This window comes from Stenotrophomonas sp. FW305-3-2-15-E-LB1 (genome assembly GCF_058787375.1).
Map to the genome: position 1 here is coordinate 20,425 of NZ_JBYSZR010000004.1, position 57,671 is coordinate 78,095.

At 66.3% G+C, this 57,671-nt stretch carries 45 protein-coding genes and 1 pseudogene (1 of these 46 running past the window's edge); 20 read left to right on the forward strand and 26 right to left on the reverse strand.

All coding sequences use genetic code 11. The features are described from left to right. Nucleotides 1-35: 35 nt before the first annotated feature. From AC3WL7_RS04495 to AC3WL7_RS04505, 3 genes are all read right to left on the reverse strand, one after another. The gene (locus AC3WL7_RS04495) at nt 36-725 is read right to left on the reverse strand and encodes a methionine ABC transporter permease (protein ID WP_079223454.1); all 690 of its coding nucleotides are present in this window, start codon (nt 723-725) and stop codon (nt 36-38) included. Continuing rightward, complete coding sequence (locus AC3WL7_RS04500) at nt 722-1,729, reverse strand: methionine ABC transporter ATP-binding protein (RefSeq protein WP_079223455.1); 1,008 nt, start codon at nt 1,727-1,729, stop codon at nt 722-724. Before AC3WL7_RS04500 ends, AC3WL7_RS04495 begins: the two co-directional genes overlap by 4 nt. A 201-nt stretch (nt 1,730-1,930) precedes the next feature. Further along, nucleotides 1,931-2,827 carry a DMT family transporter gene (locus AC3WL7_RS04505; protein WP_492749492.1) on the reverse strand — a complete coding sequence of 299 codons (897 nt, stop codon included), beginning with the start codon at nt 2,825-2,827 and terminating at the stop codon, nt 1,931-1,933. A gap of 90 nt (nt 2,828-2,917) precedes the next feature. On the opposite strand from AC3WL7_RS04505, the gene AC3WL7_RS04510 reads away from it, so the two are divergent. Beyond that, entirely contained in the window at nt 2,918-3,400 is a 483-nt protein-coding gene (locus tag AC3WL7_RS04510; protein WP_079223459.1) for a YajQ family cyclic di-GMP-binding protein, read from the forward strand. Nucleotides 3,401-3,560: 160 nt separating this feature from the next. On the opposite strand, the gene AC3WL7_RS04515 is transcribed toward AC3WL7_RS04510, so the two are convergent. The 3 genes from AC3WL7_RS04515 to AC3WL7_RS04525 form a co-directional block, all read right to left on the reverse strand. After that, nucleotides 3,561-4,646, reverse strand: coding sequence for a helix-turn-helix domain-containing protein (locus AC3WL7_RS04515; RefSeq protein WP_492749493.1), 1,086 nt, complete (start codon nt 4,644-4,646; stop codon nt 3,561-3,563). Nucleotides 4,647-4,770: 124 nt separating this feature from the next. Continuing rightward, nucleotides 4,771-5,898, reverse strand: coding sequence for an NAD(P)-dependent alcohol dehydrogenase (locus tag AC3WL7_RS04520; RefSeq protein ID WP_492749494.1), 1,128 nt, complete (start codon nt 5,896-5,898; stop codon nt 4,771-4,773). A 17-nt stretch (nt 5,899-5,915) separates the two neighbouring features. After that, nucleotides 5,916-7,382: a benzaldehyde dehydrogenase gene (locus AC3WL7_RS04525; RefSeq protein WP_492749495.1), complete on the reverse strand. Its 1,467-nt coding sequence runs from the start codon at nt 7,380-7,382 to the stop codon at nt 5,916-5,918. Nucleotides 7,383-7,577: 195 nt separating this feature from the next. On the opposite strand from AC3WL7_RS04525, the gene AC3WL7_RS04530 reads away from it, so the two are divergent. Both AC3WL7_RS04530 and AC3WL7_RS04535 read left to right on the forward strand, forming a co-directional pair. Then, nucleotides 7,578-8,144: a DUF1415 domain-containing protein gene (locus AC3WL7_RS04530; RefSeq protein ID WP_492749496.1), complete on the forward strand. Its 567-nt coding sequence runs from the start codon at nt 7,578-7,580 to the stop codon at nt 8,142-8,144. Continuing rightward, a complete protein-coding gene (locus AC3WL7_RS04535) occupies nt 8,141-8,944 on the forward strand; it encodes an SDR family oxidoreductase (RefSeq protein ID WP_492749497.1) in 804 nt (267 codons plus the stop codon). Before AC3WL7_RS04530 ends, AC3WL7_RS04535 begins: the two co-directional genes overlap by 4 nt. 217 nt (nt 8,945-9,161) lie before the next feature. Here AC3WL7_RS04535 and AC3WL7_RS04540 read toward each other — a convergent pair whose 3' ends face one another. Beyond that, nucleotides 9,162-11,192 (reverse strand): M3 family metallopeptidase, encoded by a 2,031-nt coding sequence (locus tag AC3WL7_RS04540; protein WP_492749498.1) that lies wholly within the window; start codon nt 11,190-11,192, stop codon nt 9,162-9,164. Nucleotides 11,193-11,355: 163 nt separating this feature from the next. Here AC3WL7_RS04540 and AC3WL7_RS04545 point away from each other — a divergent pair, with 163 nt between their 5' ends. Continuing rightward, complete coding sequence (locus tag AC3WL7_RS04545; RefSeq protein ID WP_079223472.1) at nt 11,356-11,760, forward strand: hypothetical protein; 405 nt, start codon at nt 11,356-11,358, stop codon at nt 11,758-11,760. Nucleotides 11,761-11,930: 170 nt separating this feature from the next. Here the strand turns inward: AC3WL7_RS04545 and AC3WL7_RS04550 are convergent, their stop codons facing one another. After that, nucleotides 11,931-13,043, reverse strand: a complete 1,113-nt coding sequence (locus tag AC3WL7_RS04550; protein ID WP_108758881.1) for a PLP-dependent cysteine synthase family protein — start codon at nt 13,041-13,043, stop codon at nt 11,931-11,933. Between the two features lie 125 nt (nt 13,044-13,168). On the opposite strand from AC3WL7_RS04550, the gene gloA reads away from it, so the two are divergent. Both gloA and AC3WL7_RS04560 read left to right on the forward strand, forming a co-directional pair. Then, a complete protein-coding gene (gloA, locus tag AC3WL7_RS04555) occupies nt 13,169-13,687 on the forward strand; it encodes a lactoylglutathione lyase (protein ID WP_079223476.1) in 519 nt (172 codons plus the stop codon). A 71-nt stretch (nt 13,688-13,758) separates the two neighbouring features. Beyond that, the gene (locus AC3WL7_RS04560; protein WP_295517303.1) at nt 13,759-14,187 is read left to right on the forward strand and encodes a VOC family protein; all 429 of its coding nucleotides are present in this window, start codon (nt 13,759-13,761) and stop codon (nt 14,185-14,187) included. 123 nt (nt 14,188-14,310) lie between these two features. On the opposite strand, the gene AC3WL7_RS04565 is transcribed toward AC3WL7_RS04560, so the two are convergent. Beyond that, a complete protein-coding gene (locus AC3WL7_RS04565; RefSeq protein ID WP_079223479.1) occupies nt 14,311-14,742 on the reverse strand; it encodes a CBS domain-containing protein in 432 nt (143 codons plus the stop codon). Nucleotides 14,743-15,129: 387 nt separating this feature from the next. Then, nucleotides 15,130-16,080, reverse strand: coding sequence for an aromatic amino acid DMT transporter YddG (gene yddG, locus AC3WL7_RS04570; RefSeq protein ID WP_283221638.1), 951 nt, complete (start codon nt 16,078-16,080; stop codon nt 15,130-15,132). Nucleotides 16,081-16,380: 300 nt separating this feature from the next. Here yddG and AC3WL7_RS04575 point away from each other — a divergent pair, with 300 nt between their 5' ends. After that, the gene (locus AC3WL7_RS04575) at nt 16,381-16,854 is read left to right on the forward strand and encodes a hypothetical protein (RefSeq protein WP_283221639.1); all 474 of its coding nucleotides are present in this window, start codon (nt 16,381-16,383) and stop codon (nt 16,852-16,854) included. 28 nt (nt 16,855-16,882) lie between these two features. Here the strand turns inward: AC3WL7_RS04575 and AC3WL7_RS04580 are convergent, their stop codons facing one another. The 3 genes from AC3WL7_RS04580 to AC3WL7_RS04590 are packed head-to-tail and all read right to left on the reverse strand — an operon-like array spanning nt 16,883 to nt 20,864. Then, complete coding sequence (locus tag AC3WL7_RS04580) at nt 16,883-17,173, reverse strand: Hpt domain-containing protein (RefSeq protein WP_492749499.1); 291 nt, start codon at nt 17,171-17,173, stop codon at nt 16,883-16,885. Next, the gene (locus AC3WL7_RS04585) at nt 17,142-20,171 is read right to left on the reverse strand and encodes an ATP-binding protein (RefSeq protein WP_492749500.1); all 3,030 of its coding nucleotides are present in this window, start codon (nt 20,169-20,171) and stop codon (nt 17,142-17,144) included. Before AC3WL7_RS04585 ends, AC3WL7_RS04580 begins: the two co-directional genes overlap by 32 nt. Before the next feature lie 54 nt (nt 20,172-20,225). Further along, entirely contained in the window at nt 20,226-20,864 is a 639-nt protein-coding gene (locus tag AC3WL7_RS04590) for a response regulator (protein ID WP_492749501.1), read from the reverse strand. 595 nt (nt 20,865-21,459) lie between these two features. Between AC3WL7_RS04590 and AC3WL7_RS04595 the strand changes: the two genes are divergently transcribed. Continuing rightward, nucleotides 21,460-21,855 (forward strand): hypothetical protein, encoded by a 396-nt coding sequence (locus AC3WL7_RS04595; protein ID WP_492749502.1) that lies wholly within the window; start codon nt 21,460-21,462, stop codon nt 21,853-21,855. 75 nt (nt 21,856-21,930) lie between these two features. Here the strand turns inward: AC3WL7_RS04595 and AC3WL7_RS04600 are convergent, their stop codons facing one another. After that, on the reverse strand, nt 21,931-25,167 hold the full coding sequence (locus AC3WL7_RS04600) for an autotransporter family protein (RefSeq protein WP_492749503.1): 3,237 nt from the start codon (nt 25,165-25,167) through the stop codon (nt 21,931-21,933). 366 nt (nt 25,168-25,533) lie between these two features. Here AC3WL7_RS04600 and AC3WL7_RS04605 point away from each other — a divergent pair, with 366 nt between their 5' ends. Then, complete coding sequence (locus AC3WL7_RS04605) at nt 25,534-27,885, forward strand: autotransporter family protein (protein WP_492749504.1); 2,352 nt, start codon at nt 25,534-25,536, stop codon at nt 27,883-27,885. Nucleotides 27,886-28,396: 511 nt separating this feature from the next. Further along, a pseudogene (locus AC3WL7_RS04610) lies at nt 28,397-28,798 on the forward strand (hypothetical protein). Nucleotides 28,799-28,880: 82 nt separating this feature from the next. Here AC3WL7_RS04610 and AC3WL7_RS04615 read toward each other — a convergent pair. The 8 genes from AC3WL7_RS04615 to AC3WL7_RS04650 all read right to left on the reverse strand — a co-directional run bounded on the left by AC3WL7_RS04615 (nt 28,881) and on the right by AC3WL7_RS04650 (nt 40,117). Then, nucleotides 28,881-31,994, reverse strand: a complete 3,114-nt coding sequence (locus AC3WL7_RS04615; RefSeq protein WP_492749505.1) for an efflux RND transporter permease subunit — start codon at nt 31,992-31,994, stop codon at nt 28,881-28,883. Continuing rightward, entirely contained in the window at nt 31,994-33,061 is a 1,068-nt protein-coding gene (locus tag AC3WL7_RS04620; RefSeq protein WP_492749506.1) for an efflux RND transporter periplasmic adaptor subunit, read from the reverse strand. Before AC3WL7_RS04620 ends, AC3WL7_RS04615 begins: the two co-directional genes overlap by 1 nt. Before the next feature lie 437 nt (nt 33,062-33,498). Further along, a complete protein-coding gene (locus AC3WL7_RS04625; RefSeq protein ID WP_492749507.1) occupies nt 33,499-34,470 on the reverse strand; it encodes a fimbrial protein in 972 nt (323 codons plus the stop codon). 45 nt (nt 34,471-34,515) lie between these two features. Further along, complete coding sequence (locus AC3WL7_RS04630) at nt 34,516-35,520, reverse strand: fimbrial protein (RefSeq protein ID WP_492749508.1); 1,005 nt, start codon at nt 35,518-35,520, stop codon at nt 34,516-34,518. A 41-nt stretch (nt 35,521-35,561) separates the two neighbouring features. Continuing rightward, nucleotides 35,562-36,554, reverse strand: coding sequence for a fimbrial protein (locus AC3WL7_RS04635; RefSeq protein WP_492749509.1), 993 nt, complete (start codon nt 36,552-36,554; stop codon nt 35,562-35,564). 14 nt (nt 36,555-36,568) lie between these two features. After that, entirely contained in the window at nt 36,569-37,072 is a 504-nt protein-coding gene (locus tag AC3WL7_RS04640) for a fimbrial protein (RefSeq protein WP_492749510.1), read from the reverse strand. A 79-nt stretch (nt 37,073-37,151) separates the two neighbouring features. Beyond that, on the reverse strand, nt 37,152-37,664 hold the full coding sequence (locus AC3WL7_RS04645) for a fimbrial protein (protein WP_492749511.1): 513 nt from the start codon (nt 37,662-37,664) through the stop codon (nt 37,152-37,154). Further along, a complete protein-coding gene (locus AC3WL7_RS04650; RefSeq protein ID WP_492749512.1) occupies nt 37,661-40,117 on the reverse strand; it encodes a fimbria/pilus outer membrane usher protein in 2,457 nt (818 codons plus the stop codon). The genes AC3WL7_RS04645 and AC3WL7_RS04650 overlap by 4 nt, the downstream gene beginning before the upstream one ends. 416 nt (nt 40,118-40,533) lie before the next feature. Here AC3WL7_RS04650 and AC3WL7_RS04655 point away from each other — a divergent pair, with 416 nt between their 5' ends. From AC3WL7_RS04655 to AC3WL7_RS04670, 4 genes are all read left to right on the forward strand, one after another. Further along, entirely contained in the window at nt 40,534-41,046 is a 513-nt protein-coding gene (locus AC3WL7_RS04655; protein ID WP_492749513.1) for a fimbrial protein, read from the forward strand. A gap of 53 nt (nt 41,047-41,099) precedes the next feature. Continuing rightward, nucleotides 41,100-41,813 (forward strand): fimbrial biogenesis chaperone, encoded by a 714-nt coding sequence (locus AC3WL7_RS04660; protein WP_492749514.1) that lies wholly within the window; start codon nt 41,100-41,102, stop codon nt 41,811-41,813. Nucleotides 41,814-41,998: 185 nt separating this feature from the next. Further along, nucleotides 41,999-42,370, forward strand: coding sequence for a DUF805 domain-containing protein (locus AC3WL7_RS04665; RefSeq protein ID WP_492749515.1), 372 nt, complete (start codon nt 41,999-42,001; stop codon nt 42,368-42,370). Nucleotides 42,371-42,629: 259 nt separating this feature from the next. Next, complete coding sequence (locus tag AC3WL7_RS04670) at nt 42,630-43,793, forward strand: lytic polysaccharide monooxygenase (RefSeq protein ID WP_492749516.1); 1,164 nt, start codon at nt 42,630-42,632, stop codon at nt 43,791-43,793. 223 nt (nt 43,794-44,016) lie between these two features. Here the strand turns inward: AC3WL7_RS04670 and AC3WL7_RS04675 are convergent, their stop codons facing one another. After that, nucleotides 44,017-45,036 carry a Gfo/Idh/MocA family protein gene (locus tag AC3WL7_RS04675; protein ID WP_492749517.1) on the reverse strand — a complete coding sequence of 340 codons (1,020 nt, stop codon included), beginning with the start codon at nt 45,034-45,036 and terminating at the stop codon, nt 44,017-44,019. Nucleotides 45,037-45,348: 312 nt separating this feature from the next. Between AC3WL7_RS04675 and AC3WL7_RS04680 the strand changes: the two genes are divergently transcribed. From AC3WL7_RS04680 to AC3WL7_RS04705, 6 genes are all read left to right on the forward strand, one after another. Then, on the forward strand, nt 45,349-45,867 hold the full coding sequence (locus AC3WL7_RS04680; protein ID WP_492749518.1) for a CS1 type fimbrial major subunit: 519 nt from the start codon (nt 45,349-45,351) through the stop codon (nt 45,865-45,867). Nucleotides 45,868-45,922: 55 nt separating this feature from the next. Further along, nucleotides 45,923-48,655 (forward strand): TcfC E-set like domain-containing protein, encoded by a 2,733-nt coding sequence (locus AC3WL7_RS04685; protein ID WP_492749519.1) that lies wholly within the window; start codon nt 45,923-45,925, stop codon nt 48,653-48,655. Next, nucleotides 48,652-49,800: a CblD like pilus biogenesis initiator family protein gene (locus AC3WL7_RS04690; RefSeq protein WP_492749520.1), complete on the forward strand. Its 1,149-nt coding sequence runs from the start codon at nt 48,652-48,654 to the stop codon at nt 49,798-49,800. Before AC3WL7_RS04685 ends, AC3WL7_RS04690 begins: the two co-directional genes overlap by 4 nt. Nucleotides 49,801-49,817: 17 nt before the next feature. After that, complete coding sequence (locus AC3WL7_RS04695) at nt 49,818-50,525, forward strand: pilus assembly protein (RefSeq protein ID WP_492749521.1); 708 nt, start codon at nt 49,818-49,820, stop codon at nt 50,523-50,525. A 67-nt stretch (nt 50,526-50,592) separates the two neighbouring features. After that, nucleotides 50,593-53,919, forward strand: a complete 3,327-nt coding sequence (locus AC3WL7_RS04700; RefSeq protein ID WP_492749522.1) for an ESPR-type extended signal peptide-containing protein — start codon at nt 50,593-50,595, stop codon at nt 53,917-53,919. Nucleotides 53,920-54,314: 395 nt separating this feature from the next. Further along, a complete protein-coding gene (locus AC3WL7_RS04705; RefSeq protein ID WP_492749523.1) occupies nt 54,315-55,151 on the forward strand; it encodes a lysozyme inhibitor LprI family protein in 837 nt (278 codons plus the stop codon). 63 nt (nt 55,152-55,214) lie between these two features. Here AC3WL7_RS04705 and AC3WL7_RS04710 read toward each other — a convergent pair whose 3' ends face one another. From AC3WL7_RS04710 to glmS, 3 genes are all read right to left on the reverse strand, one after another. Continuing rightward, on the reverse strand, nt 55,215-55,691 hold the full coding sequence (locus tag AC3WL7_RS04710) for a nuclear transport factor 2 family protein (RefSeq protein ID WP_200733142.1): 477 nt from the start codon (nt 55,689-55,691) through the stop codon (nt 55,215-55,217). Nucleotides 55,692-55,753: 62 nt separating this feature from the next. Then, a complete protein-coding gene (locus tag AC3WL7_RS04715) occupies nt 55,754-56,323 on the reverse strand; it encodes a TetR/AcrR family transcriptional regulator (RefSeq protein ID WP_492749524.1) in 570 nt (189 codons plus the stop codon). Between the two features lie 138 nt (nt 56,324-56,461). After that, nucleotides 56,462-57,671, reverse strand: the 3' portion of a protein-coding gene (gene glmS, locus AC3WL7_RS04720; RefSeq protein ID WP_200733144.1) for a glutamine--fructose-6-phosphate transaminase (isomerizing). The gene runs 629 nt beyond the window's last position; the window shows 1,210 of its 1,839 coding nt (coding positions 630-1,839); its start codon lies off the right edge, out of view — the gene reads right to left on this strand; it ends in the stop codon at nt 56,462-56,464.

Below are 57,671 nucleotides of genomic sequence, written 5' to 3' on the forward strand. Positions count from 1 at the left end.
GTTGCCGGCCAGCGGCCGGCACTACCTGAGACGTGTTACTTGCGGGTGTAGTGCGCGACCAGGCGGTCGCCGAGCATCTGCAGCAGTTGCACCAGGATCAGCAGCACCACCACGGTGACCAGGGCCACGTCGGTGCGGTTGCGCTGGTAGCCTTCGCGCAGCGCCAGGTCGCCCAGGCCGCCCGAACCGATCGCGCCGCCCATGGCGGTGAAGCCGACCAGGGCGACGGTGGTGACCGTAGCGGCCGCAATCAGGCCCGGACGGGCTTCGGGCAGCAGCACCCGGGTCACCAGCTGCCAGGTGGTGGCGCCCATCGACTGCGCCGCCTCGACCACGCCACGGTCCACTTCGCGCAGCGCGGTTTCCACCAGGCGCGCATAAAACGGCGCCGCACCGATCACCAGCGCCGGCAACGTGCCGAGCACGCCGATCGACTGGCCCATCAACCACAGCGACACCGGAATCAGCACCACCATCAGGATGATGAAGGGCACCGAGCGCAGCAGGTTCACCACGATCGCCAGCACGCCATAGGCCAGCGGCCGGCGCTTCATCTGCGGCGCACCGAACACATACAGCAGCACGCCCATCGGCAGGCCGATGGCCAGGGTCAGCGGCAGCGAGCCGGCCATCATCAGCAGCGTCTCGATGGTGGCCTTGCCGATATCCACCCACTTGTCCGCATCCAGGTGGCGGAAAAAACCTTCAGCAGTGGCGACGATCATCGGCGCAGTTCCTCAACGTGCACGCCGGCAGCCACGAACGCGGCCTGCGCGGCGGACTGGTCACCGCCCACCAGGGCGACCACCAGCTGGCCATACGGGGTGTCCTTGATCCGGTCGATGCGGCCGGACAGGATGTTGTAGTCGACGCCGGTCTGCCGCGCCACGCTGCCCAGCAACGGCTCGTAGGTGTCGCCGCCGAGGAAGGTCAGGCGCACGATGCGGCCGCCGACCACGTCGAAATCACGGTGCAGCGTGCCCTCGTCCACATGCTCCGATTCGCTGACGAAACGGCGGGTGGTCGGGTGCTGCGGGTGCAGGAAGACCTGCGTGACCGGACCGGTTTCCACCAGCTGCCCGGCATCCAGCACGGCCACGCGATCGCAGACGCGACGGATCACATCCATCTCGTGGGTGATCAGCACGATGGTCAGGCCCAGCTCGCGGTTGATCTTCGACAGCAGCGACAGCACCGACGCCGTGGTCTGCGGGTCGAGCGCACTGGTGGCCTCATCGCACAGCAGGATCTGCGGGCGGGTCGCCAGCGCCCGGGCGATGCCCACGCGCTGCTTCTGGCCGCCGGACAGCTGCGCCGGATACTTCGCCGCGTGGTCCTGCAGGCCCACGGTCTGCAGCAGCTCGGCCACGCGCGCGTCGATCTCGGCCCTGGCCATGCCGCCCAGTTCCAGCGGGAAGGCCACGTTGCCGGCCACGGTGCGCGAGGACAGCAGGTTGAAGTGCTGGAAGATCATGCCGATGCGCCGGCGCAGCGCGCGCAGCCCGTCGGCATCCAGCGCGGTGATGTCTTCGCCGCCGATCAGCAGGCGCCCACCGCTGGGTTCCTCCAGGCGGTTGATCATGCGGATCAGGGTCGACTTGCCCGCGCCGGAATGGCCGATGATGCCGAACACTTCGCCGGCCTCGATGGTCAGGTCCAGCGGTTGCAGCGCGCTGACTTGGCGGCCGGCAACGGCATAGGATTTGTGCAGGCGCTGGAACTCGATCACGGGCGTGGCTCACCGGCGGGGCGATGGAAGGGGCGTGCAGCCTACCAGCGCCGGCGGTTGCGCGCCTGCGCCTTGGGCCAGAATGTTATTCCTTTTGGTTCTAAGATTGCCGTGAACCTTCGCAACCGGTAGTGCCGGCCGCTGGCCGGCAGCTCTCCCGCAGAAGGCGTTGCCGGCCAGCGGCCGGCACTACCTCCGGGTTCAGGGATGGTCCAGCGGCTTCGGCGGCTGCACCCGGTTCAGGCGCTCGCGGTGCAGCAGGTACAGCCCCGAGGCCACGATGATCGCTGCGCCGGCCCAGGTGTAGCCGTCGGGCAGCTGGCCCCAGAAGGCCAGATCCCAGCCGATCACCCAGACCAGGCCGCTGTATTCCAGCGGCGCGATCATCGACGCCTCGCCCAGCTGGAAGGCGCGGGTCAGGGCGATCTGCCCCAGCGCACCGGCCAGGCCCATGCCGGCGATCAGCGGCGCATGGGCCAGCTGCAGCGGCACCCAGCCCGGCAATGCCAACAGGCCGGCCCCGATGGCCATGATGACCAGGAACCAGACCACCATCGACTGCGAGGTATCGGTGCGGGTGAGCAGGCTGACGGTGATCGCGGCGATGGCATAGGCCGTGGCGGCCGCCAGCACCATCAGGCCGGGGATGGAGATGAAACCATCCACGCCCGGCCGCAGCACCACGATCACCCCCAGCAGGCCGACGCCGATGGCCACCCAGCGCCGCGGCCCGACGCGCTCGCCCAGCAGCGGCACCGACAGGGCGGCGATCAGCAGCGGGGCTACGAAGTAGATGCTGTAGGCGGTGGATAGCGGCAGATCGCGCAGGGCGAACACGAAGCAACCGATCATCGCCATGCCCAGGCCGCCGCGCAGCAGGTGCAGGCCCCACCGGCGGGGGATGAGCGACCGCGGGCCGGCGCTGGCCAGCACCCAGACCAGCACGAAGGGCAGCGAGGCGGCCCCACGCAGGAACGTGACTTCCAGCGACGGATAGCTGGACGACAGCTGTTTCATGCCGGCGTCCATCAGCGAGAAGCAGGCCACGGCGGCGACCATCCAGGTCACCGCGCGAGAGGGGGAGCGTTGCGCGTTCATGGCCCATTATCGCCGACCGCGTGGCCGGCCGGGCGCCGGGCATGGGCGCCGCGATAGAATGGCGGCCACTGAATTCCGCGGAGCCAGCCCATGCCTTCCTTCGACGTCGTGTCTGAAGTCGACACCCACGAACTGACCAACGCCATCGACCAGGCCAACCGTGAACTGGCCACCCGCTTCGACTTCAAGGGCGTGGAAGCCAAGTTCGAGCGCGAGGGCGATGTCATCAACCAGTCCGCACCGACCGAGTTCCAGCTCAAGCAGATGAACGACATCCTGCGCGCCCGCCTGGCCGCGCGCGGCATCGACGTGCTGAGCCTGGAGTTCGGCGACATCGAGACCAACCTGGCCCAGGCCCGGCAGAAGATCACCGTCAAGCAGGGCATCGAGCAGAAGATCGCCAAGAAGATCGCTGCCGCGCTGAAGGAAGCCAAGCTGAAGGTCGAAAGCCAGATCAACGGCGACAAGCTGCGCGTGCAGGGCAAGAAGCGCGACGACCTGCAGGACGCCATCGCGGTGCTGAAGGCCGGCAAGTTCGAGCTGCCGCTGCAGTTCAACAACTTCCGCGATTGATGGATGCCGCCGGGCATGGCCCGGCGCTACCCGGGGGATCGCACGATTGATGGATGCCGCCGGGCATGGCCCGGCGCTACCCGGGGGATCGCGCGATTGATGACCCGGCGCGCCCCGGGCCGCCGCGGTAGCGCCGGGCCATGCCCGGCGGACTGCCCGCTCAATCGCGCAGCAGCTTGTACAGCGTGGTGCGCGAAATACCCAACTGGCGGGCGGCCAGGCTGAGATTGCCTTCGGCCGCCTGCGCCGCACGCCGTGCGGCTTCGCGCTGCTGCTGGCGCAGTGGCACGTCGGCCACGGCCACCGTGGCCGCTGCCCGGGTGCGCAATGCACGCGGTGCCCGCAGGTGCTGCAGGTAGACCGCACTGCCCTCGCCCAGCCGCACCCGATGCGCCGGCCCGGGCTGCAGCAGGCGACGGCGCTGCGCCGCACTGGCGCCGGCAAACACCGCCTGCATCGACAGCAGCGGCAACGGCCCACGGCGCGGCAGGCCCAGCAGGCGCCGCGCCACCCGGTTGGCCGCCCGCAGCTGCCCATCGTCCTGCACCGCCAGCAGCCCCTGCAGCGGCGTGGCCAGCCAGCGCGGATCGTGCTGCACGGCCAGCAGATGCACATCGGCCAGGCCCTGGAACAGCCGGTTCTCGCTGGCCAGCGCGGCCTGCCGGAAGTAGCCCTGCAGCAGCGCCGGATCACGTTCGCCCAGCCCGGTGATGTCGATCGCCCCGCAGACCTGGCCATCGAGGTCATGCAGCGGCTCGCTCAGGCAGAACACCGGCGCGAAGCGCTGCAGGTAATGTTCATTGCCGCGCACCAGCGCCGGCACATCGTCGGCCAGGCTGACCGCCGGCGCGGTGGTGCCGATCTCGGCCTCACCCAACCGCCGCCCGACCTGGATCGGCCGCAGCAGCGGCGCATCTTCCAGGCCATGCGCCTGCTGCGCGATGACCAGGCCCTCGCGGTTGGCGCAGAACATCGTCCAGCCACGGCCACCGAAAGCGGCCCACAGCTGTTCCAGCTCGGGCTGCACGCAGCGCGCAAGCCGCCGGTCTCCGGGATCGCGCAGGCGCAGGCCATCGCCCTGCAGCGGCGGGTAGTAAGGCTCCTGCCCCGGCTGCACGCCGGCCGCGCGCGAACGCTGCCACGAGTGCTGCAGCGGCAGCGGCAACATGGCCAAGGACTGCACATCGCCTTCCGCGAACGCAGCACGCGCGGCGACCAGCTGTTGTTGCCCGACTGTCGTGGCCATCATGGAAGCAGAGTACACCCGCGCATGGCATGCCCGCGTAGCCGTGCCGACCAACGGTCGGCACCCACCAACTGCAGTGCCGACCAACGGTCGGCACCCACCAACAGCGGCCGGCAACCGGGGGTTATGCGGCGATCCGCAGGATCGGCTTCAGGGTGATCCCGCGCGTGCTGTCCTCGGCCGCCTGGTTGATCTGCTCAAGCGGATAGAACTTCACCAGCTTGTCGAACGGGAACCGCCCCTGCAGGAACAGCGTCACCAGCTGCGGGATGAACACCTGCGGCACGCTGTCACCTTCGACGATGCCGCGGATGCTGCGCCCGCCCAGCAGCAGGTTGTTCACATCGAAACTGGCCGTGGTGCCCAGCTTCGGCGCACCCACCACGCCCATCATGCCCAGCCCGCCCAGCGCCTCGATGCCGGCCGACAACACCTCCGGGCGACCGGTCGATTCCAGCGCGAAATCCGCACCGCCACCGGTGATCGCACGCACCGCTTCCACCACATCGGTTTCGCGGCTGTTGACCACGTGGGTCGCGCCCAGTTCCAGCGCCAGCTCCAGGCGCGAAGGCACCACGTCGATGGCGATGATGGTGGTGGCGCCGGCCACCTTGGCCGCCATCACCGCACTCAGGCCCACCGCGCCGGCACCGTAGCTGGCGAAGCTGCTGCCCGAGCGCACTTTCAGCGAATTGAGCACCGCCCCGGCACCGGTCTGGATGCCGCAGCCCAGCGGGCCCAGCAGTTCCAGCGGCGCATCGTCGGGCACCTTGATCGCGTTGATCTCACGCGCGATGGCGAAGGTGGCGAACGAGGACTGCGCGAAGAAATGATCGTGCAGCGGCTGGCCCTGCGCATCGGTGATGGCGGTGTGGCCGTGGCCATCATCGCCACCGAAGTTGAGCCCGAAGAAATCCTTGCAGTAGGCACCGTGGCCACTGCGGCAGGGATTGCAGTGGCCGCAGGCGCCGTAGGTCAGCACCACGTGGTCGCCCACCTTCAGATCGCGCACGTTCGGGCCCACCGCTTCAACGATGCCCGCGCCTTCATGGCCGAGCACCGCCGGCAGCGGCACGGGGTAGTACTGGTCGCGCACGATCAGATCGGTATGGCACAGGCCGGTGGCCACCACCTTCACCAGCACCTCGTCGTCCTGCGGGCCGCGCAGCCGCGCCTGCTCGATGACGAAGGGCTGTTCCTTGCCGCGGACCACGGCGGCGGTGATCTCACGCGTTGCGGTGTTGTCGTTCATCGTGATGGTTCCTTCGATCAGATCGGGTAGGCGGGCGCTTCGCCCTTGACGGTCAGCCACTGCCACTGGGTGAACTCTTCCCAGTTGGCCGGGCCGCCGATGCTGGTGCCGTTGCCGGACGCACCGACGCCGCCGAAAGGATTGATCACTTCGTCGTTCACCGTCTGGTCGTTGATGTGCAGCAGGCCGGTGCGCAGGCGCTCGCCCAGCTTCAGCGCGCGGCCGACGTTGCTGGAGACGATCGCCATCGACAGGCCGTACTCGCTGTCGTTGGCCAGCTGCACGGCCTGGTCGTCATCATCGAACGGCACCACCACCGCCACCGGCGCGAAGATCTCTTCGTTGAACGCCGGGTTGTCGGCGGCCACGTTGCCGAGCACGGTGGGCGCGAAGAACAGGTCCTGGTGGGTACCGCCGGCTTCCAGCGTGGCGCCGGCCTTCACCGCGTCGGCCACCACGCGGGCGGCATGGTCGCGCTGGGTGGCATTGATCAGCGGGCCGATCGCCACGTCCTCGCGTGCCGGGTCGCCCACCTTCAGCGACTTCGCCTTGGCCACCAGCTTTTCCAGGAACGCGGCATGGATCTTCCTGTGCACCAGCACGCGGCCGGTGGCCATGCAGATCTGCCCCTGGTGCAGGTACACGCCCCAGGCAGTATTGGCCACGGCCAGGTCGAGGTCGGCATCGTCGAGGATGATCAGCGAATTCTTTCCACCCAGTTCCAGCGAGACCTTCTTCAGGTGCTTGCCAGCCGCTTCGCCCACCTTGCGGCCTGCGGCGGTGGAACCGGTGAACTGGATCATCGCCACGTGCGGGTCGCTGGTCAGCGCGGCACCGGCGGCGCCATCACCGGGCAGCATGTGCAGCACGCCGGCCGGCAGCCCGGCCTGTTCAAACAGGCGCGCGATGACCGCGCCGCCGCAGACCGCCGTGCGCGGATCCGGCTTGAGCACCACGGCATTGCCCAGTGCAATGGCCGGAGCCACCGCACGCATGGCCAGGTACAGCGGGAAGTTGAACGGCGAAATGACCCCGACCACGCCCAGCGGGCGGCGGCGGGCCAGGTTCAGCCGGCCCGGTTCGGACGGCAGGATTTCACCGGTGCTGCGCGAAGGCAGCGCGGCCGCTTCGTGCAGCGCCTTGATGGTCACCTTGGCCTCGAAGCCGGCCTTGAGGCGGGTCGAGCCACTTTCGCGCACCAGCCAGTCCACCAGGGTGTCGATGTTGTCTTCGGCCAGTCGCGCGGCCTGGCGCAGCACCTGGGCGCGCTGTTCGTACGGGGCGGCCGCCCAGGCCTGCTGGGCCTGCGCCGCAGCGGCGGCCGAGGTGGCGACCTGGGCGGCGTCGGCCAGCCCGACCTCGCCGAGCGTCTGGCCGGTCGCCGGTTCGATCACCGGCTGGCGCTGGGTGGCGGCCTGCCACTGGCCGTCGAAGAAGGCGCCGGACCAGAGTTCGTCCGGCAGCCACGGGGAAGATGGAGTCATGGGGTGTCCTCCTGTGTCGTGCGTCCATTGCACGTCTGGCCCGCCGCGCAGGCAATCGGCCATCGGTGCGATATCGGCAAGCGCTTGAATGGATGGGACTTTCCAGCATCGCCACTGTCCAGTGCGTGGACAGTGAACGCCGCGACGCCGGACGACTGCCTACAATGGCGGCCCCCGCCAGCCGAAGCGCCCGCCATGACCGACACCGCCCTGCCCACCGACGACCCGATCGCCGCCACCCGACTGTGGCTGGAGCGGATCGTGATCGGTCTGAACCTGTGCCCGTTCGCCAAGGCGGTATACGTGAAGGACCAGGTGCGCTTCGTGCTCAGCGACGCCACCACGTCCGAAGCGCTGGTGGAACAGCTGGCCGAGGAACTGGTGCTGCTGCGCGATACCCCGGCCGAGCAGATCGACACCACGCTGATCGTGCACCCGCAGGTGCTGACTGATTTCCTCGACTACAACGATTTCCTGGACAACGCCGACGCCGCCATCGAGGCGCTGGACCTGCAGGGCATCCTGCAGGTGGCCAGCTTCCATCCGGATTACCAGTTCGATGGCGTGGCCGCCGACGATGCCAGCAACTACACCAACCGCGCGCCCTTCCCCACCCTGCACCTGCTGCGCGAGGAAAGCGTGGAGCGCGCCGTGGACGCCTTCCCGGACCCGGACGTGATCGTCGAGCGCAACATCCAGACCCTGGACCGCATCGGTGTGGCCGGCTGGCACCGTCGCCTGCGCGGCGAAGACCTGTCATGAGCGCGGCCCCGCCCATCGCCGCGTGGCCGGCGGCACCGCTGCAGGGCAAGGTGGTGCTCATCACCGGTGGTGCCAACGGCATTGGCCGTGGCATCGCCCAGGCCGTGCTGGGCGCCGGTGGCCGCGTGCTCATCGGTGATCTGGACGTGGAAGCGGGCCAGGCCTGCCTGGACGAATGGCAGCGGGGCGACGATGCCGCGTTCCAGCGCCTGGACATCGCCGACGAAGCCAGCGTGCGCGCCTTCATCGGCGTGGCAGAGCAGCGTTTTGGCCGCATCGATGGCCTGGTCAACAATGCCGGCATCGCTGGCCCGCACGGCACCGCACTGCAGGACATGGACTGGGACGAGTGGCAGCGGCGGCTGTCCTCGCTGCATGGCGCGTTCCTGTGCAGCAAGCACGCGCTGCCCGCGCTGAAAGCCAGTACGGCCGGTTCGATCATCAACGTCGCCTCCACCCGCGCCTGGCAGTCCGAAGCGAACAGCGAAGCCTATGCCGCGGCCAAGGGCGGGCTGGTGGCCTTCACCCATGCACTGGCGATCAGCGCTGGCCCTGCGGTGCGGGTGAACAGCATCAGCCCCGGCTGGATCGGCACCACGGCCTGGCAGGCGCCCTCGCGCCGGCATGCGCCGGACTATTCGGCCACCGACCACGGCCAGCACCCGGTCGGCCGCGTGGGCGAACCCGAGGACATCGGCGCACTGGCGGTGTACCTGCTGTCGTCGCTGTCCGGTTTCAGCACCGGCCAGGATTTCATCGTCGACGGCGGCGTGACCCGGAAGATGATCTACGCCGAATGACCGGCGTGCGGTAGCGCCGGGCCACGCCCGGCGGCTCTTTTTGCCGCGCCGCGCTGCGCGCTCGCCGGGCATGGCCCGGCGCTACCGGGACGGACCGTCGGTCGCGCCCGCGGTCGGTAGTGCCGGCCGCTGGCCGGCAGATGCGTGAATGGCGACGACGTGCCAATCAAGGCAGGTTCCAGTAGATCCACGCCATGCGTGGATGACACCAACGCGGTTACGCCATGCCCGAATGGCGCAGCAACGCATCGATCTGCGGCGCGCGGCCGCGGAACGCCTTGAAGTTCTCCGCCGCGGGGCGGCTGCCACCACGCGAGAGGATCTCATCGCGGAAGCGCGCACCGGTTTCGGCCAGCGCCTGCGGCGCTTCTTCAAACGCCGCATAGGCATCGGCGCTGAGCACCTCGGCCCACTTGTAGCTGTAGTAACCGGCCGCGTATCCACCCGCGAAGATGTGGCTGAACTGGTGCGGGAAGCGATTCCAGGCCGGCGGATGGTTCACCGCCACTTCGCTGCGCACGCGGTCCAGCAGCGCCAGCACGCTGTCCTGCGCCGGTTCGAACTGGCTGTGCACCAGCATGTCGAACAGGCCGAATTCCAGCTGGCGCACGGTGGCCATGCCACTGTGGAAGTTGCGCGCGGCCAGCATGCGCTCGTACAGCGCGCGCGGCAGCGGTTCGCCCGTGTCCACGTGCGCGGTCATGCCCTGCAGGTGGTCCCATTCCCAGCAGAAGTTCTCCATGAACTGGCTGGGCAGCTCCACCGCATCCCATTCCACGCCGTTGATGCCGGCCACGCCCAGTTCGCCGATACGGGTCAGCAGCTGGTGCAGGCCGTGGCCCATTTCATGGAACAGGGTGGTCACTTCGTTGTGGCTGAAGGTGGCCGGCTTGCCGTTGGCACCGCGGCCGAAGTTGCACACCAGGTAGACCAGCGGCGTCTGCACGCTGCCATCGGCGCGCGCGCGGCGGTTGCGGCAATCATCCATCCACGCGCCACCGCGCTTGCCTTCGCGCGCATACAGATCCAGATAGAACTGGCCGACCAGCGCGCCCTGCGCATCGACCAGGCGGAAGAAACGCACGTCCTCGTGCCACACCGGCGCGCTGTCGTCCTGCACGCGCAGGCCATACAGCTGCTCGATCACCGAGAACAGGCCGCCCAGCACCTTCGGCTCGGTGAAGTACTGCTTCACCTCCTGCTCGGAATAGCTGTAGCGCGCCTGCTTCAGGCGGTCGGCGGCGAATGCCAGGTCCCAGGCCTGCAGGCTGTCGATGCCCAGCTGCTCGCGAGCGAACTGTTCCAGCTCGGCGCGGTCCTTGCCGGCGAACGGCTTGGCACGGGCCGCCAGGTCACGCAGGAAGGCCAGCACTTCGGCCGGGTCCTGCGCCATCTTGGTGGCCACCGAGTAATCCGCGTAGGAGGCAAATCCCAGCAGTGCGGCCAGTTCCGCGCGCAGGGCGAGGATGCGGTCGATGTTGCCGCCGTTGTCCAGCGCCTCGTCGCCGAATTCGGATGCACGCTGCGCGCTGGCGCGGTACAGGATCTCGCGCAGGTCACGGTCCTCGCCCCAGGTCTGCACGGGCAGGTAGCACGGCATCTGCAGGGTCAGTTTCCAGCCGGTCTTGCCGTCTTTTTCGGCGGAGGCACGCGCAGCGGCCTTGACGTCGTCCGGCACGCCGGCCAGGCGCGCTTCGTCTTCCACGATCAGCGACCAGGCATCGGTGGCGTCGAGCACGTTCTGCGAGAACTTCGCCGACAGCGCCGACAGCTCCTCCTTGATCGCAGCGAAGCGCTGCTGCGCGTCGGCGTCCAGTTCGGCACCGCCCAGGCGGAAATCGCGCAGGGTGTTTTCCAGCACCTTGCGCTGGGGCTCGTCGAAGCTGGCCGCTTCCGGGCTGGCGGCCAGTGCCTGGTACTGGCGGTACAGCGCCAGGTTCTGGCCCAGCGCGCTGGCGAAGCGGGTGACCCGCGGCAGGTTGTTGTTGTAGGCCTCGCGCAGTTCGGGGGTGTTGACCACGCCCTGCAGGTGGCCGACCAGGCCCCAGGCGCGCCACAGGCGTTCGGTGGCATCGTCCAGCGGGGTCACGAAGGTCTCCCAGCGGACCGGCTGCACCTGCTCGGCGGCGCTGACGGCGGCTTCGGCCTCGGCCAGCAGCACATCCAGCGCCGGCCCCACGTGCTCGGGGCGGATCGCCTCGAAGGGCGGCAGGCCGGAAGCATCGAGCAAGGGGTTGGCAACGGTCACGGCAGATCTCCAGGAAACGGGCCCGGCTGGCGGGCAGCCCTGTCGATATGGCGCTGGCGGGGCCGCCAGACAAGGGGGTGGGCATTCACGTCGGCCTTACGGGCCCGCGCCGAAGCTGGCGGTGCGGGGGAGACCGCAGCGGTACGTCACGAGGAGGCCCCACATGGAAGGTCTGGCTCCAAGCACCACCGCCTCATCCGCCCGTTCGCTGGCCTTGACGGCCACCACGGACGAGCTGTCATGGATCGCCGCGCTGTGCGATGCCGGTGACGATGCGCCGCGCCACCTCGCCCAGCTGAAAGCCCTGCAACGCCAGGGCGGCCGGCTCAGTGAAACGCAGGAATGGTATCCGTTCGAAGTGATCGAACGCGGTGCCAGCCGCCTGCAGCCCGGGCACGAGCGCGAGTTCGTGATCTGCGTGCTGCTGTGGCTGAAGGCGCTTGCCCAGGGCCGCGCCAGCGTGCTGGACCCGCACCTGCACCAGGACGACCGCGCGATGGACATCGAGGCGTTGCCCGACGCACTTCGCGACATCCTGCTGGATGCCTACATGGATGCGGGGTATTGAGCGCCGAGGGGCCGGTGACCGGTGACCGGTGACCGGTGACCGGTGACCGGTGACCGGTAGAGTCGACTGTTAGTCGACTATCGCGTGCAACGCGGGATTTTCGCGGTCTGAGCAGAGAGCAGTCGACCAACAGTCGACTCTACCGGTCGAGGCTCGTGCAGCCTGCCGCGTTACAACGCTTCCAGGCTGCACCACGGCAGCGCGGGCAGGCCCTGCCCGGCCACGGCTGCGGCCAGCTGCGCGTCGGCACCGTCCACATCGATGCCCTGGCGGCCATACCACGCCGGGTCGTAATAGCTGTGCGCGTAGCGCTCGCCGGCATCACACAGAATGCTGACGATGCTGCCCTGGTGGCCGGCCTCGCGCATCCACTGCGCCGCCTGCAGCACGCCGATGAAATTGGTGCCGGTGGAACCACCGACACGGCGGCCGATCTGGCGGCTGACATGGCGCATCGCCGCCAGGCTGAGTGCATCGGGCACCTTCACCATCGCATCGACGCTGGTCGGGATGAAGCTCGATTCCACCCGCGGCCGGCCGATGCCTTCCACCCGCGAACCGCCGCTGCAGGTCAGCCCGCGCCAGTCCGGCTCGCCCGCCACCGCGGCCTGGTAGCCATCGAAGAACACCGATACTTCCGGGTCCGCGCAGAGGATGCGCGTGTCGTGCCGGCGGTAGCTGACGTAACGGCCGAGCGTGGCCGCGGTGCCACCGGTGCCGGGGCTGCACACGATCCACTCCGGGATCGGGCTCGGCTCCTCGGCCATCTGCTTGAAGATGGACTCGGCGATGTTGTTGTTGGCGCGCCAGTCGGTGGCCCGCTCGGCGTAGGTGAACTGGTCCATGAAGTGGCCGCCGGTCTCGCGGGCCAGCCGTTCCGAATCGCAGTTGAGGTCGCAGGCGCGCTCGACCAGGTGGCAACGGCCGCCGTGGAACTCGATCGCGGCGATCTTCTCCGGCGAGGTCGTGGCCGGCATCACCGCAATGAACGGCAGGCCCAGCAGGCGCGCGAAGTAAGCTTCGGACACCGCGGTCGAGCCGCTGGAGGCCTCGATCACCGGCCGCCCCTCGCGCAGCCAGCCATTGGCCAGCGCGTACAGGAACAGCGAGCGTGCCAGCCGGTGCTTCAGGCTGCCGGTGGGGTGGCTCGATTCATCCTTGAGGTACACGTCGATGCCATCGAACCCGGGCAGCGCCAGCGGGATCAGGTGGGTATCGGCGGAACGGTTGAAATCGGCTTCGATCTTGCGGATGGCGGCGGCCACCCATTCACGCTGCGACATGGCGGGCAATCGTTGTCAGGACGGAACGGTGCGATCCGTCCATTGTACGTCGCAGTGCCGTCAGGTGGCGGCCGGTAGAATGGCCCCATCCGGCCAACACGGCCCTGTCTGAAGGACTTTCCCCCATGACCCTTCCCGCCCTGCGCGATATCCCCGGCGTGGCTGCCCAGGCCCCGGCCGAAACCCACGGCTTCGTGTTCAACCACACCATGCTGCGGGTCAAGGACATCACCGCCTCGCTGGACTTCTACACCCGCGTGCTCGGCTACCAGCTGATCGACAAGCGTGATTTCGCCGAAGCCCAGTTCAGCCTGTACTTCCTGGCCTACGTGCCGGCCGGCGTGGCCGTGCCCGAGGACGATGCCACCCGCCGCGTGTGGATGGCTGGCCTGCCGGGCGTGCTCGAGCTGACCCACAACCACGGCACCGAGACCCAGGACGGCCCGGTCTACCACGACGGCAACAGCGACCCGCGCGGCTTCGGCCACATCTGCGTGTCGGTGCCGGAACTGGAAGCGGCCTGCCAGCGCTTCGAAGACCTGGGCGTGCCGTTCCAGAAGCGCCTGACCGACGGCCGCATGAAGAACATCGCCTTCATCAAGGACCCGGACGGCTACTGGGTCGAGATCATCGCCAACGCCTGACCGGCCGCGCCAGGCGCTCGCCGGGCACGGCCCGGCGCTACCACAGCGGTCCCCTTCTTGTAGAGGTACGCATGGAAACGATGGAACTGCATCGCGGGCGCCTGATCGATCATCTGCAGCTGGTGGTGCGCGACCTGGCCGCCAGCCGCCGCTTCTACCAGGCGGTGTTCGACAGCATCGGCATTCCCATTGCCGGTGAAGGCCCGGACTATTTCTGGGCCGACGAGCTGTTCATTTCCACCGCCAGCAGCGAAGCCGCCGCCGGCCAGCTGACCGGCCGCCACCACCTCGCCTTCCAGGCCCGCGACGCGGCCACGGTCGATGCCTTCCACACCGCCGCCCTGGCCGCTGGCGGCACCGACAACGGCGCACCGGGCGAACGCCCCTACCACCCGGGCTACTACGGCGCCTTCGTGCTCGACCCGGACGGCAACAACATCGAAGTGGTCTACCACGGCCCGGCCACGTACAGCGCGGATTCGGTGAAGGTCAGTTTCTGATTCCAGCGCTGCGTGCTCGCCGGGCATGGCCCGGCGCTACCCACCAGAAACGCCGGGCGTGGCCCGGGGCCAACAACGAAGAAGCCGGGCAGTGCCCGGCTTCGTTCGTCCTGCGTGGCTGCCTCAGTGGGCCGCCATGTAGATGTCCTGCAGCACGGCTTTTTCCAGCTCCAGCTCGCCCAGCACGTTCTTCACGATATCGCCCAGGCTGAGGATGCCGATCAGGCGGTTGCCATCGGTGACCATCAGGTGGCGGCGGCGCGAGTAGGTCATCAGGGACATGGCCTGCTTCAGCGTGGCCTCCGGTGCGATGCCTTCCAGGCCGGTGGTCGGCACGGTGGAAATCACCCGGCGGCCGGCCTGCGGGCCGTCGTCGGCCAGGCTGCGCACGATGTCCTTTTCGGAGATGATGCCGACCGGCACCTCGTCCTTCATCACCACCAGGGCAGCGATTTTATTCGCGCTCATCTTGTGGGCGGCGGCACCGATGGTGTCTTCCGAATCGATGGTGATGACAGCTTCTTTCTTGGATTGCAGGAGTTCGCGGACGTTCATTCTTGTTTCCTGGTGCAGGTCACTGAAGTCAAAAAAGTGTGCTCTTCCGAATCGCCCCCTCCCCGGGAACAGACCTTTCAGCGCACGTCTGGCGCACGGGGTGGCCGCGGGACTGCATCGGCCAGCACGGTGCTGCAACGCGAACGAGGCCGGTGAAGGGCAACCCGCAGGGGCCTCGGACGATTCGATTCTACGACTGCCCTGCCCGGCCACTACCGGCACCGATGGGACGCTTCGTCGTGGAACCTGTCGACGATTCCGAGAATCGCACCCGCGGCAAAACCGGCGCTGAATACAGCGCTTTCAAGCGGCTCAAGTTCGCCACCGCGCGGCCGACGCACGCGCAACCGCCTGACCGTGCAAAGTCAGGTCGGTGCAGGCTGGCCGTCAGGCGGTATGTGCGGCCGGCGGTGCCGGCGGCGGCAGCGGCCGCGCGCGGGTGGCCCACCAGCACAGCAGCGAACCGGCGGTGACGCAGGCCACGCCCTGCACGAAGCCCATGCCCGGCTGCAGCGACAGCCACACGCTGCTCCACAGCACCGACAGCACAGGCGCGAAGTAGGAGAAGATCGCCATCGAGGTGACGTTGCCGTGCTGCAGGCCATGGTTCCAGCACGAATAGGCGGTGGCGGTCAGCAGGCCGAACACCGCCACCTGGGCCAGGCCGCCCCAGTGCAGGTGCAGCGGCGGCGCATCGCCCAGCGCGTACTTCAGCCACAGCACCACGGCGGTGGCGACCATGAACAACGGCACCGCATTGCGCGAGCCACCGATGCGCTTGGTCACCACCGAATAGGTGGCCCACATGCACGAGGCCGCCAGCGCCAGCGCGTACGCCAGCGGGTTGCTGCGAAGGTTGGCCAGCAACATCGCCGGCGACCACGCGCCTTCGCCGGTGATGACCAGCACCACGCCCAGCAGGCACAGCACGGTGGCCGGCAGCAGCAGCCAGTTGCCGCGCTGCATGCGGGTGAGAACGGTCAGCAGCACCGTCAGGCAGGGCCACAGGTAATTGATCATCACCAGTTCCAGCGCCTGCCCACGGTGGTGGGCCATGCCGATGGACAGCGACAGCGAGATCTCGGTGCCGATGAACAATGCACCGCCGATCAGCAGGTAGCGACGCGGCAGCTGCGAGGGGCGCGGCACGCCCAGGATGAGCGCCGAAAACACCGCGGCAGCGGTAAAGACCAACGCGGCGCCACCGACCGCACCGAAGATCTCGGTGATCGTGCGCAGCATGCCCAGGACCGGGCTCCACAGCAGCACGGCGCTGGCGCCGATGAGGGTGGGAAGATGGGGTGACGCGGAGGCGCGCAGGGCGCGGAAGCCGTACATGGGGGCGACGACAACTAAGGGCGTTTCGGTTGAAAGGCACGCGCAGCGATGCGCCCGGCCCCGACAGCGGGACAGGCAGGTCATGCGGACGCGTGGGTCCTGGGGAGTGCGCTGGTCCGTAGCGACGTCCCCGGAACGCCCCGGCACTGTGCGTTGCAGGGGGGTACGGCGGGAGGCGGGTTACAGCAGCCGACTGGCCGAGGCGGATTGTACGCCTTCGATGCTGCGCCGCAATATGGCGCTGTTCATCCAGGTGGCTTTGCGTAGAATTCCCGGCCCGCATGCAAAGGAATGACTGCAATGACGCTGTCCCCCACCCGCACATTCGCCCCGATCATCGCTGCCCTGCTGGCCATGCCGGCGGCACAGGCCGCCACGACCATCGACGCGGCGCACTGGCAGAAGCTGGCACCGACCCTGCAGGCCGCGCTGGAATGCCGCGCCGACCCGGATGCCGCCGCCAAGGCCCTTGCAGGCCTGTCCAGCAAGCTGGATGGCACCGACGAACCGATCAAGCCGCCCGTGCCGTTCACCGTGTTCGGCCTGCACGTCCGCTCGGTGTCGGTCTACATCGATCCCGATGGTGAACTGGGCGCCAGCTACACCGCCCAGCTCTCGGCCAACGCCGCCGCGGTACGCACCGCCTCCAAGCTCGGCCGCAAGCCCGAGCGCGATACCAGCATGGGTGTGCTGTCGATCGCCCAGGACGGCTCGGCACAGCTGACCTGCCTGGTCTATGGCGGCTACGACGAGCGCGGCTACCAGGAACCCTGAGGCACCTGCCAGACGCGCGCCGGCTCCGTCACAGCGGGGCTGGCGCGTGCAGTGACGCACGCGCGCACACCAACAACTGCGCAATCGCGGCACCCGCCGCCTGCAGGAAGTGCTCTACCTGCGGGTGCAGCGCGCAGCCGCCGTTGTACGCCTCCTCAAGCCGTTTTCCTTCGTCGGCCAACGCAATCAGACCGGTCACCGCCAGCCCACCGGTGATGCGGTGGATGCGCCGGCGCACCTCCCCGGCCTCCCCCGCCAACAGTGCCTGCCGAAGGGCGGGCGCATCCTCACCGAACGCGACGGCGAGAACATCGACCATCTGCACGGCCACCGCCGCGCCCCCCCAACTGGCGGCAGAGCGCCTGCCAGGCGTGGTCCGCCACCGCCTGCAGCGCGTCCGGGGCACCCGTGTCGCAGGCTCGCCCTTCGAAGGATGGCACCGAGCCCGATGGCGGCCCAGCCTCCTCGCCCCCCAGAAGCAGCATCATCGTGGAACGAAGCGCCGCGATATCAAACGGCTTCAGCAGCACACCGTCCGCCCCGGCCGAGGTGCATGCCTGCATGACCGCGTCGGACGTGCTGGCCGTCATCGCCACCATCGGCAGCCGCGCCATGGCTGCATCGTCCGACCCGCGCACGGCCCGCATCAGCGCATAGCCATCCATGCCGGCCATCTGGCAATCGGTCAGCAGCAGATCAATGTCGCCCGCGCGCTTCAGCTTCTCCAATGCCTGTGCACCGTCGGCGGCCACAACAACGTCCTGGCCCAGGATATCCAGCCGGTACTGCATCATCAGCCGGTTCGCGGCATCGTCTTCGGCCACCAGCACGCGCCAGCGGCGGGGCATGGGCGGCGTCGCCTCCTCCGCATGCTCTCCGGCCTGCCGCTGTGCCAGCGGCGCCTCCAGGACGAAGCTCACCTCGGTGCCGCGGCCGAGCGCACTGCTGATGACCACGGTTCCGCCCATCAACTCGACCAGTCCCTTTACGATCGCCAGGCCCAGGCCGGTGCCACCGTGCTCCCGTGCAGTGGCAGCGGTTGCCTGCACGAAGGGTTCCAGCACACCCTGCAACTGTTCGGCGCTCATGCCGATGCCGGTATCGGCAACGGCAAAACGCAGCCGCTGCGTCGCTTCCCCGGGCTTCGGCGCAAGCACGTCAACGGACAGGTCAATCGAACCCTGCGCCGTGAACTTCGTGGCATTGCCCACCAGGTTCAACAGAATCTGGCGCAGCCTCAGTTCATCCAGCAGGTACACCGGCGCAAGATCACGATCAATCCGGATGTTGAGCTCAACGCCCTTGCGCCAGATGTCAGGCTCCATCAGCTCACCGATGCCCGACATCAGCGCGGTCACATCGGTCGCGGCCGGATTGAGCTGCATGCCACCGCCCTCCAGCCGCGAAACATCCAGCACATCGTCCAGCAGCAGCCGCAGGGTGCGGGTGGCCTCGCCGACGATGGCCAGGATGTCCGTCTGGTCCGGCGTCAGCTCCGTGCCATCCAGAATTTCGACCATGCCCATGATGGCGCTCATCGGGGTGCGGATCTCGTGGCTCATCGTCGCCAGGAATCCGGCCTTCGCCTCGGCCGCCCGTTCCGCCAGCGCCCGCGCCCGCTCCAGTTCGACCTCGGTGTCCTTGCGCCGCCGCACCTCGCGTGCAAGCCGCACCTGGTTCCAGCCCTGCACCAGGATGGCGGTCAGCAGGATGCCAAGCACCGGTGCCAGCCAGCGCCAGAGCGTGGCCCAGTCCACCCCGTTGCCGTAGCTCACTGCAATCCACTTGCTGCGCAGATCCTGCTTCTCGCCGGGATCCATCTGCGACAGCATGCGATCCATCACCGTCACCAACGGCGCATGCTGGCGCTGTACCGCGAAACTCAGCTCGTCGGAGAGCCCGGTCGTGGCCACCACCTCCAGTTGCCCCGAATGCCGGGCGCGGATCACCGCGTCGATGGCGGCCAGGTTGCCGACATAGACATCCACACGCCCCGCAACGACGTCCTGAAGGCCGCGCTCCGTACTCGGCACCGGCACCACCCGCGCCCGTGGTGCGACCGACTGCACATACCCCGCAAGCCGCTCCGGGTCGGACGACGCAACGCGCAACCCGTTCAGATCGCCCAGCGAACGGATATCGGCCCCATCCCGTGCAGCAACCACCACGTTGGCGACCGTTGCAAAGGGCTGGCTGTAGATCCAATCCCCGCCAAACCACGTGCCATCGCGCGGCACGGCCACCACCACGTCCACGGCCTCCTCGCGGATCGCCTCGCGGATGCTCTTCCACGGCGCCGGCTGCACCGGGCTGAACTGAGCGCCGATCACCCGCAGCTTGCGAAGGTATTCGCTGGCCAGCCCCGAGGGGCGCCCGCTCCTGTCGGCGAACGCAATCGGCGCGAAATCGCTGGGCCAGCCCACGCGCAACGTGTGGCGCATCGCCTGCTCTTCCTCGGCACTCAAGGCGAATTCGCCCCGTTCGTTCCAGGCAAGCGGGGCCAGCCAGCGGTCGCGGTACGCCTGCCGCTCGGCGGCGCTGAGCGAACCGAGCGCCTCATTCAAGGCCTCCACCAGCGGCTGCTTCGCATTGGGCACCGCAAAGTGCAGCAGATCGTTCGGCAGCCCACTCGGCCGCACCAGCGCCAACGCCTGGAAGCGCGGGTTCTGCAGCAGGCGCGTTGCCACCTGCGCGTCGCCCAGGAATACATCAGCGCTTCCCTCGGCAACCAGTTCCATCGCCTCCAGGGGCGCTGAAACGCCGATGTGCACAGCCTGGGGGAACCGCTTCCTCGCATACTCTTCCGTTGCAGCACCCGCCGTGGTCACCAGACGCACGCCCACCAGCGCGGGGTCGGCGCGCAGCTGCGGATCATGGGGGTACGCGATCAGCCCGACCGGGGCCTCTGCATAGGGGTCCGTATAGACCAGGCAGCGGGTGCGGCCGGCGCTCAGCGAGACGTTCATCAGCACGTCGACGCGGCCTGAGCAGGCGGCAGCCAGAAGTTCCTGGAAACCACTGAACCGCTCGAAGCGAAGCGTCAGCCCCAACCGCTTCGCCAGATCGGCAAGCAACTCCGGCGAGAGCCCCGCGGGCTGACCGTCTTCCGCCATTTCGAACGGAGGCCAGTTCCCCACGAACCCCACCACCGCCACCGGCCGTTCGGCGATGAACCGCTGTTGGGCAGGGCTGAGGTGTAGGGCCGAAGAGGCGTGGCCGCCGGCAGCAGAGGGTTCTTCCCCGCGCGCACCCGCAGGTGGTGCAAGCACGCACAACAGGAACAGGGCAGCAAGCGCCGCCACAAGTCTCCGGGTCAAGCCAGTGTTCTCCTTGCTGGGGTAGTTGGACGGTCACCGCTGCCGGCACGGCAGTCAGCCGGTGCGGACGCCCCCTCGCAGCGATCTCAGATAGGTATAGAGCTGCATGGTGTCCACCAGGCCCAGCTTCTTCATCGCACTGGTCTTCTGCTTGCTGATGGTCGCCACGCTGCGCGAGCTGCGCGCGGCAATGGCCGTGACCGAAAGGTTGTTTGCGAGCTGCCTGAGCACGTCGATCTCGGCCTTGGTCAACTCCGCTTCGGGAAGAGTGACCTCTGGGATCAGGTCTTCACCCTGGAAACTTTTTCCGACATGCGTACCGGCGCGTTCCACATTGCGCAGCGCCTCGAGCAGCTCGTCAACCTCGTCGCGCTTGGACACCACGCCACTGACGCCCAGCCCGACCAGGGCATCGACGATTACCGCGCTACCGGAAATCGTCATTACCACCACTCTGACCCTTGGGTAGCGGCGCCTGAGCAGCTTGATCAGCGCCAGGCCGTCGGTGGATCCCGCCTGCGCCATGCTGAGGTCAGTGATGACCAGATCCGCAGATTCCGCCTCGATGGCCTCGACCAGATCCCGGCCGTTTGCGACCTCTGCGACCACATCGCACCGCCCCCAGATCTCTGCAACCAGTTTCATTCCAAGACGCGCGGCAGGGTGATCATCAGCAACGACAACTCTGTACACGGCGCTCTCCCTAGGCACGTCTCAGCGGTGCTGCAACCTTGTTCCCAGTCCCACGATAATTCAATGCAACTACTTGGATATTCCCCTTCTGGGGCGCAGTTCCGGAATTATCGTCGCGGTATGTGCGGCGCCGATTGACGCATTTGGCGCCACTCATTGCTTCTGTAGCGCCGAGCCTATGCTCGGCTGCGTGCGACGAGCCGAGCATGGGCTCGGCGCTACAGGTTTGTCGCAATCTGCACGCATCGACGGCTTTCGCAACGTCGCTGCAAATATTCGTACTTTTTCTATTTTGAAATTTTCCTCATTGGCAGCACGGGTGCCCAATGCGAATCATGTACCGCCACCGAAAACGGGTGGCACGGGCTTGCAATCCCGTCTGATAAACGTAGTTACGCTTGTCTGCCGGCGTCGCCCATCCCCTGTGGGTGGCGCCGGCAGGCATTCTGCCCCCGCCTCCATGGCGGGCGGTGCGTGGGGGCTTCGGCCCGCCGGCGTTTCGCTACGTTTTTCACCGGTATTGCAACCACGCACCGTCCGCCGCCCTCGCCGTCAAGCAGGGCGGCTTCTTCGCTACATGCATAAGGAAGCCGTCATGAGCACTACACGTTACCCCTACCTCTTCGCCACCCTGGGCGAAGCCGCCAACACGCTGCCCGATGAACTCGCCCGGCCGCTGGAAACCACCCTCTCCGCCCAGCAGGAGGGCATCACCCTGCTGGGCAGCCTGCAGCGCATCCGCCAGGTGGACGCCGCCGATGGCCAGCCGCTGCGGCGCAAAGGGCGCAGCACGGCCCAGTGCATGGCGCTGGCGCGCATCAACCGGGCGAATGCCGGTCTGACCGTACTGCTGGAACTGCTGCATGCCAGCGAGCGCGTGCGCGAGGATGGCGATGAGGCGCAGCAGATCGGCAACGACGTGCGCGAGGGCCTGCTGCTGGCCTGCCGTGGGTTGTCCGAGTATGTGGACGAGCAGGTGCAGGCCGCCTGAGGCATTCCGCCGGGCATGGCCCGGCGCTACCGGCGAGGGTCAGATCCTATTGCGATCTGACCCCGCCTTCTTCACTTACCAGCCCAGGCGAAGACCCACCTGGCCGCTCACATTGCGGTAGCCGTGATCGCCCCGCTCCACGCCCAGGCCGCCCCATGCGTCCAGGCGCTGGCTGATCTTCAGCTCGGCACCGGCCTGCACTTCATAGCGGTTGCGCGGCATATCCGCGCGCAGCGTCTCAGCACGGAAATCAATGGCGTTGCGGCCGCTGCTGCGCAGCCAGTTCACGCCCAGATAGGGCTGCACCACCGTGCCCATGCCTGCGCGCCGGCCGAACGCGCGCACACCCACGCGTCCGGCCAGCCCGCCTGCCTCTGCGCCATCCACGACCGTGCCATTACTTTCCACGTGTCGATCGGCGTCGTAATCGGTATAGGTCAGTTGCACCTGCGGCTGCACATACAGGTTGCTGGATGCGCCCTGCCACACAGCGAATGTGTAGCCGCCCTCCAGCGAGCCGCTGCGCGTGCGCGAGTCGTACGCTTCACGTGCAAGCGCAACACCCTGCACCCGGTTGCTGAAGCGGCCGTACTGCAGCTGCGCATCCACGTAGGCGCCTTCGGTGCCATCGGCCTGCTGCAGCCAGGTGCCGTACAGGCCCACCGCAGTGCCCTGCACGCGCCCCTTGGCGCTGTAACCGGTCAGGCGCGATACCACGGTGTTGTCGGCGCGGCCGCTACCCAGCATCACGCCGAACGCAGCATTACCCCGCCGCAGCACGTCGCTGCCGATCTGCAGCACCGAGGTGTTGCCATCCACGGCCAGCTGGTTGCCCACGGCAGTGAAGTCGGCAGTGCTGCGGCCCACCCGCGCCCAAGCGGCACGCTCATCGCCCATCGCAATGGCCCCCATGCGGTCGCCCAGGCGGTGCGCAAACATGTTCACTGCTGCCGACTGGTTGGCCAGGTAGGCACCTGCTTCAGGGCGCAGCACCGGCGGCGGCGTGACCGGGTCGATCGGGTCAACCGGGTCGATCGGGTCAACCGGGTCAACCGGGTCAACCGGGTCGATCGGATCAATGGGATCTACCGGGTCCACCACACAGCCCGGCGCATTCGGGTCCTCCTCGCAGATATCGGACCACTGCGAACGCAGGTACCAGTTGCCATCGTTGGGGTCCAACAGGCCGCCCTTGAACAGGAAGTACTCGTAGGCGCCGCCCACCGCACGCCCGGCCAGCGAATAATCCGCCAGCGACGCGCCGTCGATGCGGATCAACTGAATGCCATCGAAGGTGGCCGCACCCACGCCACCGATATTGTTCACCACAATGGACGCATCGCCGCTGGCATCGCCACGCACATGCAGGCGGTCGATATCCGAGGTGTCACCGGCCAGCGCCCCGTTGAACAGGAAGGTGGACCCTTCGCTGTGCAGATCGCCGTCTACGGTCAGAACGTTGAAGCGACCACTGCCATCAGACAGCGCCACCACGCTGTCGCGCACGGCTAGATCCTGCACGCGGGCATCGCCGGTCAGCGTCCACTGGCTGCCACCGTCCAGCGCCATGCCCTGCACCAGTTGCGAGCTGCCCTGCCACAGCGCACCGCCGCTCAGCAGCACGTGCACCTCCGACTGCGGCACCAGGCCGGCGTCCTCGTCTTCGGGGGTGATGACGATGTCGCCGATCATCTGCGAGCCGCCGTCCAGCGTCACATTGAAGCGACCGGCCACCGCGGCGTCCAATGCCACGCCGATGCCATTGCCGCCGGACACCACCGCGCCGTTGCTCAAGGTCAAACCCGGGTCGCGGCTGCTGCGCACCCACACGCCACCGTGCTGCGCGCTCACCAGCGAGCCGCCGTCGATGGACAGCTTGCCGTTGTCATTGACCACTGCAGCCCAGGCGGCTTCTCCTTCGGTGCGCACGTTCGTATTGAGCAGAGCGGTCTCGCCGGCTCCGCCGGTGATGAGCCCATGCGAACGCTCTCCCGTGGTGAGCACTGCGCTGCCCTGCAGCCGCACGCTGCCGCCGCTTCGGGCGATGATCGCGTAGGCATCATCACCGCGCGTTTCAATCTGTGTATTCACTGCCTCGATCAGGGGGCGGTTGCTTGCATCGTCCTGCGCCACCAGGGCAAACGCACTGCGCCCCTGCGTGGCAACCCGGCTACCTGCCAGCGCCACGTGGCCTGCACGGGCCTCAATGGCATGGCCGCCGGTTCCGTTCGCGCGCACTTCGCTGTCGCGCACCAGCAGGTTGCCGCGGTTCGGCATCCAGACGGCAATGCCGTCCTCGCTGCTGATCACGCTGCCCTCAATGTCCACCTCGGCGTCCGGCCCGTTGATGAACAGCGCCATGGTTCGACCGGTCACCGCGCTGCTGGCGATGGCTACCTTGCTGTCACGCATCAACCGCAGCGCAGTCTCGCCCATCAGCTCGCTGTCGCGCACGCGCAACGTGCCACCGGTCTGCGAAACAGCGCGCCCTTCGGCCACATGGATGCGGCTGACGACAATGTCCACTTCCCCACCCAGCGCCACACCGACGGCATCACTGCCACCCAACGCGATCTGCACGTTGTGCAGGTGCGCCGATGCGCCGGTCTGGGCAGTCACGCCCGTTGCACCGTAGGCATCACCCGACAGCGAAGTATCCTGCAGGAACGCCTGACCCGTACCGGTGGCCATCACGCCGGTGCTGTTGGCGCCGTGCAGATTGATGGTGGTACCGGTCAACTGCGCGGTGCCTGCATTGGCATACACGCCATGCGCACCAGCGCGCCGTACATCAATCTGGCCGCCCTGCATTTCAAGGCTGCCCGCTCCGGTCAAGCGGACGCCATCGCCGTTGGTCTGGATGTGCACATCTTTCAGCGCGGCGCTGCCGTCGGCGATGATCACCCCATGCGCGCTGTTGCCGGTGGTCGTGATGCTCACGCCCGTGGCGCTCAGTGCCGCACCGGACGCCACTGACAGTCCCGCTGCACCGCTGCCGGCTGTGTTGACCGAGCCACCGTGCAACTGCAGGTAACTTCCGGCGCCTTCCGCGTGGGCCGCGTGCGCACGCGCGCCCTCGGTGAACAGGTTGACCGGGCCGGTGGGCAGAATGCGGCCGCCGTTGATGGCGTAGAACGCGTGCCCCGCCGGGTCACCCGGCAGTACCGGCTCGGTGGTGCGGTAGTCGCCTGCGACGGGGGTCTGTTCGCCACCGTCTGCAATGACCCGCTGTGCGGTGGCCGGCTGCGAGGCCAATAGCGTGACGGTCATTGCCAATACCAGGCGGTGCTGGCGAAGGGGGGGAAACTTCATGGCTCTCTCCTTTCCATAAGGGAGGGCCATGCTCGGCCGGGAAGCCGCGGTGGAAAATCAAATCCATTGCAGTCCGCCTGCGACGCAATGTCGCGGTCCTACAGCAGTTATTAACCGTGCACAACTGTCCCTCGAGGGTCAAACCCGCTTTACAACATGTTGTATTGGGGTGGGCACGGAGTGAGGGGAAACTACAGGCCAGAAACGACCACCGCGTTCGCACTTCGCACGATTTTGCCGCAGACTCCCATTCAGGGTCGTCTCGCCGACTCGGTGATTGCCACGCATGCCTCCCTTCCAATAGAGATAGAGAGAGATATCCGCATGAACCGCATCCCTACCCCCTGCCTGCTCCGCCAGTGCTTGATGGCAGCCTTGGCCGCGTCGCCCGCACTGGCCTCGGCCGAAGTGCTGGATAACCAGACCCGACATGTCGTGGCCGGTGATCCGGTGGAGAGCTGGCAGCTCCGCAACGGCTCGCTGCTGACGGTAACCGGCGCCAGCAGCAACTTCATCGAGGCAGGCGATACATCGCAGGTGCGCCTGGAATCAGCCGTCATCCGTCCGGGGTCGGCGCAGAATGCCGTGTTCAATAGTGGCAACAGCTTACTGGTCGCCAACAACACCGACTTCCTGGGCGGCGGCGTACGTCTGGACGACAACGCCACGGCCCTCATCACCGGTGGCCGCATCGTGGTGACTGCGCCGCCTTCAGGCCGCAACTCCACCACGGGTGTGGAACTGATGATTGCCTCGGCCGGCGCCCTGCCGCCCATCTCGCGCGCGTCAATGACGCTGGACGGCGTGAGCATCCGCGTGGAGGACAACCCCGCAGCAAGCTCCATCACCAGCGGCCTGGGCATCCGCATGTGGCAGGGGCAGATGGACGTACGTAATGGCAGCCACATCGTCGCGGACAACATTGGCGCGCTTCTCTTTTCCAGTGAATTTTCCGGCACTCCTCTGCTGCAACTGCGGGTGGATGGCAGCGTTCTGCAATCGGGCCGTGGCGCAGCCATCCGCGTTGCGCCGCGCGGCAACCGCGATGGTCTTTACGAGATCGACATCGCCAACGGCGCGCAGCTGAGTGGCGGTGACGGCAACCTGCTGCTGGTCCGCAGTTACAGTGAGACCACCATCAGCAATGGCGACACCCGCGTCAATTTCACCGTGGAGGACTCGCGGCTGGCCGGCAATGTCACCCTGGACACCAGCACCGTACCCAACGGCGCGCTGGATGCCGTCCTGCGCAACAAGGCGCAGATTGATGGCCGCTTCTTCAACGTCACCAGCGCCAGCATCGACAGCGATGCCACCTGGCTGCTGACCGGCGACAGCAACGTTGGCGCCCTCACCCTGGGCAACACCGGCACCGTCGCGCTGGGCAATGGCAGCACCTTCAACACGCTCAACGTGGACACCTTCACCGGTAACGGCGGCACCCTCCTGTTCAACACCCAGCTGGGCGATGACACCTCGGCCACCGACAAGCTGATCGTGAGCGGCGACACCAGCGGCCAGGCCAACGTGCGTGTGCTCAACGCCGGCGGCGCCGGCGCCAAGACCGACAAGGGCATCGAGCTGATCCGCGTGGGCGGCGCGTCCAACGGCCAGTTCGACCTGCAGGGCCGCGCCGTGGGTGGGCAGTACGAGTACTTCCTGTTCAAGGATGCCACCAATGGCGGCTGGTACCTGCGCTCGGAACTGGCCACCGTGCCGGACCCGTGCGTGGTGGACCCGACCCTGCCGGAATGCCAGCCGATCGACCCGGTGGACCCGGTTGATCCGGTGGACCCGACCCCGGTACTGCGCCCGGAAGCCGGCGCGTACCTGGCCAACCAGTTCGCGATGGACCAGCTGCTGCGCCACTCCTGGCGCGACCGCCAGGGCGGCAGCATGGCCGCTGAGGACGGCGTGCGTGGCTGGGCCCGCGTGGACGCCAACCAGAGCAAGCTGTCGGCGGTGGAAGACCAGCTGGACCTGCGCGTGGACCGCTCGCGCGTGCAGCTGGGTGCCGACCTGGGCGTGTTCGCCGAGGGCCGCGGCCGCGTGGGCGTGATGGGCACGCTGGCCCAGTCCAGCGCCACCTCGCGTTCGCTGCTGACCGGCTACAGCGCCAAGGGCAAGGTCAACGGCGGCGCGCTGGGCGTGTACAGCAGCTGGAGCACCGATGCGCTGTATGTGGATGCCAGCGTGCAGCGCGGCCAGTTCCGCAACCGCGTGCAGGGCGAAGGCCTGGCCGAAGAGCGCTACGACTCGGACATCTGGCAGAGCTCGCTGGAAGCCGGTTACCGCATCGGCGTTGGCCAGATCGGCAACACCACGCTGCACCTGCAGCCGGAACTGCAGCTGGTCTACACCGATGCCAACATCGACCGCCACACCGAAGCCAACGGCACCGTGGTGCGCAGCCTGGGCGACAGTGGCCTGTCCGGCCGCGCTGGCCTGCGTTTGCAAGGCGAAGGTCACAGCACCGCCGGTGCGTCGGTCAGCCCGTATGTGGTGGCCAACTGGTACCGCGATGGCGCCAGCAACGGCATGGCCTTTGACGATGAAGCGCTGAAGGCCAGCGTGCCGCGCAACCGCTACGAGCTGAATGCCGGTGCGCGCGTGGACTTCCGTTCCGGGTTGAGTGCCTGGGCTGGGCTGGGCGTGATGCGCGGTGACCATGGGTACCGCGAAACCACCGCCAACCTGAGTGTGGCGTACAAGTGGTAAGGCAGAACTGAAACGGCGCCGGAGCAATCCGGCGCCGTTTTTCTTTCTGTAGAGTCGAGCTTGCTCGACTGTCCGGCCGCAGTCGAGCAAGCTCGACTCTACCGTGATGAAGCAGCCGAGCATAGGCTCGGCTCTACAGAGAATGTCGCGATCTGCACGCGTTGACGGCTTTCACCACGTCGCCGCAAACATTCGTACTTTTTCTACTTTCCAACTTTTCTCATTGGCAGCATGGGCGCTGCATGCAAATGATGGACGGCCACCGAAAACGGGTGGCACGGGCTTCCAATCCCGTTAGGTAACACCAGTTACGCTTGTCTGCCGGCGTCGCTCATCCCTGTGGGTGGCGCCGGCAGGCATTCTGCCCGCGCATCTATGGCGGGCGGTGCGTGGGGGCCTCGTGCCCGCCGGCGTTTCACTGGTGTTACCTCCGGTATTGGAACCACGTACCGTCCGCCACCCTTGCTGTTAAGCAGGGTGGCTTCTTTGCCGCATGCATAAGGAAGCCGCCATGAACGCGCATCGTTACCCGCATCTGTTCGCCACCCTCGGCGAAGCCGCCAACACGCTGCCCGATGAACTCGCCCAGCCGCTGGAGACCACACTTGCCGCCTAACAGCCCGCAGAAGGCATCACCCTGCTCGGCAGCCTGCAACGCATCCGCCAGGTGGAAGGCGCCGATGGCCAGCCGCTGCGGCGCAAAGGGCGCACCACCGGCCAGTGCATGGCGCTGGCGCGCATCAACCGGGCAAACGCCGGGCTGACCGTACTGCTGGAACTGCTGCACGCCAGTGAGCGCGTGCGCGAGGATGGCGATGAGGCGCAGCAGATAGGCAACGACGTGCGCGAGGGCCTGCTGCTGGCGTGCCGTGGGTTGTCTGAATATGTGGACGAGCAGGTGCACGTGGCCTGAGGCATTCCGCCGGGCGTGGCCCGGCGCTACCCGTAGATTCCTATAGCGCCGAGCCTACGCTCGGCGCTACAGCGGGGCGGTGCTATCGACGGCCGAACGTGCGCATGACGATCACGAAGAACAGCGGCACGAACACCAGCCCCAGCAAGGTGCCCACCAGCATGCCGCCCAGCACGCCGGTGCCGATGGCCCGCTGCGCGCCCGATCCTGCACCGCTGGCCAGCACCAGCGGCAGCACGCCCAGCCCGAAGGCCAGCGAGGTCATGATGATCGGCCGCAGGCGGTCGCGCACGGCATGCAGCGTGGCGTCGATCAGCGCGGCGCCGTTCTGCAGGTGCTCCCGCGCAAAAGCGACGATGAGGATGGCGTTCTTGCTGGTCAGGCCCACCGTGGTGAGCATGGCCACCTGGAAGTAGATGTCGCGTTCCAGCCCGGCAACCGTGTTGGCCAGGACGGCCCCGAGGATGCCCAGTGGCGCCACCAGCAGCACCGCCGTTGGTACCGCCCAGCTTTCGTACAGCGCAGCAAGGCAGAGGAACACGACCACGATGGACAGCACGAAAAGCAGCAACGCCTGAGATCGCGACTCCTGCTCCTGCACCGCCGCGCCGGTCCACTCCAGGCTGAACCCTGCGGGCAGGTCTGCCGCCAACCGCTCGATTTCCGCCATCGCCCGCCCCGATGCAACGCCCGGCGCCGGCTCACCCTGTATCTCCATGGCGGACACACCACTCTGCCGCTCCAGACGTGGCGATGCGTGCGACCAGTCCGCGCGCGCAAACGATGCGAAGGGCACCATGCTGCCCTGCGCGTTCTTCACCGACCACAGGTTCAGATCGTCCTTCTTCATGCGGAAGGGCGCGTCGGCCTGCACATACACGCGCTTGGTGCGGCCACGGTCCACGAAGTCGGCCACGTAGCGCCCGCCCCACGCCGCACTGAGGGTGCCCAGTGCGTTGGCCGGGTCCAATCCGTGGGAACGCGCACGGGCGGTGTCCACGTCGATCCTCAGGGTGGGCGCGTCTGCCATGCCGTTGGCGCGCATCCGGGCCAGCGCTGGATTCTCTGCGGTGGCGGCGAGCAGCTGATCGCGCGCCGCCGCCAGCGCCGCATGCCCATGCCCCGCGTCATCCTTCAGGAAGAAGCTGAAACCGGAGACCTCGCCCAGGCCGGGCACGGGCGGCGGCGAAAGCACGTACATGCTGGCATCACCGTGCCTGGCCAATGCCTTCGACGCGCGGGCCACAATGGCGTCGGCCGAATCTGCCGCCGGTCGCTCCGACCAGTCCTTCAAACGCAGGAAGGCCAAGCCCGAGTTCTGCCCCATGCCGGAGTAGTTGTAGCCGGCAATGGTGAACATCGATTCGACCACGGGGTCTTCCTGCAGGAAGTAGTTCTCCACGAACGCGAGCGCGTCCTGGGTTCGCGAAAGCGTGGAACCCACCGGCGTCTGTACCAGCACCACCAGCGTGCCCTGGTCTTCGTTGGGCAGGAACGAGCTGGGCAGGCGCACGAACAGCACGGCCATCACCGCGCCCAGTGCCAGGAACGTCAGCAGGAAGCGCCGCGGCCGGGCAAGGACTGCCCCGACGCCGCGCTGGTACACCGCACTTGCGCTGTCGAACCGCCGGTTGAAGGCGCCGAACAACCGCCCAAGCACGCCCGCCTGCGCGGCGTGCCCGCTGCCGTGGGCAGCGGGCTTCAGCAACGTGGCGCAGAGGGCCGGGGTGAGGATGATCGCCACGATGACCGACAGCGCCATGGCAGAGACCAGCGTGGCGGTGAACTGCCGGTAGATGACACCCGTGGCGCCCTGCATGAAGGCCATCGGCACGAACACGGCCGACAGCACCACCCCGATGCCCACCAGCGCGCCGGTGATCTGGTCCATTGATTTGCGCGTGGCATCGCGGGCGGAGAGCCCCTCCTCGGCCATGGTCCGCTCGACGTTCTCCACCACCACGATGGCATCGTCCACCAGCAGGCCGATGGCCAACACCATGGCGAACATCGTCAGCATGTTCACCGAGAAGCCGAGGAACGCCAGAATGCCGAAGGTGCCCAACAACACCACCGGCACGGCAATGGTAGGGATGAGTGTCGCCCGCAGGTTCTGCAGGAACAGGTACATCACCACGAACACCAGCACCACCGCTTCCAGCAGGGTCTTGACCACGCCCTTGATGGACAGCCGCACAAAGGGCGTCGTGTCGTACGGAACAACCGCTTTCACCCCCGCCGGCATGCCCGGGCCCAGTGCTTCCACCGCTTTGTCGATGGCCGCGCGGGTCTCAAGCGCGTTGGCCCCCGGCGCAAGCGAAATGCCGATGCCCGCGGCGGGCTTGCCGTTCAGGCGGTTGCCGAAGTCGTAGCTTTCCGCCCCCAGTTCGATGCGCGCCACATCGCCCAGCCGCAGCATGCCACCGTGCTCTTTGCTGCGGATGACTACCTGGGCAAACTCGGCCGCCGTGCGCTTGGGCGAGGCACCTTCAATGAACGCGCTCAACTGCTGCTCCTGCACGGCAGGCGCGCCGCCGACCTCGCCCAGCGGCACCTGCAGGTTCTCCGCGCCGATGGCGCTGACCAGCTCATCAACGGACAACTGGTAGCGGTCCATCTTCACCGGGTCCAGCCAGATACGCATCGCGTACTTGCCGCCAAACTCACGCACCTGCCCCACCCCGGGCACCCGCCGGATGGCGTCGGCCACGGTGGAACCTACGTAATCCGAGACGTCGGCTTCATTCATCCGCCCGTCTTCAGAGACGAAGGCCAGCATCTGCAGGTAGCCGCCGTTGGACTTGGTCACGGCCAACCCGCGGCGTTGCAGCGCCTCGGGCAGCGACGGCATGGCCAGCTGCACCCGGCCCTGCACCTGGGTCTGCGCCTGGTCCAGGTCGATGCCGTTCCTGAAGACCACGTTGATCATCGCGTAGCCGCCGTACGAGCAGCTCTGCGAGGAGAAGTGCAGCATGCCGTCCAGCCCCGCCAACTGCTGCTCCACCACCTGCACCACGGTTTCCTCGATGACGCTGGCTGACGCACCGGGGTAGATGCCGGTGATGGTGATGGTGGGCGGTGCCACGTCGGGGTACATCGCGACCGGCATGCGCACCAGGGCCAAGCCGCCCACCAGCATGATCAGCAGCGCGATGACCCAGGCAAAGATGGGACGATCGATGAAGAAGCGCGCCATCAGCCCTCCCTGGCAGCGGATGCGACGGCCGTCGTGCCCGCCGCAGCTGCGCTCCATTCCACCGGAGCGATGCGGCTGCCCGGCTGCAGCTTGTGCTGGCCCTGCACCACCACGCGTTCGCCGGCCTGCAGGCCGTCATCCACCAGCCAGCGCTCGCCCAGCGCCCGGCCCAGCTGGACGGCACGGTTGGCGACCGTGCCCTCACCGTCCACCACCATGACGTGCGTCCTGCCGGTGGCATCGCGCGAGACGGCCTGCATCGGCACCAGCAGCGCATCGCGGCGCACGCCCGCGCCAATGGAAGCCGATACGTACATGCCCGGCAGCAGAACGCCATCCGGATTGGCGACACGGACCCGCAGCGCGTATGTGCCCGTGGCCGGGTCCACGCTCACATCGGAGAACTGCAGGGTGCCGGTCTGCTGCAGGCGGCTGCCATCCTCCAGCTGGATATCCACCGGCAGCTGCCGGTTGTCTGTCACCCGCCCATCGGCGATATCCCGGCTGAGCTGCAACCACTCGGCAGCAGACTGCGAAAGATCCACGTACATCGGGTCCAAGCCGCGCACCGTGGCAAGCGCTTCGGGCTGGTGCGAGGTGACCAGCGCGCCTTCGGTCACATTGGAACGTCCGATGCGGCCACTGATGGGCGCGGCAATGCGCGCGTGGTCCAACGCCACCTTGGCGGTCTGCAGCGAGGCCATCGCCATCTGTATGTCCGCCTCGGCGCGCTGGTAGGCCGCCGCTGAGCGGTCCTTGTCCTGCTGGCTTACCAGCTGCGAATCCGCCAGCTGCGCCAGGCGCCGGGCTTCCTCGCGGGCCGCGCCACAGGTGGCGTAGGCGTGGTTCAAGCGCGCTTTGGCTTCATCCCGGCCCGCGCGCAGCGTGATGTCGTCCAGCTGATACAGCGGCTGCCCCGCCTGGACCTCGCTGCCCTCTTCAAACAGGCGCCTGGCCACGATGCCATCCACCTGCGGGCGTACCTCGGCTTCGTGGGCGGCTACGGCCCGGCCAGGAAGGACTACATGCAGTGCGGCGTCTTCGGGCTGCAGCGTATGAACCTGCACCGGTAGAAGCTCGGCGGCATCCTCTGGCGCGGAGGGCGAACAGGCTGCAAGCAGGGCTAGCAGCATAAGGGGGGTAAGACGTTTGAACGGAAACTGCATGGGCGGCGCTCCATGTTGGCCGTGGGCTCCGCCCGCATGCATGCGACGGCGGAATGACGTCCGCCATTCAACGCACCGCCCACCCGCAATTCCCATACGAAAAGTTTTAAAAGCCGCGGCGCTGAGTGTGCGGTTCAGCCGGCAGTCGGCAGTCGGCAGTCGGCAGTCGGCAGTCGGCCACTGTGCCGCAGCCATTGCGGAACGTGCCTGCTGCTGGCCTACCATGGGTTGCCGCAATATGTGGACACGCAGGTCTACGCGGCCTGACTGATTCCACCGGGCAATCGCTTCTGTAGCGCTGAGCATGGCTCAACGCTACAGAGCCCAGACTGCTCGGCTCACCGGTAGTCGAGCGTCAGAACCGCCTGCCCGCTGATACTGCCCGGCTGCAGTGCGCCGCTGCTGCGGGCGTAGCGTGCCTGTAACGGCACGTCCTGTGCCCCCGCGGATGAAGATCCGTGGTTCCATGTCTTACGCAACTCCACAGGCGTGCCACCGCGCAACAGTTCGATGCTGACACCCTTGGCGGTACTGCCTGCCGTGGGTACCAGCCGGGAACCCGTGTTGCTGGCCTGGTTCGCATCGGTCAGCGTGAAACTCAGAGGGATGCCTGCCGAGCTGCAGGTCATGCGCACGTTAAACCCGGTCTGCTGGGCATGACTGCCAGCCGCTGCCAGATCGGCAGCCTCGACATCCGGCAGCGACACGAGCGCATCGTTCAGGGCACAGGACTCCACGCGCATCGTCACCGACGCCGACAGTGTCGATTCGGCACGAATGCCAAGCAGCGGGTGCTCGAGCACGTACTTCCCCAGTGGCGTGGAAGGTGCATGGGTCATTCCGGCTCGGGCGACTACACCAATGTAGGGATGCGCAATCAACTGCCCGCCGTTGACCGTACGGATGTGCAATGGCTGCGGCTCGCCATCCTTCAGAGCAAACTGGAAACCGCCAGAGTTCGTCGAGCGCGCATGGAAAAAGTACAGCGGTGAGGTATCGCTGGTCTGGTAGGTCACATAGGTGGCGCCGTCATAGACAATTGTGGATACCGGGGTCAGACCCTGCCCTTCCCGGCGAATGGTCAGCTCGTGAATGCTGCTGGCATTGCATCCGGTAAGTTTGAACTCTGGTCCGACTGCCGAAAGGAGCGCAGCACCAGGAAAGCTGACATCCTGCTGGAAATGCGGTGCAAGGCTGCTGTTTACGGTTGCGGTGCACGCCCATGCACCGCCTGTCACGGCGCACAGGGCCATGGTTGCAGCGAGATCAAGGAAGAGGCGATGGCGGCTTGGCGATGGCGAGCGATTCATTGGGGCGTCTTCAAAGGTAAGCGATGGGAGGTGACCGGCGCCAAGTCAGCGGTAGGTAGCGGTGATCACCGCCTGGCCTTCCACTACACCGCTGTGGAACGTGCCCGCTTCGCGGTAGTAGCGCGCCGACAGCGCGATGTTCTGGTTGCCCATCTGACTCTGCGCGATGGACCAGGCCTGGCCCAGCACCACCGGCGCCCCCTCGCGTAGCAACTGCACGCGTACGCTGCCCGCGGTGGCATTGCCGGTGGGCGTCAGGCGGCTGCCGGTGTTGCCCGCTGCGTTGGCATCGGTCAGTTTCATCGTGACCGGGAACTGGCCGTTACAGTCCATCACCACGTTGAAGGTCTTTTCGCCTGCGGCGGTGTCTGCTGCGGGCAGATCCGCGGCCGCTACGTCCTTCAGGGTGAAGGCGGTATCGGCAAACGAGCAGGTGGGCACCTTCAGATTGGCGGTGACGGTGAAGCTGCTTGTCTTGACGAACGCCGGGTACAGCGGCGATTGGACGGCAACGGTACCCGCATACGTAGGGGGAACCGGCTGCATGATGCCGCCCCGTGAGATGGCAGCGACCAAAAGATCCGAGCCACGCCCACTGGTATCGAACGGCTTGGACGGAAAATGGGTAGTTCCTCGTACATCCAGCGGCACATACGCGTCACGAATGCTGCCCGCTGCGGTCCAGACCTGGTGCTTGAAGATCAATAATGGAGAGTCTGGATACCCGATCAACCCGAAGGCGGGATATGTCTGGCCCTCCACGATGACGCTACGGACGAATTCCAGCTCCGGCATCGAGGAGATCACATCCATCGGCACAACAGACATGTTGCCACATCCCGTCAGGAACTGCGCATTGGCGCCTGCCCCGCGCTGCCAAGGCGCGATCAGCTTGTCCTGCTCAACATCATCCCAGGCATCAATCACCAGGTTCACCGGTCCGCCCGCGTTGTGCTGGCCGGTGCAGGCCATCGCTGATGCCGAGGCCAACAGACCCAATGCGGCGAGCACCGCTGCGCGACCATGGCGATTATTGAGGGTCATGTTCATGAGAGACGTTCCTCTCGCGCGCCGCGCGCGCACGTGCGCCGTCATCGGTAATCCGCCGTCAGCACCGCCTGGCCTTCCACTTCGCCAATGCTGAAGCTGCCAGGCACACGCGTATAGCGCGCCTGCAGATCGATGTTCTGCATACCTGCGCTCGACGCTCCGTGGTTCCACTGTTGCCCCAGCACGACCGGTACACCGTTACGCAGCAGCTCCACCTGCACGCCCTGCGCGGTGGCATTGGCCGTGGGCGTCAACAGGCTGCCGGTGGCCGCAGGCGCATTGGCGTCGGTCAGGGTCAGCTTCACCGGTACGCCTGCAGCATCGCAGCGCATGGCCACCTGGAAGGTCTGTTCGCGGCTGCTGCTGCCCGGCGCGGCCAGCACGTCGGCTGAAACTCCGGCAAGGCTGAAGCCTGCACTGCGGAGCGCGCAGGTGGGTTGCTCAACGTTCACCGTGACAAAGACGGTGTGGCGGTTGGAGTGCGGAAACTGCGTGTGCTGCACTACCTCCACGCCCAGCAGTGTCTGCGGTACCGACTGCATACCCGTGCGCGCCACCACACCCAGGTGCGGGTAGGTCAACAACTCCTCGCTCCCTGTTGCGTAGGACACGACCGGCGTCGCCGCACGATCGCTGGCGGGAATGCGCTCGTATCCGCCGCCAACCCCTGGATCAGAGGTCTTTACATTGACCGGGAAAAAGAACAGCGGCGACGTTGCGCTCAGCTGATAGGTCACGTAGGTCTTTCCATCATAATCGATGGTGGATACCGGCGTCAGCCCATTGGGCTCGAGTGAGACGTCCATGGGATGTGCACGCGTGATACTGCATTCGCGCATCCAGGTAGCCTGGCCACTGACAATCACGACTCGACCCGGCGGATCGGACGCCTTGAAGTCTGCCGTCAGGTACACCGTGCCCACACCAGAAGAGGTGCAGGCCAGCGCAGGGGCTGCCAAGGCGGCGAGAAAAAGGCCCAGGCAGGTTGCCAGCGCCTTGCCGTTTCTCTGTTCACCGGTTGTTGGGCGCATCATGCTGGGCTCCTGTGTTACCTGTAACCTGCTGTCACGGTGATCTGCGTACTGACGTCGCCCGCTTTCAGCAGCGTGCCTGCCTTGCGGTAGTAGCCAGTACGCATGTCCAGCTTGCCGGTGGCCGCGCCGTTGATGGTGACGGTCTTCTTGTCGCCCTTTTTCAGGAACACGCTGCCGGTGGTGCCATCCACCAGGGCCACGGCCACACCGGTTGCACCGGCTGTAGACTGGTTGAGCCAATGCCCATCCTGTGCAGCGTCGGCGGCGCCATCAAAGGTCAGGTCAACGCTGGTCACGCCCACGCAACCGGTGAAGTTCAGCACCGCTGGCTTCAGGCCATTGTCATGCCCGGTCTTCAGATCGGTGGCATCGATGTCGGCCAGCGTGACCGGTACGTTGGCCATGGTGCAGGTGCCGGGCAACACCTTGCCGGTCACGTCGATGGTGGCCGAATCGGCATGGGCCTGGCCGACAGCGGCAAGCATCAGCACAGCCAGGATGATGGGTTGGGTTTTCATGGGGAGACTCCAAAGGTTGAAGAGAGAGGGTCGTTGGATGGGATGCCCGTGGATCGCGCTGCCGCAGCGCAGGCATTCCTCATCTGTAATCAGCGATCACCGTGATCTGCGCAGTGACATCACCTGGCGTCGGCACGGTTCCGGGGTGGTTGTAGTAGCTGGTACGCATATCCAGGCGACCGGTGGCTGCGCCGCCGATGGCGACCATCCTCTTCATGCCCTTGCTCAGGGTTGTGTTGCCGCTTGCGCCTTCCAGCAATATGACGGCCACATTGGCGGCACCACCCATGGCCAGGTTTTTCCACTGGCCTCCCTGCGTGGGGTCAGCCGTGCCATCGAAGGTCACCTCAACGGTGCTCACGCCTACGCAATTGGTGAAATGCAGTACCGCAGGCTTCTGATAGTCGAGGTTGACGTTCCCTGGGCGCAGCTCGGGGAGCTGGATGTCGTCCAGTGTGACGGCCACGTTCGGCGTCACGGTGCAAGTTCCCGGCAACACGTTGCCGGTGAACGTAAGCGTGGCCGAGTCGGCGTGGGCGCGTGTGGCGGCACCGAACAGCAGCGCAACCAACACCAGGTGCAGGGCCTTCATTGGGACGCTCCCGTAGCTGAGGAAGAAAGATCGTCCGCCAGCAGTTCCGGCGGTATGGCCACACACCGCGCCTGCGCCCAGTACTGGCCGTGCGCATCCGGCGCTTCGGGCATGGCGTAGTGCAGGCGGCAAGCGATGCCGTCCTCGGTCTGCACGTGCACGAAGCCGGTCTGCTCCAGACCGCGCAAAGCAACCACGCCGCCCTGCCCCACCTGGCCCAAAGTGCGGCCATCGGCGTGCATGATCTGCGCACCATAGGGCAGCGGGGTGCCGTCGGCATGGCTGGCGTCGATCAGCCACAGGCGTTCATTGCGCGACTGGAAACTGACCTTGACGATGCTGCCGGCGCTGGGCGCCACGCGCTGCGAGCTGGCCTGTACTTCCACATCCAGCGGCAGGTGCGCGGTGTCCAGGTTGATCTGGTTCCAGCGGTACGGGCTGGTATAGGGCAGCACGGCATAGCCATTGCCGGCCACGGTGACGTTGCGGCCGCTGCCCACCGTGGCACCCTGTGCGCCCTGCGCATCCACCAGCGCGAAGCTGTCACCCAACGCCGGGCCGAAGTTGATGCCACCGCCGTGCAGCACCACGCTGCCGGTGGCGCCGGCATTGAAGCTGCTGCTGCCATTGGCATGGCTGTAACCGGCGCTGAGATCGGCACGGCTGCCCTGGTAGCTGGCATAGGCGTTGTAGCCGCTGCCGCCCTGGCCGCGGTTGCCCGACAGGCTGTAGGACAGCGCGCGGTCTTCGCCCAGGTTGCCGTTGACGCCCAGCTGCTGCTGGCTGCCCAGGCGGCTGTCGCTGTAGATGGCGGTGGCGCGCGGTGCGTTGGACGTGCGGCCCAGCGGCAGGCTGAGCATGAACGACAGGCGCGTATCGGGCGCACCGGTCGCCATGCGGTAGCGCGTGGCGGAAACCGTGTAGTTGGCACTGCGGTAGCTGCTGTGGAAGCCCAGCTGCAGATCGTTGTGCTTGCCGGCACGATTCCAGTAGGTCACGTGGCCACCGGCCAGGTACAGCTGGCCGCGCGTGCCGACGCGCTGCGAGAAGTTCATCTGGAAGCGCTGGCGCGTACGCATCACGAACGCGTCGGCCGCCTGTGGCCGGTCGAACGACAGCTGCGAGACATCGGTGAGAGTGAGGAAGCCTTCGGTGCTGTAGCGGTACGCAGCCAGGCCCAGGTTGGTGCCGGTACGCGCCACGCTGCGCTGGTAGTTGAGGCGGTAGCTGCGGCCCGATTGTGCGGGCAGGCCGGGCACGTTGGCGCGGGCATGGGTGACGTCGGCACCGATGGCGCCGAACGGCGTGTTGAACGCTGCGCCCGCCAGGCCGGCCTGGTAGTGCTCGGCCACCTGCACGCCGCCCAGCAGGGTCACACGGTTGCTGACGCCGCGCGCATAGGTGCCTTCGGTGAAGCGCAGCGCCTGCTGGTACAGGCCCGTGTTGCGCAGCTCGCCGGCGGTGATGCTGAAACGCTGGCTGCCTTCGCGCAGCGCCTGCGGCACGGCAGAGAACGCGACGGTAAAGCGTTCCTCGCGGCCGTCGGCCTCGGTGACAGCCACTTCCAGATCGCCACTGCCGGCGTTGGGGTAGAGATCGTCGATGGCGAACGGGCCGGGCGCCACCGTGGTTTCGTACAGCACCGCGCCGTTCTGGCGAATGGTGACCCGCGCATTGCTTTGCGCCACACCGCGCACCACCGGGGCATAGCCACGCAGCGAATCAGGCAGCATGCGTTCATCGGTAGCCACGCGCACGCCGGTGAAGCCGACGCTGTCGAACAGCTCGCCACCGGTGTTGCTCTGGCCCAGCGTGAACTGGCTGTTCCAGCGCGGCAGATCGCGCTGCAGATAGCTGTTGAGCGCGCTGAAGTGCGTGCCCTGCGCATTGTGGCTGATGGAGCTGCGGTGGCGCAGCCGCCACGCGCCGAGGTTCACGCCGCTGGTGATACCCGCATAGCTGTTCTGCTGCCCCTGGCTGCGGTAGTGGTTGACGGTGTAGCCGAAGAACGCGGCGGTGATGCCGTGGTCGCGCAGTTCTGGCGCGACATAGCCGCGCGCCTGGCGTTGAAGCGCAACCTGCGGCAGCGAGATATCCAGCCGCAACTGGCTGTCGTCGTAGGTGACGCGTGCGCCGTCGATGACGGCCTGCAGATCGACGCACTGCGGGTTGTCGGCCGCGTCCACGGCTTCGCGCGCGGCATCGCTCAGCCCCAGCGCCAGCAGCAGCGGCGCGGGCACGCAGGGCTTGGCAACATAGGGCGTATCGGATTCGACAAGTCCGATGTCATCGCGGCGCACGAACTCGCCGTTGAGATGGATATCGACGTTGTAGTGACCGGGCTCCACCGGGTTGCCCACACTGAAGCGCGCCAGGTCGTCACTGCCGAAGCCGGTGGCGAAGCCTTCGCTGAACTCGACTTCGCCACCGGTGCGCGCATGCGCAACAGACACGCCCGCGAGCACCAGCATGGTCGCAATGGCAGCTGCAAGCGTGGTGCGTCGCAGGCAGCTAGGCGCAGCGCTGGAACAGATTGAGGAAGACAGGCGCATGGCGTCGGGCGTGGCCGCAGTGCAGCCCCGGTAGCGATGGGAGGCGTGCAGCGTAGGCGGCGGGGGCATTGCCGAACATGCAAATTATTGCAAAGTCCCGTGCTACCCGAGCTGCTACGACGTTTTGCAAGTTATTGCATGGATGGCGCAGCAGCGCTGCCGGATGATGCGCCGGTGCGAGAACCCACAGTCACGTAGAACCACGCGCCGATTCCTGCATCGCAAGCCGGCATCCCCTTGAACCCGCACACCCTCGCTGTTGCCACCTTGGCTACGGCAGCGTTCCCGATTCCCATCACCTAGAGAAGAGCACACCGATGAAGAACCTGAAGACCCCGATGGCCCTGGCCGTCCTGCTGGCCGCCGCCCCGGCCGTGAATGCCGCCGACCTGACCATCTCTGGCGAGATTGTCGAAACCACCTGCACCGCCACCATCAACGGCGGCGTTGCCGTGGCGATGGGCAAGATGGATCTGGAAGACCTGAAGGCTGCCGATCGTATCGGCCGTCGCGACCTGGACGTGGACGTGGCCTGCCCCGGTGCGGCCGGCTCGCACGATGTGGCCGTGAAGTTCAGCGGCCCGGCCACCGCCGAAGGTGCCCTGGCACTGAGCGCCACCAGCGCCGCCAAAGGTGTGGCGTACAAGATCTACGACACCACCGATACGCTGTTGAAGATCAACAACGCCCCGACCCAGTTCGTCAACGTGACCGACGCCGCACCGGCGACCATCAAGCACAGCGTCTGGTACAGCAAGACCGGCGCCATCGGCGACCTGGAAGCCGGTTCGGCCAACGCCACCGCGCAGATGGACATCGTCTACAAGTAAGCGCACCCCGCCCGGCGGCGTGCTGCCGGGCGGTTCTTCCTGAGGAATTCCCCATGAACATTCGCGCACACGCATTGATCCTGGCGCTGGGTTGCGCAGGCACCGCGCTGCCTGCCGCAGCAGCGGTGACCCTGCAGGGCACCCGCGTGGTCTACGACGGCAGCAAGGGTGCGGTAACGGTGAACGCCAACAACCGCGGCGACAAGGTCGCCCTGGCCCAGGTGTGGCTGGACGATGGCGATGCCAGTGCCAAGGCCGGCAGCCAGAAACTGCCGTTCGTGCTGACACCCACCACGCGCCGCATCGAGGCGGGCCACGCACAGGCGTTCCGGCTGACGTATGCGCCAATGGCCGGGGCCGCGCTACCCAGCGACCGCGAGTCGCTGCTGTACTTCAACCTGCTGGATATTCCGCCCAAGCCCGAAGCGGTGGAAGGCCAGAACCTGCTGCAGTTCGCCATCCGCACGCGGGTGAAGCTGTTCTATCGTCCGGCTGGCCTGCCTGGCCATGCGCGTGACACGGCGGCTGGGTTGCAGTGGCGTGCCGAAGGGCAGGCACTGCAGGTGTACAACCCGAGCGCTTACCACGTGACGTTGAGCCGGCTGACGCTGCCCGATGGCAAGGTGGTCGAAGTGGACATGGTGGCACCGGGCGAGCGGTTGAACCTGCCGCTGCCGTCGGGCGCATCCGTGCCCGGAAGCCTGAAATTCCAGTGGCTGGACGACTACGGCACCGCACGCGATGCCGAGGCGAAAGTCACGCAGTAGGTGTCGACCGTTGGTCGACACACCCAGCACCCCGGTAGGTGTCGACCGTTGGTCGACACGCGCTTCCGCACGGTGCCGACCATGCGCTCGGCTCTACATATTCTCGCGCTGCAATTGCAATAAATTGCATGGAGAACACGCGCCCACGCGGCGATAGTGCGCGCTTCTTTTTGGAGAGCGTACCCATGCACAAGATGATGATTCCCCTTACCCGCTACGCGCAGTTCAGCGGGCGTGCCAGCCGCAGCGAGTTCTGGTGGTTCCAGCTGTTCATCCTGATCGTGTTCATGCCGCTGCATGTACTGAGCTTCATTGCCGGCTATACCGGCTCGGAGGCGCTGGCATGGGTATCGACCGGCCTGGGCGTGGTGGTGTGGCTGGCGCTCCTGGTGCCGCTGGTCTCGGTGACTGTGCGCCGCCTGCATGACACCGACCGTTCGGGCTGGTGGTACCTGCTGCTGCTCGTACCGTTTGCGAACCTGGCGGTGCTGGCATTCATGCTGCTGCCGGGCACCCCGGGCGGCAACCGATTCGGCGCGCAGGCTTCGCACGTCTAACGGCGTGCTGGTGGGTGTCGACCAACGGTCGACACCTGCCAGAAGCGATGGATCAGCCCCGCTGTGCTGGGTGTCGCCCGTGCCATACGCAATGCGTCGAGCTCTGCTCTGGTAGGTGTCGACCGTTGGTCGACACGCTCTTCTGAGCCGCGCATTCCATACAAGAGAAATAGCCTGCAACTATCCAAGTAGTTGCATGGCAAGCGCAGATGCTCGCATCGACACTCCGTGGGGTTCCACCACCCACAGGAGATTCTCCATGCGTCACTCCCATCGGGCAGCACTCGCGCTGGCCATCCTCGGCAGCGTAGCCGCCTCCGGCACCGCCTTCGCCCACGGCACCCTGTCCAAGCCCTCCAGCCGCGTCTATTCCTGCTACCAGGGCAACCCGGAAAACCCGACCAACCCGGCCTGTGCCGCGGCAAAGGCCATCGGCGGCGCACAGCCGTTCTATGACTGGGCAGGCATCAACCAGGCGGCCGCCAACGGCAACCACCAGGCGGTCGTGCCCGATGGCGAGCTGTGCAGCGGTGGCAACAGCAAGTACCGCGGCCTGGACCTGAACCGCAGCGACTGGCAGACCACGCCCATCCGTGGCGATACGCGCGGCCGCTACACCTTCGAGTACAAGGCACCGGCGCCGCACGCCACGCGCGACTGGAAGTTCTACGTCACCCGCGAGGGCTGGCAGCCGGGCAGCCCGCTGCGCTGGGCGGATCTGGAAGAATTCTGCACGCTCGGCAATGTGCCGCTCTCCGGCGATGTCTACAAGCTGGATTGCCCGCTGCCCAAGCGCACCGGCCAGCACGTGATCTACAACACCTGGCAGCGCTCGGATTCGGCCGAGGCGTTCTACACCTGCGCCGATGTCCGCTTTGAAGGCGGTGGCGGCGTCAACCCGCCGCCGCAGTGGCAGGATGCCGGCCCGGTCACCGCGCGTGGCGCGCTGGAAGTGGGCACCACCCTGAGCCTGCGCGTGTTCAATGCCAACGGCAATGATGTGGAACGCCCGGAGATCACCCTGGCGGCCGGCCAGACCGGTGCCACGCAGTGGCCGCTGGCGCTGGCCCGCAAGGTCAACGCCAGTGCCCTGCACGCCCGCGTCGGCGTGCTGGAGAACGGCGTGATCACGCCGGTGGCATCGGCCACCGAGAACCGCGTGTACCTGACGCCGGGCCATCGCTTCCAGCTCGATACCCGCGTGCCGGATCCTGATCCGATTGATCCACCGCCGGGTGACTATGACTACGTCTACCCTGCCGGGCTTGGCAGCTACATCCCCGGCCAGACGGTGGTGAAGGGAACCGATGGCAAGCTGTACGCCTGCCGCCCGTTCCCGGAGGGCGCCTGGTGCAACATCAATGCGGAGCCCTACCGCCCGGGCACCGGCTCGGCCTGGCGGGATGCCTGGATCGAGTACTGATGCACCCTGCGAAGGCGGCCACTGGCCGCCTTCGTTGTATCAAGGTAGATCCACGCCGTGCGTGGATGCTGTTCGGGCGGTTCATCCACGCATGGCGTGGATCTACTGAACCGACAAGGTAGATCCACGCCGTGCGTGGATGCGGTTCGGGCGCGGCTCATCCACGCATGGCGTGGATCTACTGAACCGACATTGCATTCGGGCCGCCAGCACTGGCCCCCGCCTAACGCCCGCTGCGATAGTCCGCAAGCACGCCGTCCATCAGCGCGCTGGTCCGTGCCGCCGAGTACCCAGTGGAGGGTGAGCGCCCGACGCCCTGCAGCTCCGCCACCACCTGGGTGATCAACGGCTGCTGTATCGCCTGCGGGTTGAGGAACTCAAGCACCCGCGTGCCTTCTGCGGTTGTCACCACTACAGGGCCGTCGCCGAAGGTCGAAAACGTCATGACACCGGCATCGCCGGTGATCTCGACCTCATCCAGCGCCCGGAACGAACTGAAGCCCCATTGACCCACGCCCTGCACGCCATTGGCCGCCTGGAAGCAAAGCGACACCGTGTCCTCCGCTTCGTACCAACCGCCAAGATTGGCGGCGGTGCTTCCCTGCAATGTCAGCGGGCCCAGCAGGAAATCCAGCAGATCCAGCGTGTGCGAGCCCAGATCCATGAACAGGCCACCGCCGGCGATGCCGGGCTGTGTGCGCCAGAACGATGGCGATTGCGTTGCCGGATTGTGCGTGCGGTACAGCGCCGTGCGGACCGTGCGGAGAGCGCCAAGGGTGCCAGCGCTGAGCAGCTGCTGCACGTGGACAAACCTGGGCAACGCGCGCCGGTAGTAGGCAACAAAGACCGGCACGCCAGCTTCCTCACTGGCGGCCAGGATACGGGCGCACTGCCGGTGATCCATCGCCATCGGCTTTTCGATGTAGACCGGCTTGCCTGCGGCAATGGCCTTCAGCGCATACAGCATGTGCGTGGAAGGTGGCGTGGCGACGTAGACCGCATTGACCTCAGGGTCATTGATCAGTCGGTCGGCATCGTCATACCAGCGGCTGATGCCGTGTCGCCGTGCATAGTCCTGCGCCTTGGCGGCATCGCGACGCATGACGGCAACCACGCGTGAGCCGGGCACCTGGCTGAAAGCAGGCCCACTCTTCCTCTCGGTAACGCTGCCGCAACCGACAAACCCCCAGGCAATGGTGCGCTGGCTCACGTGGGACACCTGATGAAACGGATGAAACTGCATTGTGCAGCCCGAGGGCACAGGATTGCCATGCACCCCGCTCGAGGCGTGCGAAGATCGACAAAGCGACAATATGATGTGACCGTCGTACGCAACGCATGCAACACGTTTCAAAAAACCACACGCGCGATAATCCACGCGGCAGGAAAAACCAACGATGTATTCAATTATCTGAATGTTTGCATGGTTTTCCGTCTGATGGACTCCTAACATTCTCTCCGTCGCCAGGCACCCTCACGCGGGCGACGCCCCTTCTTTGCGCTTCCACAGCAGGACGGGAACCATTCCAATCATTGTCCGAGAGAGACAACCTCCATGAACTCGATCATCAAGAAGGCCGCGCTCGCTGCAGCGCTGGTCACCGCATCCTCGTCTGCGTTTGCCATCGACACCCGCATCTCCGTCTACGCGAACGTGGACACCACCCTCGCCTTCCAGCAGGAAGACGGCAGCCCCCTGCCGGACAGCATCACCATGAACTACCTGCCCGACTTCACCACCGGGCGCCCTGGTGGTCTGGAGCCGTGGAAGTTGAATACCCGTATCTTCACCAACGACGATACCAAGAACATTGAAGTGAGCCTGCAGAACGCATTGGAGCTGGTACCGACCATTGGCGTCATTGGTGCCACGCCGGTGCCGATGACCGTGACTCTGCATGGCCTTGAGCTGACCGCCACCAGCCAGGATCTGGCTGCAACCGATCTCTTCGATGGCGCTATCCCAGGCGTCTCCAAGCCGCTGGAACTGGCGATCACGCAGACTACCGCCGGCCCGCTGAAGACCGGCAGCTATGAAGGCATGGCCACCATTGTGATGCGCCACAAGCCGTAAGCACCACCCGCCGGCCCGCGCTCGCGGGCCGGCCCCCAATTAGATTCCCGCCTGCATGAAAACTCCCGCCCCCGCCGTTACCCGGCTGGCGATGGCGCTCGCCCTGGCGCTGGCCCCCGCGCTATGCGATGCGCGTACCGTCCCCGCCGGCTTCGAAGATCTGGTTGAAGGCCAGACCGAGCAGCTGGACGTCAGCCTGTTTGGCCAGTCAGCCGGGCTGTCGCCGGTGCGGGTGACGCTTGATGACGTGCAGTTGCTGGACCCGCAGCGCGTTACCCAGGCACTGGGCCTGTCCGCCGAAGCCCAGGCTGCCCTGCTGCCCGCGCTTTCGCAGCCGATGCCGCGCAACAGCCACCTGGCCTGCCGCTACGGCGGCGCTGCGGCCGGCTGCGGCTACATGGCACCGCCCGAGGAGCCCGCTGCCGTGCACGCTCTCTACGACGAGGGTGAAGGCACGGTGCGCCTGTTCATTGCCCGCCAATGGATTCCCGGCGAGGTGAGCGAGCATCACCGCTTCCACAGTGTCACCCCCAACGCCGAGAACGCATGGCTGCACCGGCAGACCTTCAACATGAGCGGCGGCCGCGACTACCAATCGTTGAGCGCACAGGGCGCAGGCACGCTGGGCGTGTTCGAGCGTGGCCACCTGGCAGGCGAGTGGAACTACAACCGCCAGCAATACCGTCGCGGTGGCAGCAGCGATGATTTCCAGCTGGACAGCGCCTACTACCGGCACGACCTCGGCCAGGAGCACTACGTGCAGGCCGGCCTGATGGACCGCCGCAACCTGTCCAGCACCCAGGGCGGCACCTTCGCCTTCGGCATGCTGCCGCTGGACCGCTTCCGCGGCGTGCGTTTCGGCACCACTTACGCCTACGTGGATGCCGACGGCGCCGTGCAGGCGTCCCCCCTGACCGTGCTGCTGGCGCGCGATGCACGCGTGGACGCCTTCGACGGCGAGCGCCTGTTGCAGACCTTCTACCTGCAGGCGGGCGTGAACCAGCTCGACACCCGTAACTTCCCGATGGGCAGCTACAACGTCACCCTGCGCGTGTACGAGGATGGCATCCTGGTGCGCAGCGAAGACGCGCCGTTCGACAAGGGCGGCGACTGGACCGACAGCCGCATGCAGTGGTTCGTGCAGCTGGGCCAGCACGATGAGCGCCGCAGGAACACGTTTGACGGCGACCAGGCCCTGCATGCCGGCGTACGCGTGCCGCTGGTGCGCGATATGGCCGTCACCGCGGGCATGGCCGACATTGCCGGCTTCACCTATGGCGAAGTGCGGCTGGATGTACGGCGCCAGTTCTCCACCCAGGATGTGCGCGGTGCGTTCAGCATACTGCGCGGCAGCGATGGCAGCAGTGGCCAGCAGCATCAGCTGTCCTACCGCCGCACGGCGGCATGGAACGTCTACCAGCAACGCATGCGCGGCAACGCCTGCCGCTTCCAGGACGATACGCGCGACCGGTTGGGCTGCAGCGATTCGCTCAGCGCGTCGATGTCGCTGCCGGTGGCCGGCGGCAGTGCCTACGTGGGCTATACCCGCCGGCAGACCTGGCGGCCCGCGCGCGACCTGCCCGGCTTTGGCGATGACCCGCTGGACGGGCTGTTGCCGTGGTTGCCGCCGGATCCGATGCGCCCGCAGCGCGAAGCCCAGCGCAGCCGCACCTGGCAGGCCAGTTTCAGCCGTACCCATCGCTGGGGCGAATTCACCGTCTCCACCCGCACGGGCGTGTGGCAGCAGCGCAACGACGCCGCTGTGGGTGCAGCGGCAACGCGCGACCGGGGCGTATTCCTCAGCCTCAGCCTGAGCCGGCTGCAGCAGGGCGAGCGCGGCACCTCGCAGCGCCGCTACGCCGTGGATGCGCGCCAACCCGAACACCAGCGCCCCGACGTGACCTACAGCGTGGCCCAGAGCCTGCGCCAGGACGTGGACGCCAACTACCGCGAGGTGACCGGCGAGCTGCGTGCCACCAACAACGACCGCTACAGCGCCACGCTGGGTGCGCAGCTGCAGAACCCGTGGGGCCAGACCGGCGCCACGCTGGCCGGCTACCGCCAGCCGGGCAGCAACACGTATTCCTATAGCGCCAACCACGCCTCCAGCTTTGCCCTGAGCCGCCGCGGTTTCTATTGGGGCGGCGGTGCCACCGCCGATGCCGGCCTGGCCGTGCAGGTGGATGACACCGACGACCTGGACCTGAGCGGCCTGGCCGCCGAGCTGCAGGTGGGCGGCGCACGCCGCCAGCGGCTGAAGCTTGGCGAGCGCCGGCTGATGCCGCTGCAGGCCTACCAGAGCCACCGTGCCGAGCTGCAGGATGCCAGCGCACTGGAGGGCATCGCCTCGGTGCGCGTAACCGGTGCTTCGGGCATTCGGCCGCTGTTCCTCTCGCCGGGCCGGCTGGTTCGCATGCCGGTGCCCATCGAGGTGACCTACACCTTCATCGGCAGTGCGCGCGATGTGGCCGGCCTGCCGCTGGGCGGCGCCCGCATTCTCAACGCGCCGGTGCCGGGCACCAGCGCCAATGGCGGCTTCGTGGCCGAGTTCCCGCGCTTTGAGAAGACGCTCTATCTGCTGCAGGACGACCGCCTGTTGCAGTGCCCGCTGCAGATACGCGAGCGCCGCAGCGTGGTGCTGCTGGTGGGCGCGGTGCAGTGCGAAGCGATGGCCGTTGCGCTGCTGCCGCCAGAGATACGCCAGCAGGCCCGCGTGACCCGCCTGCTGCAGGAACAGGCGCTGATTGCCGTTGTGCCCCAGACCGCTGCTGCAGGAGAGACGCCATGAGCCGGCGCGTGTTGTTTGTGTGGATGCTGGTGAGTGCGCTGGCCGTGGTGGTGCCGAAGGCGTGGGCGCAGAGGCCGCCGCAGATGGATCCGCCGAGCGGTGTGATTACCCAGGATGTGGTGATGAGTTGGGATCGTTCGGCGATTCCGGCGGACATCGAGGTGTGGCCGCGAAGGACGCTGATCGCCCACGATCACCTTGACCCGTCGAAGCAGTATGGCGCGTTGTACTTTACGTGCCCGTCCGCGAGTGACTCGGCAAAGGGGCGGTGCCCTGTGGAGGATACACACTCGGCCACCTACGGCATTCCCAGTGATGTGCCCTTGGTGTTCTTGGAGCAACGCAGCGGCTATCGCACTGATGTTTCCATTTCTGTAGCCATCAATCGTATCGATCCCGCAGCGTCGTGCAATGCGGATTACTGGCACTCCAACGTCCAGACAGCCCACTCGTCTGACGGAAAAACCTGTCTTGGTACGCCTATTGTTGGGACGGGAAGTGCTATTGCGCTCGATAGCACTTCGCTGCGCAAATTCACCGCCGGACACTGGAAAGGCACTCTCGAACTCCGCCTGCGCCGTCCACCTTCCGAGCACCTCGCCACCTACGTCTTCAACTTCGATTTCACGATCACCGACTACGACGCAGTCGCGATCTACCTGCCCCGGTTCGAAAACGGCAATGCCAACGTCAACATGGATCTTCGTTACGATCCGCGCATAAGCATCGGGAATATCGCTGGCAGCAAGGACGTCGACATGTGCCTGTACGACGGCCTGGGTTCGCAGAGCGAATACCTGGGTGTCACCGTGCGGGATACAGGCTCAAACCCCAGTACTGGCGACGACTACTCGCTTTGGCACCGCGATGCGACCGGCGACGAACGCGAGCGCGTGAGCTTCAACGTCTGGTTGAACTATGCCGGCAGCAAGCGCCGCATGCGCAACGGCGTGGAAGAGCAATTGCTGGGCGTCGACAAGACCGCGCTGCGGCTGGTGAAGCTACCCAAGCTCGACCAGCCCGTTTATTGCGTACCGACACCGATCACCCTTGAAACACCGGCCTTTACAGCCAGCAGCAAGCGCGAAGGCGTCTACACCGGTGAGCTGAAGGTCGAACTGCGCGTGCCCACCGTCCGGCCCTGATTCCTAAGGAGATACTCGTGAACAAATTCATCTACCTGCTGTTGCCGGTGGCGCTGCTGCTTGCAGCGCCGGCCCACGCCAACCTGACCGTCCACCCCATGCGCTCTTCGGTGGAAGGCAAGCGCAGCACGCAGATCCGTGTGTACTCGCAGTCCACCCAGGCGCAGTACGTGCAGGCCACGCTGCGTCGCATTGATAACCCAGCCAGCGCCGACGAGCAGGAAAGCGAAGTTGAGCCGCACGAGGCCGCCATCGCCGTGACGCCCGGCAAGTTCGCATTGGCTGGCGGCGGCAACCGCCTGATCCGCGTGATTCCGCTGCAGCCCGTGCAGAAGGAAACCGCCTACCGCGTGTACTTCGAGGGCGTGCGTGGGCCGGAAGAAACCACAGTGGAAGGCGAAGCCGGCTCCCAGGCCAATGTAGGCGTCAGCCTGGTCTGGGGCGCACTGGTGAACGTGCTGCCCACCGATGGCGAGGTGGCGCTGCAGCTGCAGGGCAACACCCTGCATAACACCGGCAGCCTGCGCGTAGGCATTACCAGCGTGGCCGAGTGCACCCGCGCGGGTGCCTGCACCGCCCACGACATCACCCACAGCCTGTACCCGGATGCCGCACTGGAACTTCCGTTCCAGCCGAAGCCTGGCAACACCCTGCAGCTGCGCTATCGCCTCACCCGCGACGGCTACCGCGAGCACGTGCAGACCGTCTCCGCGTCGGCAGGCTGATCCGATTCCATCTCTGTCCTGCGCAGGTGCGCGGGCCAACTTTTCCCCGTGTTGCCAAGGAGCTTCAATGAACCGCATCTATCGACGTATCTGGAATGCCACCCGGCGCTGCTGGGTGGTGGCCAGTGAACTGAGTTCGCCGCGTGGCAAGCCTGCGCGCAGTTCAAGAAGCGCCGCCTGCGTCGCGGGGCTTGTGCTGATTCCATTTGCGGCGATAAGCCACGCCGCCAGCGAACCCGACTGCACCGGAAGTGATGTCATCTGCGTGAATCGCGATGAGCCGACGGGGATTCACGACGATCCGCTCAGTGCGGCGTTCTTCGCTCCGCCCTTCGTCGCTGGCATTCTTGCCACTGGTGATACGTTGTATGGCAACGCAAGTACGAGTGGGGATCACAATTCGGCGTTCGGCGCGTCAACTGAGGCGCGTGGCTACGGCACCGCTATGGGCTTCGGTGCCAGTGCCATGTCCCATGGGGCTACGGCCTTCGGCGCCAATGCATATGCAAGAGGTCGCAACAGCATCGCGCTGGGTCGTAGTGCGAGCATTACCTACAGCGACGCCGATGAAGCCATTGCAATCGGACACAACGCCATGGCCGGAACGAACGCCACCAAGGGTGCCGTCGCCATAGGTGCGGGCTCCCGTGCCCAGGACAATTCCTTGGCGTTGGGCTACAACGCCAAGTCGAGCAGCTGGGACAGTGTAGCCCTCGGCACCAGCTCCGTTGCAACGGAGTACCGAACGGTGTCGGTTGGCAGCAGTGACATCAAGCGCCGCATTGTGAATGTCGAGAAGGGCAGAATCTCAAGTGGGAGCAACGATGCCGTGACAGGGCATCAACTGTTCGAGACCGGAGAAAAGGTAACGGCCGCACAGCGACGCGCCGATCTTGCCTACACCAGTGCTGAAAGTTCCCAGAGAACTGCCGATAGTGCGCTGGTGAAGGCTGACAGTGCTTTGAGCACTACCGTCACCCTACGGGGCCTTATCGACCACGCGTCCAGCTCGGGAGAGATTCGAATCGGCAGGAGCAACAGCGGATCGCTGGTTGACATTCGCAACAACGGTGGCAACGACCGCCGTATCGGAGGCGTTGCGGATGGGCAGGTCAGCGGGACCAGCCGTGAGGCGGTCAATGGCCGCCAGCTGAACATGACCCACGAACTCGCCAGCCAAGGCAAAACAGCTGCGACGGAGGCGTTGAAGACAGCGCAGGCCGCGACGTCCCGGCTTGATGGCGTCTCGTTGGCACTTGGCCAAGGGGCAAGTGCAAACGTCAATTCGGGGACGGCTGTAGGCGGAAATGCCATTGCAGGCCAGGATTCGGTCGCCTTGGGCAGTCGCTCCGAGGCCAAGCAGCCTGAGTCTGTGGCAGTGGGGAGCCGTGCTGATGCGTTGGCAAGGCATAGCACAGCGTTGGGAAGCAATAGCGCAACTATTGGGGCGGCGAGCACGGCAGTGGGCCATTCGGCCAGAGCTGGGGGAACTGGCGCGGTCAGTATCGGCTACCGCGCACGGGCGGACGGCATCAACTCCCTGGCGATCGGCGCATCTGCCAATGCTGCACACAGTGGATCGGTGGCGCTGGGAGACGGCTCGGTGACGGACGGGGTCGATCAGGTTTCGGTGGGGAACAGCAGCGCCGGGACGCTACGCAGGATCGTAAATGTGGCTCGGGGCGCGCTGTCAGCTACCAGTACTGAGGCGGTAACGGGCGCGCAGCTGTTCGCCGTCGACGAGATGGCCCGTGGTGCCGAAACCCTGGCGCAGGGCGCGGCAACCGCTGCGGACAATGCAGTGGCCAAGGTAACGGTGCTGGAGGGGCTGGTTCGAGAGGATGGACCGTCGGGCAGTGTTCGCCTGGGTGGAAACAATTCCGGTTCCGTGCTGGATGTTCGTAACAAGAGTGATGGCAAGCGGAAGATCACTGGGGTTGCGGAAGGCGCGCTTGTTGCTGGTAGCACCGAAGCTGTGACGGGCGGGCAGCTGGCGGCAACCAACGCGAGCGTGGCTGGCGCGGAGACGTTGATTGCTGATATTGCGGCGCGCGTTGACGCTGCATCAAGGCATGTTGCTGTGGGTACACCCATCGATGATGAAAAGGCGCAGGCGGGACGTCTTGGAATTGCCATGGGCGACTCTGCAGTGGCTGCGCCCACCAAGGATGGAGCCGTAGCGCTTGGAAGCTATTCGCGTGCACTGGGTGAGAACTCTGTTGCACTGGGCCGCGCTTCTTGGGTTCACGACAGTGCCACCGATGGCTTTGCACTTGGTGTTCGGGCTGTGGTCGAGGAGCGTGGCGGGCTAGCGCTTGGTGCCGGTAGTGCGGTGAGAAAGACTGCGCTGAATGCCGTCGCTATTGGTGAAGGATCTGTCGCAACAGAGAGCCGTACAGCATCATTTGGCGATGGCGCACTGCAGCGCCGTCTGACTAACCTCGCCCGCGGTACCGCCGACCACAACGCCACCACCGTCGGCCAGTTGAACGACACCCTCGCCGTCCTCGGCGGCGGCGCGAAGCTCGACGCAACTGGCAACGTGACCGCTCCCACCTACACCGTGCAGAACACCCGCCAGCACACCGTCGGCGATGCACTGACCATCCTCGATGGCGCGGTGGTGCGCACTTCCTCCCGCATGGACGGGGTCGAAGGCCAGCTCCGCTCCATCTTCCAGGACACCCCCACCGCCCGCGCCGACGGCCTCAACCAGATCACCCTGGCCGGTGCCAACGGGATGATTCTCTCCAATGTGGGCAACGGCCTGATCGCGGCCGGCAGCCGCGATGCGGTCAACGGTGGCCAGCTGCATTCCATGCAGCAGCAGCTGAACGGCCGCATGGATGGGCTGGAACAGCGCATCGACGGCCAGCCACAGTCGCGCATGATGGCGCTGGCTTCCAATGAGTCGGGCACGCCTGCCACCCCGCCCGTGGCTGAAGAGCCGGCGCCGCCCGCCAGCAACGACGACAAGGTCGCCGCCAACACCGGCAACGCGCCGAAGTCCTCGCCGCAGCCCAAGGCGGAAGCGCCGGAATCGCCGAAGCCGCAGGTCGACACCGCCGAGCTGGAGAAGATGCTGGCCCGTGCCAACGACTACAGCGATGGCATCGCCCGCGAAGTGGATGCGCGCCTGAACAAGATGGACAAGCGCTTCAACCGCATGGCGGCGATGAGCAGCGCGCAGACCGCGATGGCGATGAACACCGCCGGCCTGGCCACCTACAACCGCCTGGGTGCGGGCGTGGGCTATGCCGAAGGCGAATCGGCCATGGCGGTGGGCTACCAGCGCGTGCTGAACGAGAAGGGTTCGGCCACCTTCAGCCTCAATGGTTCCTTCACCAACAGTGGTGAGCGCAGCATGGGCGTGGGCGTGGGTATCGGCTGGTAAGCCGTGGTGCCCCGGCGCGGCGTGCGGGTGACCGTGCGCTGCGCCGGGGCGCTTTGCGTGGCGTTGGGGCTTATGGTCACCCCGGCGCTGACAGTGCGACGTGTCGATCAACAGCGCATTCTGTCGTCTTCAACACGGAATTTCACAGCTCGCCTGGAGCGCCGCGCTGGCAGCTCGAACACGGCTGAGCCCTTCCCTGCGCTTCGCAGCGTCGCGCAGCGCCGCCCCGTGGCTGCTGGCCAGTGGCGGCCAGATGCTGCTTCACGCAAGGTGGTACGGCTTGTCATCGGCACAGCGCTCCACCAGGCACCGATGGGGCAAGTGTTATCGCAGGATGCGCCATTCCGCGCCAGGACGGTCTTTCAGGGCGTACGTCAGTCCGCCAGCGATTCCGTTTGAAGAAGATCAGCAACCCGACCATGAAAACCCCCACGTTCCTCCTGGCAATTGCCCTTGCAGGCACTACCCTCTCCACCGGATGCACCGCGACGAGCGAAACACCGCGTGAAGTCTCGTGCAGTCGCGAAGACGTGGTCGTTGCAGCGCTGGAGACGATTCGTCGCACGGCCAGTGGCTATACCTACAGCGACTATATCTATCCACCTCGAAAGCTCGACTACAGGCCTTTTACGGCGTACACGGACCAGCTTGCGGGCATTCCGATTTCGCTGGACCACAGTGAGCCAGCAGAGAGTGGCAGCTCAGGTCCGTTCCGCAGCGGAAACCCACTTCGATGCCAGGCAACGCTGGCCATTGAGATCCCCGCCGAAGTCGCTGAGGTAATGAAGCGGAGCCAGTACCAGAAGATGCGCGTCCTGGATAACGGCAAGGGTCGATTTGGCGGGAGCCGAATCCATTTTGTGAATTTCGCGTACAAGATCCACGAGACTGACGACGGCTCGATCAAGGCAGACCTTTCCAGCTTCAATGGCGCGTGGTCGCTGCATGTCATCACAACACTCGCGGTCAGTGGCCGCCACCTGATACTGGAAGACGCACTCAAGCGCTACCGCGCTGAAGATGCCGAGCTCAACAGACTCTGGAAGAAACTGCCGAAGGATGAGCAGGCAAGCGAGCTTGATGGGCAGCGGAGCTGGATCCGTTCAAAGACAGATCGATGCGGCCCCATCAACACCCGGCCAGAGGATGAGAACGACTCGTTCGAGCGCATCGATGCCATCGAATGCCACATCAGTATGACGACGGCGCGGATCTTCGAAGTACGCAGGTAGCTGCGGTCGAATGAATGCCCCCCGCCGGTGCGTGGCCGGGGAGCATTCAATGGCCAGCCACCCTTACATGCCCAGATCGGACAGCCCGGGGTGATCATCCGGGCGACGCCCCAGCGGCCAATGGAACCTGCGCTCGCTCTCCTTGATTGGCATGTCGTTGATGCACGAGAACCGGCGCTCCATCAGGCCATCTGCACCAAATTCCCAGTTCTCGTTACCATAGGAACGGAACCAGTTGCCCGAGTCGTCATGCCATTCATAGGCGTAGCGCACGGCAATGCGGTTTTCGGTGAAGGCCCACAGCTCCTTGATCAGGCGGTACTCAAGCTCTTTCTTCCACTTGCGCGCGAGGAACTGACGGGCTTCTTCGCGGCCGCTGGTGAATTCGGCACGATTGCGCCACTGGGTGTCGAGCGAATAGGCGAGCGAGACGTTGTCGGCATCGCGGGAATTCCAGCCATCCTCGGCCAGGCGGACTTTCTGGGTCGCCGATTCAAGAGTGAAAGGAGGAAGCGGCGGACGGGACGGTTCAGCGGACACGGTGGGGCCTCCAATGGGGATGGATACGCGGGTTACTTCAGGGGATGGGCGTTGCCCGGGCGCTAGCGCCGGGCTTGTTTCAACAACACCTGCGCCACGTCCCTGGCATGGTCTGCAGCGTCGTAGTCGCCCATGACGCGGGATACGGTGATGGCACCTTCCATGAGAACCAGCAACTGCCGCGCCAGGGCGGCTGGCTGCTCGATACCCAGTTGCCCGGTCAGCTCCAGCGTGTAATCGAGCAACTTCTGTTTGTGATGCCTGGCGATCCGGCGGATCGGATCATCGGGGTTGCCGACCTCGCCCGCTGTGTTGATGAACGCGCAGCCGCGGTAATCCTCGGATTCAAACCAGCCCTTGAGCACCGTGAACATGCGCAGGATGCGCGCTTCGGCGCCGTCGGCCTTCCCGCACTCGTGCCTGAACCAGTCCAACCAGCGCACATCACGCGCGCTCAGCGCCTCGGCGGCGACCTGGTCCTTGTTTTCGAAATGGCGGTAGATGCTCTTGCGCGCCACGCCGGAGGTCTTCACCAGAAGATCCATGCCGGTGGCATGGATGCCGTTCTGGTAGATCAGGGCCTCGGCGGTCGCCAGGATCTTCTGCTTGGTGTCGTTGATGATGGTGTCCACGACGCCAAGGTAGAACGATCGTTCTACCTTGTCAACTGCCACGTGCAGGAAACAAAAAAAAGGCGGGAACGCCTGAGCGCCCCGCCTTCTTCATCCACCATGGCCCAGCTACCGGACCGGAGAACCCGGGCCCTGCCCTTACTCCACCGTAACGCTCTTGGCCAGATTCCGCGGCTTGTCCACATCAGTGCCGCGCGCCAGCGCGGTGTGGTAAGCCAGCAGCTGCACCGGAATGGTGTGCACGATCGGGCTGAGCACGCCGGCGTGGCGCGGGGTGCGGATGACATGCACGCCTTCGGACTCGCTGAAATTGCTGTCCTGGTCGGCAAACACGAACAGCTCGCCGCCGCGTGCGCGCACTTCCTGCATGTTCGACTTCACCTTTTCCAGCAGGCTGTCGTTGGGCGCGATCACCACCACCGGCATGTCCTCGTCCACCAGCGCCAGCGGGCCGTGCTTCAGTTCACCGGCCGGGTAGGCCTCGGCGTGGATGTAGGAGATTTCCTTGAGCTTGAGCGCGCCTTCCAGCGCGATCGGGTAGTGCAGGCCACGGCCCAGGAACAGCGCGCTGCTCTTGCGGGCGAAGCGCTCGGCCCAGGCGGCAATCTGCGGTTCCATGTTCAGCGCGTGCTGCACGCTGCCCGGCAGGAAGCGCAGCTGCTCCAGGTAATCGGCTTCCTGGGCGGCATCGACGCGGCCGTGCAGCTTGCCCAGCACCACGGTCAGCTGGAACAGCGCGGCCAGCTGGGTGGTGAAGGCCTTGGTCGAGGCCACGCCGATCTCGGCGCCGGCACGGGTGTAGCAGACCAGTTCGCTGGCACGCGGGATGGCGCTTTCCGGCACGTTGCAGATCGACAGCGTGTGCGTGTGGCCCAGCGACTTGGCGTACTTCAGCGCTTCCATCGTATCCAGCGTTTCGCCGGACTGGGAAATGGTCACGATCAGGTGCTTGGGGTTGGCGTACGCCGCGCGGTAGCGGTACTCGCTGGCGATTTCCACGCTGCACGGCAGGCCGGCGATGGATTCGATCCAGTAGCGCGCGGTCAGGCCGGAGTAGTAGCTGGTGCCGCAGGCGAGGATCTGCACGCCTTCGATGCCGGCCAGCACCGCCTCGGCATTCTTGCCGAACAGCTCGGCCGGGAAGCCACCGGCGTCGATGGCCGCTTCGATGGTGTCGCCCAGCGCGCGCGGCTGCTCGTGGATTTCCTTCTGCATGAAGTGGCGGTACGGGCCCAGTTCCAGCGAGGCCAGCGAGACGTCGGACAGGTGCACGTCACGCTCGACCGGCTGGTCGTGCTCGTCGAACACCTGCACGCCGTCGCGGCGGACGTCGGCGGTGTCGCCCTCT

Excerpts from the sequence above, each read along its gene's own strand:
- AC3WL7_RS04495 (WP_079223454.1), bottom strand. The coding sequence starts at position 725 with ATGATCGTCGCCACTGCTGAAGGTTTTTTCCGCCACCTGGATGCGGAC.
- AC3WL7_RS04505 (WP_492749492.1), bottom strand. The coding sequence starts at position 2,827 with ATGAACGCGCAACGCTCCCCCTCTCGCGCGGTGACCTGGATGGTCGCC.
- AC3WL7_RS04510 (WP_079223459.1), top strand. The coding sequence starts at position 2,918 with ATGCCTTCCTTCGACGTCGTGTCTGAAGTCGACACCCACGAACTGACC.
- AC3WL7_RS04515 (WP_492749493.1), bottom strand. The coding sequence starts at position 4,646 with ATGGCCACGACAGTCGGGCAACAACAGCTGGTCGCCGCGCGTGCTGCG.
- AC3WL7_RS04520 (WP_492749494.1), bottom strand. The coding sequence starts at position 5,898 with ATGAACGACAACACCGCAACGCGTGAGATCACCGCCGCCGTGGTCCGC.
- AC3WL7_RS04525 (WP_492749495.1), bottom strand. The coding sequence starts at position 7,382 with ATGACTCCATCTTCCCCGTGGCTGCCGGACGAACTCTGGTCCGGCGCC.
- AC3WL7_RS04530 (WP_492749496.1), top strand. The coding sequence starts at position 7,578 with ATGACCGACACCGCCCTGCCCACCGACGACCCGATCGCCGCCACCCGA.
- AC3WL7_RS04535 (WP_492749497.1), top strand. The coding sequence starts at position 8,141 with ATGAGCGCGGCCCCGCCCATCGCCGCGTGGCCGGCGGCACCGCTGCAG.
- AC3WL7_RS04545 (WP_079223472.1), top strand. The coding sequence starts at position 11,356 with ATGGAAGGTCTGGCTCCAAGCACCACCGCCTCATCCGCCCGTTCGCTG.
- AC3WL7_RS04550 (WP_108758881.1), bottom strand. The coding sequence starts at position 13,043 with ATGTCGCAGCGTGAATGGGTGGCCGCCGCCATCCGCAAGATCGAAGCC.
- gloA (WP_079223476.1), top strand. The coding sequence starts at position 13,169 with ATGACCCTTCCCGCCCTGCGCGATATCCCCGGCGTGGCTGCCCAGGCC.
- AC3WL7_RS04560 (WP_295517303.1), top strand. The coding sequence starts at position 13,759 with ATGGAAACGATGGAACTGCATCGCGGGCGCCTGATCGATCATCTGCAG.
- AC3WL7_RS04565 (WP_079223479.1), bottom strand. The coding sequence starts at position 14,742 with ATGAACGTCCGCGAACTCCTGCAATCCAAGAAAGAAGCTGTCATCACC.
- yddG (WP_283221638.1), bottom strand. The coding sequence starts at position 16,080 with ATGTACGGCTTCCGCGCCCTGCGCGCCTCCGCGTCACCCCATCTTCCC.
- AC3WL7_RS04575 (WP_283221639.1), top strand. The coding sequence starts at position 16,381 with ATGACGCTGTCCCCCACCCGCACATTCGCCCCGATCATCGCTGCCCTG.
- AC3WL7_RS04580 (WP_492749499.1), bottom strand. The coding sequence starts at position 17,173 with ATGGTCGATGTTCTCGCCGTCGCGTTCGGTGAGGATGCGCCCGCCCTT.
- AC3WL7_RS04595 (WP_492749502.1), top strand. The coding sequence starts at position 21,460 with ATGAGCACTACACGTTACCCCTACCTCTTCGCCACCCTGGGCGAAGCC.
- AC3WL7_RS04600 (WP_492749503.1), bottom strand. The coding sequence starts at position 25,167 with ATGAAGTTTCCCCCCCTTCGCCAGCACCGCCTGGTATTGGCAATGACC.
- AC3WL7_RS04605 (WP_492749504.1), top strand. The coding sequence starts at position 25,534 with ATGGCAGCCTTGGCCGCGTCGCCCGCACTGGCCTCGGCCGAAGTGCTG.
- AC3WL7_RS04615 (WP_492749505.1), bottom strand. The coding sequence starts at position 31,994 with ATGGCGCGCTTCTTCATCGATCGTCCCATCTTTGCCTGGGTCATCGCG.
- AC3WL7_RS04625 (WP_492749507.1), bottom strand. The coding sequence starts at position 34,470 with ATGAATCGCTCGCCATCGCCAAGCCGCCATCGCCTCTTCCTTGATCTC.
- AC3WL7_RS04630 (WP_492749508.1), bottom strand. The coding sequence starts at position 35,520 with ATGAACATGACCCTCAATAATCGCCATGGTCGCGCAGCGGTGCTCGCC.
- AC3WL7_RS04635 (WP_492749509.1), bottom strand. The coding sequence starts at position 36,554 with ATGATGCGCCCAACAACCGGTGAACAGAGAAACGGCAAGGCGCTGGCA.
- AC3WL7_RS04640 (WP_492749510.1), bottom strand. The coding sequence starts at position 37,072 with ATGAAAACCCAACCCATCATCCTGGCTGTGCTGATGCTTGCCGCTGTC.
- AC3WL7_RS04645 (WP_492749511.1), bottom strand. The coding sequence starts at position 37,664 with ATGAAGGCCCTGCACCTGGTGTTGGTTGCGCTGCTGTTCGGTGCCGCC.
- AC3WL7_RS04655 (WP_492749513.1), top strand. The coding sequence starts at position 40,534 with ATGAAGAACCTGAAGACCCCGATGGCCCTGGCCGTCCTGCTGGCCGCC.
- AC3WL7_RS04660 (WP_492749514.1), top strand. The coding sequence starts at position 41,100 with ATGAACATTCGCGCACACGCATTGATCCTGGCGCTGGGTTGCGCAGGC.
- AC3WL7_RS04665 (WP_492749515.1), top strand. The coding sequence starts at position 41,999 with ATGCACAAGATGATGATTCCCCTTACCCGCTACGCGCAGTTCAGCGGG.
- AC3WL7_RS04670 (WP_492749516.1), top strand. The coding sequence starts at position 42,630 with ATGCGTCACTCCCATCGGGCAGCACTCGCGCTGGCCATCCTCGGCAGC.
- AC3WL7_RS04675 (WP_492749517.1), bottom strand. The coding sequence starts at position 45,036 with ATGCAGTTTCATCCGTTTCATCAGGTGTCCCACGTGAGCCAGCGCACC.
- AC3WL7_RS04680 (WP_492749518.1), top strand. The coding sequence starts at position 45,349 with ATGAACTCGATCATCAAGAAGGCCGCGCTCGCTGCAGCGCTGGTCACC.
- AC3WL7_RS04685 (WP_492749519.1), top strand. The coding sequence starts at position 45,923 with ATGAAAACTCCCGCCCCCGCCGTTACCCGGCTGGCGATGGCGCTCGCC.
- AC3WL7_RS04690 (WP_492749520.1), top strand. The coding sequence starts at position 48,652 with ATGAGCCGGCGCGTGTTGTTTGTGTGGATGCTGGTGAGTGCGCTGGCC.
- AC3WL7_RS04700 (WP_492749522.1), top strand. The coding sequence starts at position 50,593 with ATGAACCGCATCTATCGACGTATCTGGAATGCCACCCGGCGCTGCTGG.